Origin of the sequence: Variovorax sp. YR750 (assembly GCF_900109805.1) — a bacterium.
Taxonomy (GTDB): Bacteria; Pseudomonadota; Gammaproteobacteria; order Burkholderiales; family Burkholderiaceae_C; genus Variovorax; species Variovorax gossypii.
On record NZ_FOBJ01000009.1, the window covers coordinates 1 to 56060 of the forward strand.

General features: G+C 66.3%; 55 protein-coding genes, 3 tRNA genes and 1 pseudogene (1 of these 59 running past the window's edge). 22 read left to right on the forward strand and 37 right to left on the reverse strand.

Going from position 1 to position 56060, the window contains the following annotated elements; translation table 11 throughout:
- Positions 1-236 (reverse strand): annotated as a pseudogene (locus BMY35_RS18885) (superoxide dismutase [Fe]); the annotation flags it as partial.
- 49 nt (positions 237-285) lie between these two features.
- Complete coding sequence (xseA, locus tag BMY35_RS18890) at positions 286-1599, reverse strand: exodeoxyribonuclease VII large subunit (protein ID WP_093202253.1); 1314 nt, start codon at positions 1597-1599, stop codon at positions 286-288.
- A 313-nt stretch (positions 1600-1912) separates the two neighbouring features.
- Between xseA and BMY35_RS18895 the strand changes: the two genes are divergently transcribed.
- The 6 genes from BMY35_RS18895 (at position 1913) to adk (ending at position 5820) form a co-directional block, all read left to right on the forward strand.
- Positions 1913-2545: a MotA/TolQ/ExbB proton channel family protein gene (locus BMY35_RS18895; protein WP_093202257.1), complete on the forward strand. Its 633-nt coding sequence runs from the start codon at positions 1913-1915 to the stop codon at positions 2543-2545.
- 100 nt (positions 2546-2645) lie between these two features.
- Complete coding sequence (locus BMY35_RS18900; RefSeq protein WP_371287180.1) at positions 2646-3071, forward strand: ExbD/TolR family protein; 426 nt, start codon at positions 2646-2648, stop codon at positions 3069-3071.
- Positions 3072-4094 (forward strand): tetraacyldisaccharide 4'-kinase, encoded by a 1023-nt coding sequence (gene lpxK, locus BMY35_RS18905; protein ID WP_093202262.1) that lies wholly within the window; start codon positions 3072-3074, stop codon positions 4092-4094.
- On the forward strand, positions 4075-4257 hold the full coding sequence (locus BMY35_RS18910) for a Trm112 family protein (protein ID WP_093202265.1): 183 nt from the start codon (positions 4075-4077) through the stop codon (positions 4255-4257). The genes lpxK and BMY35_RS18910 overlap by 20 nt, the downstream gene beginning before the upstream one ends.
- On the forward strand, positions 4254-5027 hold the full coding sequence (kdsB, locus tag BMY35_RS18915) for a 3-deoxy-manno-octulosonate cytidylyltransferase (protein ID WP_093202269.1): 774 nt from the start codon (positions 4254-4256) through the stop codon (positions 5025-5027). The genes BMY35_RS18910 and kdsB overlap by 4 nt, the downstream gene beginning before the upstream one ends.
- Before the next feature lie 136 nt (positions 5028-5163).
- Entirely contained in the window at positions 5164-5820 is a 657-nt protein-coding gene (adk, locus tag BMY35_RS18920) for an adenylate kinase (RefSeq protein WP_093202271.1), read from the forward strand.
- Between the two features lie 45 nt (positions 5821-5865).
- Here the strand turns inward: adk and BMY35_RS18925 are convergent, their stop codons facing one another.
- Positions 5866-6831 (reverse strand): asparaginase, encoded by a 966-nt coding sequence (locus BMY35_RS18925; RefSeq protein WP_093202274.1) that lies wholly within the window; start codon positions 6829-6831, stop codon positions 5866-5868.
- Between the two features lie 73 nt (positions 6832-6904).
- Between BMY35_RS18925 and lexA the strand changes: the two genes are divergently transcribed.
- The 9 genes from lexA (at position 6905) to BMY35_RS18970 (ending at position 16118) form a co-directional block, all read left to right on the forward strand.
- Entirely contained in the window at positions 6905-7588 is a 684-nt protein-coding gene (lexA, locus tag BMY35_RS18930) for a transcriptional repressor LexA (RefSeq protein ID WP_019652457.1), read from the forward strand.
- 145 nt (positions 7589-7733) lie between these two features.
- Positions 7734-8111, forward strand: coding sequence for a hypothetical protein (locus tag BMY35_RS18935; RefSeq protein WP_093202276.1), 378 nt, complete (start codon positions 7734-7736; stop codon positions 8109-8111).
- Between the two features lie 101 nt (positions 8112-8212).
- Positions 8213-9220: a D-2-hydroxyacid dehydrogenase family protein gene (locus BMY35_RS18940; protein WP_093202278.1), complete on the forward strand. Its 1008-nt coding sequence runs from the start codon at positions 8213-8215 to the stop codon at positions 9218-9220.
- Positions 9217-10374 (forward strand): MFS transporter, encoded by a 1158-nt coding sequence (locus BMY35_RS18945; RefSeq protein ID WP_093202281.1) that lies wholly within the window; start codon positions 9217-9219, stop codon positions 10372-10374. Before BMY35_RS18940 ends, BMY35_RS18945 begins: the two co-directional genes overlap by 4 nt.
- Positions 10375-10524: 150 nt before the next feature.
- Positions 10525-12045, forward strand: coding sequence for a 3-hydroxyacyl-CoA dehydrogenase (locus BMY35_RS18950; protein WP_093202283.1), 1521 nt, complete (start codon positions 10525-10527; stop codon positions 12043-12045).
- Positions 12046-12075: 30 nt separating this feature from the next.
- Positions 12076-12858, forward strand: coding sequence for an oxepin-CoA hydrolase, alternative type (locus tag BMY35_RS18955; protein WP_093202286.1), 783 nt, complete (start codon positions 12076-12078; stop codon positions 12856-12858).
- 89 nt (positions 12859-12947) lie between these two features.
- Positions 12948-13667, forward strand: coding sequence for a Crp/Fnr family transcriptional regulator (locus tag BMY35_RS18960; RefSeq protein WP_093202289.1), 720 nt, complete (start codon positions 12948-12950; stop codon positions 13665-13667).
- A 45-nt stretch (positions 13668-13712) separates the two neighbouring features.
- Positions 13713-14819, forward strand: coding sequence for a phosphotransferase (locus BMY35_RS18965; RefSeq protein WP_093202291.1), 1107 nt, complete (start codon positions 13713-13715; stop codon positions 14817-14819).
- A gap of 27 nt (positions 14820-14846) precedes the next feature.
- Positions 14847-16118, forward strand: a complete 1272-nt coding sequence (locus tag BMY35_RS18970) for an acyl-CoA dehydrogenase family protein (protein ID WP_093202294.1) — start codon at positions 14847-14849, stop codon at positions 16116-16118.
- 102 nt (positions 16119-16220) lie between these two features.
- Here the strand turns inward: BMY35_RS18970 and BMY35_RS18975 are convergent, their stop codons facing one another.
- The 5 genes from BMY35_RS18975 to BMY35_RS18995 all read right to left on the reverse strand — a co-directional run bounded on the left by BMY35_RS18975 (position 16221) and on the right by BMY35_RS18995 (position 21744).
- Positions 16221-16718, reverse strand: a complete 498-nt coding sequence (locus tag BMY35_RS18975; RefSeq protein WP_093202296.1) for a GNAT family N-acetyltransferase — start codon at positions 16716-16718, stop codon at positions 16221-16223.
- Positions 16715-18052, reverse strand: coding sequence for a phosphoglucosamine mutase (gene glmM / locus BMY35_RS18980; RefSeq protein WP_093202299.1), 1338 nt, complete (start codon positions 18050-18052; stop codon positions 16715-16717). The genes BMY35_RS18975 and glmM overlap by 4 nt, the downstream gene beginning before the upstream one ends.
- Complete coding sequence (gene folP, locus BMY35_RS18985) at positions 18049-18867, reverse strand: dihydropteroate synthase (RefSeq protein ID WP_093202911.1); 819 nt, start codon at positions 18865-18867, stop codon at positions 18049-18051. Before folP ends, glmM begins: the two co-directional genes overlap by 4 nt.
- 125 nt (positions 18868-18992) lie before the next feature.
- Positions 18993-20909: an ATP-dependent zinc metalloprotease FtsH gene (ftsH, locus tag BMY35_RS18990; protein WP_093202302.1), complete on the reverse strand. Its 1917-nt coding sequence runs from the start codon at positions 20907-20909 to the stop codon at positions 18993-18995.
- A gap of 166 nt (positions 20910-21075) precedes the next feature.
- Positions 21076-21744: an RlmE family RNA methyltransferase gene (locus tag BMY35_RS18995; RefSeq protein WP_093202304.1), complete on the reverse strand. Its 669-nt coding sequence runs from the start codon at positions 21742-21744 to the stop codon at positions 21076-21078.
- A gap of 33 nt (positions 21745-21777) precedes the next feature.
- Here BMY35_RS18995 and BMY35_RS19000 point away from each other — a divergent pair, with 33 nt between their 5' ends.
- Both BMY35_RS19000 and BMY35_RS19005 read left to right on the forward strand, forming a co-directional pair.
- Positions 21778-22257 (forward strand): YhbY family RNA-binding protein, encoded by a 480-nt coding sequence (locus BMY35_RS19000; RefSeq protein ID WP_093202307.1) that lies wholly within the window; start codon positions 21778-21780, stop codon positions 22255-22257.
- Positions 22258-22262: 5 nt separating this feature from the next.
- Positions 22263-23021 carry a glycosyltransferase gene (locus BMY35_RS19005; RefSeq protein WP_176947597.1) on the forward strand — a complete coding sequence of 253 codons (759 nt, stop codon included), beginning with the start codon at positions 22263-22265 and terminating at the stop codon, positions 23019-23021.
- A 63-nt stretch (positions 23022-23084) separates the two neighbouring features.
- Here BMY35_RS19005 and BMY35_RS19010 read toward each other — a convergent pair whose 3' ends face one another.
- The 21 genes from BMY35_RS19010 to rpsB form a co-directional block, all read right to left on the reverse strand.
- Positions 23085-23510, reverse strand: coding sequence for a DUF4149 domain-containing protein (locus BMY35_RS19010; RefSeq protein ID WP_177213667.1), 426 nt, complete (start codon positions 23508-23510; stop codon positions 23085-23087).
- Positions 23511-23521: 11 nt separating this feature from the next.
- Positions 23522-23998 carry a transcription elongation factor GreA gene (gene greA / locus BMY35_RS19015; protein WP_093202309.1) on the reverse strand — a complete coding sequence of 159 codons (477 nt, stop codon included), beginning with the start codon at positions 23996-23998 and terminating at the stop codon, positions 23522-23524.
- Between the two features lie 64 nt (positions 23999-24062).
- On the reverse strand, positions 24063-24932 hold the full coding sequence (locus BMY35_RS19020; protein WP_093202312.1) for a Kdo hydroxylase KdoO: 870 nt from the start codon (positions 24930-24932) through the stop codon (positions 24063-24065).
- 11 nt (positions 24933-24943) lie between these two features.
- Positions 24944-28192: a carbamoyl-phosphate synthase large subunit gene (gene carB / locus BMY35_RS19025; RefSeq protein WP_093202314.1), complete on the reverse strand. Its 3249-nt coding sequence runs from the start codon at positions 28190-28192 to the stop codon at positions 24944-24946.
- Entirely contained in the window at positions 28185-29378 is a 1194-nt protein-coding gene (gene carA / locus BMY35_RS19030; protein ID WP_093202317.1) for a glutamine-hydrolyzing carbamoyl-phosphate synthase small subunit, read from the reverse strand. The genes carB and carA overlap by 8 nt, the downstream gene beginning before the upstream one ends.
- 142 nt (positions 29379-29520) lie before the next feature.
- Entirely contained in the window at positions 29521-30306 is a 786-nt protein-coding gene (locus tag BMY35_RS19035; RefSeq protein WP_093202319.1) for a TrmH family RNA methyltransferase, read from the reverse strand.
- 11 nt (positions 30307-30317) lie between these two features.
- Entirely contained in the window at positions 30318-31040 is a 723-nt protein-coding gene (gene rnhB / locus BMY35_RS19040) for a ribonuclease HII (protein ID WP_093202322.1), read from the reverse strand.
- A complete protein-coding gene (lpxB, locus tag BMY35_RS19045; protein WP_093202324.1) occupies positions 31012-32160 on the reverse strand; it encodes a lipid-A-disaccharide synthase in 1149 nt (382 codons plus the stop codon). The genes rnhB and lpxB overlap by 29 nt, the downstream gene beginning before the upstream one ends.
- A gap of 10 nt (positions 32161-32170) precedes the next feature.
- The gene (gene lpxA, locus BMY35_RS19050) at positions 32171-32959 is read right to left on the reverse strand and encodes an acyl-ACP--UDP-N-acetylglucosamine O-acyltransferase (RefSeq protein WP_093202327.1); all 789 of its coding nucleotides are present in this window, start codon (positions 32957-32959) and stop codon (positions 32171-32173) included.
- A gap of 31 nt (positions 32960-32990) precedes the next feature.
- Complete coding sequence (gene fabZ, locus BMY35_RS19055) at positions 32991-33440, reverse strand: 3-hydroxyacyl-ACP dehydratase FabZ (protein ID WP_093202918.1); 450 nt, start codon at positions 33438-33440, stop codon at positions 32991-32993.
- A 23-nt stretch (positions 33441-33463) separates the two neighbouring features.
- Positions 33464-34441, reverse strand: a complete 978-nt coding sequence (lpxD, locus tag BMY35_RS19060; RefSeq protein ID WP_093202329.1) for a UDP-3-O-(3-hydroxymyristoyl)glucosamine N-acyltransferase — start codon at positions 34439-34441, stop codon at positions 33464-33466.
- 14 nt (positions 34442-34455) lie between these two features.
- Positions 34456-35007: an OmpH/Skp family outer membrane protein gene (locus BMY35_RS19065; RefSeq protein ID WP_093202332.1), complete on the reverse strand. Its 552-nt coding sequence runs from the start codon at positions 35005-35007 to the stop codon at positions 34456-34458.
- Complete coding sequence (gene bamA / locus BMY35_RS19070) at positions 35008-37440, reverse strand: outer membrane protein assembly factor BamA (RefSeq protein WP_093202334.1); 2433 nt, start codon at positions 37438-37440, stop codon at positions 35008-35010. It abuts the gene before it with no gap.
- A gap of 38 nt (positions 37441-37478) precedes the next feature.
- Complete coding sequence (rseP, locus tag BMY35_RS19075) at positions 37479-38852, reverse strand: RIP metalloprotease RseP (protein WP_093202337.1); 1374 nt, start codon at positions 38850-38852, stop codon at positions 37479-37481.
- Between the two features lie 27 nt (positions 38853-38879).
- Positions 38880-40070 (reverse strand): 1-deoxy-D-xylulose-5-phosphate reductoisomerase, encoded by a 1191-nt coding sequence (ispC, locus tag BMY35_RS19080; protein WP_093202339.1) that lies wholly within the window; start codon positions 40068-40070, stop codon positions 38880-38882.
- Complete coding sequence (locus tag BMY35_RS19085; protein WP_093202342.1) at positions 40067-40912, reverse strand: phosphatidate cytidylyltransferase; 846 nt, start codon at positions 40910-40912, stop codon at positions 40067-40069. Before BMY35_RS19085 ends, ispC begins: the two co-directional genes overlap by 4 nt.
- A 21-nt stretch (positions 40913-40933) precedes the next feature.
- Positions 40934-41656, reverse strand: coding sequence for a polyprenyl diphosphate synthase (gene uppS / locus BMY35_RS19090; protein WP_093202345.1), 723 nt, complete (start codon positions 41654-41656; stop codon positions 40934-40936).
- Between the two features lie 8 nt (positions 41657-41664).
- Positions 41665-42225: a ribosome recycling factor gene (gene frr, locus BMY35_RS19095; protein WP_093202347.1), complete on the reverse strand. Its 561-nt coding sequence runs from the start codon at positions 42223-42225 to the stop codon at positions 41665-41667.
- A gap of 11 nt (positions 42226-42236) precedes the next feature.
- Complete coding sequence (gene pyrH / locus BMY35_RS19100; RefSeq protein ID WP_093202350.1) at positions 42237-42959, reverse strand: UMP kinase; 723 nt, start codon at positions 42957-42959, stop codon at positions 42237-42239.
- A gap of 96 nt (positions 42960-43055) precedes the next feature.
- A complete protein-coding gene (gene tsf, locus BMY35_RS19105) occupies positions 43056-43979 on the reverse strand; it encodes a translation elongation factor Ts (protein WP_093202352.1) in 924 nt (307 codons plus the stop codon).
- Between the two features lie 80 nt (positions 43980-44059).
- Complete coding sequence (rpsB, locus tag BMY35_RS19110) at positions 44060-44812, reverse strand: 30S ribosomal protein S2 (RefSeq protein ID WP_093202355.1); 753 nt, start codon at positions 44810-44812, stop codon at positions 44060-44062.
- 206 nt (positions 44813-45018) lie between these two features.
- Here rpsB and BMY35_RS19115 point away from each other — a divergent pair, with 206 nt between their 5' ends.
- Positions 45019-46341, forward strand: a complete 1323-nt coding sequence (locus tag BMY35_RS19115; protein ID WP_093202358.1) for an amidase — start codon at positions 45019-45021, stop codon at positions 46339-46341.
- 56 nt (positions 46342-46397) lie between these two features.
- Entirely contained in the window at positions 46398-47651 is a 1254-nt protein-coding gene (locus BMY35_RS19120) for a D-amino acid dehydrogenase (protein ID WP_093202360.1), read from the forward strand.
- On the opposite strand, the gene BMY35_RS19125 is transcribed toward BMY35_RS19120, so the two are convergent.
- Positions 47641-48069 carry a hypothetical protein gene (locus tag BMY35_RS19125; protein ID WP_093202363.1) on the reverse strand — a complete coding sequence of 143 codons (429 nt, stop codon included), beginning with the start codon at positions 48067-48069 and terminating at the stop codon, positions 47641-47643. The two genes, BMY35_RS19120 and BMY35_RS19125, sit on opposite strands and share 11 nt — an antisense overlap.
- A 41-nt stretch (positions 48070-48110) precedes the next feature.
- Here BMY35_RS19125 and BMY35_RS19130 point away from each other — a divergent pair, with 41 nt between their 5' ends.
- Positions 48111-49571, forward strand: coding sequence for an NAD(P)H-hydrate dehydratase (locus BMY35_RS19130; RefSeq protein WP_093202365.1), 1461 nt, complete (start codon positions 48111-48113; stop codon positions 49569-49571).
- Between the two features lie 6 nt (positions 49572-49577).
- Here the strand turns inward: BMY35_RS19130 and BMY35_RS19135 are convergent, their stop codons facing one another.
- Positions 49578-50342 (reverse strand): SDR family oxidoreductase, encoded by a 765-nt coding sequence (locus tag BMY35_RS19135; RefSeq protein ID WP_093202368.1) that lies wholly within the window; start codon positions 50340-50342, stop codon positions 49578-49580.
- A 57-nt stretch (positions 50343-50399) separates the two neighbouring features.
- Positions 50400-52670, reverse strand: coding sequence for a ribonuclease R (gene rnr, locus BMY35_RS19140; RefSeq protein WP_371287181.1), 2271 nt, complete (start codon positions 52668-52670; stop codon positions 50400-50402).
- A gap of 81 nt (positions 52671-52751) precedes the next feature.
- Here rnr and BMY35_RS19145 point away from each other — a divergent pair.
- Positions 52752-52836, forward strand: a tRNA-Leu gene (locus BMY35_RS19145).
- Positions 52837-53045: 209 nt separating this feature from the next.
- Positions 53046-53130, forward strand: a tRNA-Leu gene (locus BMY35_RS19150).
- An 81-nt stretch (positions 53131-53211) separates the two neighbouring features.
- Here BMY35_RS19150 and rimO read toward each other — a convergent pair.
- From rimO to BMY35_RS19175, 5 genes are all read right to left on the reverse strand, one after another.
- Complete coding sequence (gene rimO, locus BMY35_RS19155) at positions 53212-54618, reverse strand: 30S ribosomal protein S12 methylthiotransferase RimO (protein ID WP_093202370.1); 1407 nt, start codon at positions 54616-54618, stop codon at positions 53212-53214.
- Between the two features lie 78 nt (positions 54619-54696).
- The gene (gene phaR, locus BMY35_RS19160; RefSeq protein WP_093202373.1) at positions 54697-55257 is read right to left on the reverse strand and encodes a polyhydroxyalkanoate synthesis repressor PhaR; all 561 of its coding nucleotides are present in this window, start codon (positions 55255-55257) and stop codon (positions 54697-54699) included.
- 74 nt (positions 55258-55331) lie between these two features.
- Positions 55332-55643 (reverse strand): hypothetical protein, encoded by a 312-nt coding sequence (locus tag BMY35_RS19165; protein ID WP_256228840.1) that lies wholly within the window; start codon positions 55641-55643, stop codon positions 55332-55334.
- A 227-nt stretch (positions 55644-55870) separates the two neighbouring features.
- A tRNA-Val gene (locus BMY35_RS19170) sits at positions 55871-55947 on the reverse strand.
- Positions 55948-55995: 48 nt separating this feature from the next.
- Positions 55996-56060 carry the 3' portion of a RelA/SpoT family protein gene (locus BMY35_RS19175; protein WP_256228957.1) on the reverse strand. The gene runs 2125 nt beyond the window's last position, so only the last 65 of its 2190 coding nucleotides appear in the window; its start codon lies off the right edge, out of view; its stop codon occupies positions 55996-55998.

Consider the following 56060-nt stretch of genomic DNA (forward strand, 5'->3'; position numbering starts at 1 on the left):
TTCCAGAAGAAGGTGTGGTTCCAGATCTGCGCGGCGTTGTTGTAGATGCCGCCGCTGGACTTCTTGACGATCTCCTCGAGCGTCATCGATTCGAACTCGGTGCCCTTCTGCAGGTTGTTGAGGTTCACCACGTAGGCGTTGTGGTGCTTGCCGTAGTGGTACTCGAGGGTTTCCTTCGAATACTCGGGTGCCAGCGCGTCCAGTGCGTACGGCAGGGGTGGGAGCACATGTTCCATGGTTTTTTCTCGTGGGTTGGTTGTGGGAATCAGGGATTCTAGGAAGTAATCATCGAGACGGCGTCGGACGCGTTCCCGTTGCGCCGCCCGGCGTGACAGTCAGGTCGACTTCGCCGTCGGAGAGTCGCGCCTTGACCGCGTCGCCTGGTGCAAGTTGCGCGACGCTGACGATCGCATGACCGTCTGTATCGGTCAGCCATGCATAGCCACGTTGCAAGACCAATGCCGGATCGAGCAATCGCATGCGCAGGGCCACGCGATCCAGCCGATCACGACGCTGCACCACCGCGCGTCCCAGCTTCAGGGGAAAGTCGGCTGCGATCTGGCGCGGCAGCTGCGTCAGACGCTCCCTTCTGGACATCACCGTGTAGCGAAGCCGCTGCGCATGATGCGCAAGACGCAACTGCTGGCGAGTCACGAGATTGGAAGGCCGGCCCAAACGTCCCGCGGCCTGGTCAAGACGCTGTCCGAGCACGTCGACGCGACCGCCCAGCGCGTCGGCGAGCCGCTCCTCGAGCAGATCGAGCGCACCGAGCCAAACGTCGCGAGGCGCGCTTACGAGTTCCGCCGCGGCCGTTGGCGTAGGCGCGCGCAGGTCGGCACAGAAGTCGGCGATGGTGAAGTCGGTTTCGTGCCCCACGCCGCTGACCAACGGCACCGGGCTCCGAACGATGGTGCGCGCCAGCGTCTCGTCGTTGAAGGCCCAGAGGTCTTCGATGGAACCGCCGCCGCGCACCAGCAGGATCACGTCGACGGCAGGCGCGAGCTCATAGAGCGACTGCAACGCACGCACCAGTTCGCCTGGCGCGTTGGCCCCCTGCACTGCTGCCGGGGCAAGTACGACCGGAATGTGTGGAACACGCCTTCGCAGCGCGGTGACCACGTCGTGCAAGGCAGCAGCGCCGAGCGAGGTGACGACGCCGATCGAACGCGGCATGGTCGGCAGCGCCCGCTTGCGCGCCGGATCGAAGAGGCCCTCGGCTTCCAGGCGCGCCTTGCGCTGCATGAACTGCTCGAACAGAGCGCCCTGCCCGGCACGCCGCAGGCTCTCGACCACCAGCTGCAGATCGCCGCGCGGCTCGTAGACCGCAAGTCGCCCGCGCACCTCGACCTGGTCACCGTCGCGGGGCGAAAAATCGAGCAGGCCGGCGGCGCGGCGGAACATCGCGCAGCGCAGCTGGCCGGACTCATCCTTGAGCGCGAAGTAACAATGTCCGCTCGAAGCCCGGGAAAAACCGGAAATCTCGCCGCGCACCGTCACCGGGTTGAAGCGGGCGTCGAGCGCGTCGGCGACCGCGCGGCACAAGGCGCCGACAGCCCAGACTCGCGGCCCGGGCGCGGAATTCGGTTCACGCAAGTTCACAAAACGCCCGCTCGGCCGGATGCCACTCTTCCACAACGGGCAGCATGCACCCCAGCTTCGACCCCCAGGGCGGGACAGGCGCACGGTTTCTCGTGCAAGCCATTGATTTCATTGAAAAAAGTGCTGCTCAAAATTCAGTCGTTCCAGCGAAAAGGCCACCCCATGCGGGTCGCGGCGAGTTGCGCAGCAGGTTAATCACAAAGTTATCCACAGAATCTGTGCGTCCTTGCCGACACAAAAACAAGGCGCGTGACGATGGTGGGCTCAGTGGATAATCGCCGCGCATTTGCAGTCTACGGGCCGGAGGATTTTCTTGTTTTCCATCATAGTTGCCGCGGGTTGGCCGATCTGGCCCTTGCTCGCATGTTCGGTCATTGCGCTCGCGCTGGTTATAGAACGTTTCACGAGTCTCAAGACCGTGAGGGTACTGCCGCCGAAGCTGCTCGACGAAACCATCACCGCGTCGCACGGAGCCATTCCCGGTCCGGACGTCGTGACCAAACTGGAACGCAACTCGATGCTCGGCCAGGTCCTGGCCGCCGGTCTGCGCGCGCTGAACGCCAATCCGCGCTGCACCGAAGACGATCTGCGCGCGGCCATGGAGGCCTCCGGACGCACCGTGGCGCACAAGCTCGAGCGCTACCTGCCGGCGCTTGCCACCATCGCCTCTGCTGCCCCGTTGCTGGGCCTGCTGGGCACGGTGATCGGCATGATCGAGATCTTCGGCTCGCAGTCGCCGGGCAGCGGCGCGGTGGGCTCGGGCAACCCGGCGCAACTGGCGCACGGCATCTCGATCGCGCTCTACAACACCGCCTTCGGCCTGATCGTCGCCATTCCGACGCTGATCTTCTGGCGCTACTTCCGCAGCCGGGTCGATGAGTACCTGCTGAACCTCGAGCTTTCCGGCGAGCGCTTCGCCCGCCACCTCAACGCCCTGCGCAAATGATGACCCCCACGCTTGCCACTGCGTGTGCTGCGCTGCCCCCCAAGGGAGCCGCCGCCTCCTTGGGGCGGCCCGGCGGAGGCTTGTCATGACCCGCGCCCGCATGCAGTTCCGCCACGGCGCGCGCGACGAGCCGGAGATCAACCTGATCCCGTTCATCGACGTGCTGCTGGTGATCCTGATCTTCCTGATGCTGTCGACCACGTACAGCAAGTTCACCGAGATGCAGCTTCGGCTGCCCACGGCGGACGTCGACGCGCAGCGCGACTACCCGAAGGAAGTGATCGTGGCGGTCTCGGCCGATGGCCGCTACTCGGTCAACAAGAACGCCGTGGCCGACCGCAGCGTGGAAACCGTGACGGCCGCTCTCGCTGCCGCGGCCACGGGCGGCAAGGACAGCGTGGTGATCATCAGTGCCGACGCGACCAGCCCGCACCAGGCCGTGGTGACGGTGATGGAAGCCGCGCGCCGTGCCGGCCTGATGCAGATCACCTTCGCGGCCCAGTCGACGGCGCAAGCCGGGCACTGAGTGCCTAACGGCGGCAGCGACAACGGCAACAAGGGTTCCTCGCGGCTGCAGGACGCCTGGCTGCGTCACGGCCCTCTGGCCTGCCTGCTGTGGCCGCTGTCGCTTGTCTACGCCGTGCTCTTCGCAGTGCGCGGCTGGCTCTATCGCGTGGGATGGCTACGGACCGAACGTGTGCGCGTGCCGGTGATCGTGGTCGGCAACGTGATTGCGGGCGGGGCCGGCAAGACGCCGGTCGTGATGGCCATCGTGCGCCATCTGCAGTCTCAGGGAGTGCAAGTCGGTGTCGTGTCGCGCGGCTATGGCCGTCGTACCGACGACTGCCGCGAAGTGCTCGGTGACAGCGATCCGCAGGATGTAGGCGACGAGCCTGCGCTGATCCATCACGCGACCAAGGCGCCGGTGTTCGTCGCGCGCCGGCGCATCGACGCGGCACGCGCGCTGCTCGAACGCCACCCGGCTACGCAGGTCATCGTCAGCGACGACGGCCTGCAGCATCTGGCGCTCGCGCGCGACATCGAGATCTGCGTGTTCGACGACCGGGGCATCGGCAACGGCTGGCGGCTGCCCGCCGGCCCGTTGCGCGAAGCCTGGCCACGTCGCTGCGACCTGGTGCTGCACAGCGGCGCGCGGCCCGCCTTCGCCGGAGGGTACACCGCCACCCGAAAGCTGGCCCACGATGCGCTGACCAGCGACGGAAGACGCGTCCCGCTGACTTCCCTTGCAGGCCAGCCGGTGACCGCGCTGGCGGCCATCGCACGGCCGGAAGCCTTCTTCGAGATGCTACGAGCGCAGGGCCTGACGCTCGCCGAGACCATCGCGCTTCCCGATCACTTCGATTTCGAGGGCTGGCAGCGTCCGGTAGGCGCCGCGCAAACCCTTGTCTGCACCGAGAAGGACGCGGTCAAGCTGTGGCGCAAGGCACCCGACGCGCTGGCCGTGCCGCTGGAGTTCGTGCCTTCCGCGGAATTCTTCGCGACCCTCGACGCAAAGCTATCATCGCTCGATGGATACCAAGCTGCTTGAACTGCTCGTCTGCCCCGTCACCAAGGGGCCGCTGACCTGGACCCCCGAGAAGCAGGAGCTGTGGTCTCGCAGCGCCCGCCTGGCGTACCCGGTGCGCGACGGTATTCCGGTGCTGCTCGAGAACGAGGCACGCACGCTCTCCGACGAAGAGCTCGGGCTGTGAGCTTCACTGTCCTGGTTCCGGCGCGGCTGGCGTCGACGCGGCTTCCCAACAAACCTCTCGCCGACATCGCCGGCGTGCCCATGGTGGTGCGCGTGGCGCAACGTGCGAGCGAATCCGGTGCGGCGCGCGTGGTGGTCGCAGGCGACGATCCCTCCATCATCGATGCGTGCAAGATGCATGGCGTCGAGGCCATCCTCACCAGCCAGAACCACCCGAGCGGCACCGACCGGCTGGCCGAAGCCTGCGAAAAGCTGGGACTGGACGGCGACGACATCGTCGTCAATGTTCAGGGCGACGAGCCGCTGATCGATCCCGCGCTGATCGATGCCGTGGCGAGCACGCTGGCCACGCACGCCGAAGCGGCGATGAGCACCGCCGCCCACGAGATCGATTCGGTAGTCGACTTCATGAATCCCAACGTGGTGAAGGTGGTGCTCGACGTGCAGGGCAACGCGATGTTCTTCAGTCGCGCGCCGATCCCGTGGTGGCGCGACGGCTCCGCCAACGGTGCCGCGCCTGCCCTGCTGCCTGCCGCCCCTGCCCCGCTGCGCCATATCGGGATCTATGGCTATCGCGCAGGCTTCGTGCGGCGCTTTCCGTCCCTGCCTCCCGCGCCCGTCGAGGCGACGGAAGCACTCGAACAGTTGCGCGCGCTGTGGCACGGCCATCGCATCGCGGTGCATGTGAGCCATGTCGCGCCGGGCCCCGGCATCGACACGCCCGAAGACCTGGCACGCGTGCGCGCAGTCTTCGCTGCCGCCGGCGCCTGAGTCCAGGCGTCTCGAGGGCTACGGCAGCGGGATTTCCCCAAGGGCACGCATGCTATCCTCGAAGCAACTCCGCCTAGCCCGGCCATGGGGCCGATGCTCGGCGCGACACAAAATCTAAGAACCGTCCGAGGACACCATGAGACTAATTTTGCTGGGCGCGCCCGGGGCGGGCAAAGGCACGCAAGCGGCCTTCATTTGCCAGAAATACAGCATCCCCCAGATTTCGACCGGTGACATGCTGCGCGCAGCCGTCAAGGCCGGCACCCCGCTCGGACTACAGGCCAAGGCCGTCATGGATGCCGGCGCGCTGGTCAGCGACGACCTGATCATCAACCTGGTGAAGGAACGCATCGCGCAGCCCGATTGCGCCGGCGGCTTCCTCTTCGACGGGTTCCCCCGCACCATTCCGCAGGCCGACGCCATGAAGGCGGCCGGCGTGAAGCTCGACTACGTGCTCGAGATCGACGTGCCCTTCGGCGACATCATCGAGCGCATGAGCGGCCGCCGCTCTCACCCGGCTTCGGGCCGCACCTACCACGTCAAGTTTAATCCGCCCAAGGTGGAAGGCAAGGACGACGTGACCGGCGAAGACCTGATCCAGCGCGAGGACGACAAGGAAGAAACCGTCCGCAAGCGGCTCGACGTGTATAGCCAGCAGACGCGTCCGCTGGTCGACTACTACTCCGCCTGGGCCAAGACCGATCCGGCCGCTGCACCGAAGTACCGCGCCATCAAGGGCGTGGGCACGGTCGACGAGATCACGCAGCGGGCACTTGCCGCGCTGAGCAGCTGACCTGACTCCCCTGAAACCGCCCCTTCGACAGGGGCGGTTTCGTTTTCACCCCAGCAGTTCCAGCATCAGGGCGATGCGCGCCTTGACCGGCGTCAGTGCGCCTGCATCGCGCAGCGGATCTCCGGTCTTCGGCAGGATGCGACCGCTGGAGCAACGCGTTGCCCTGATCACCGAGACACCAGCGTCCCGCGCCTTGAGTGCAGCCGCTTCCAGCGCATGGTGCAGGGTGCCGTTGCCAGTAGTGGCGAGCACCAGCCCACGCAGGGGCCCCGCGCCGCCATGCAGCAGGAGCGCATCGATCACCGCTCCGCTAACACCAGCGTGGCTCATGACGATCTCGACCTGGGGCCATTGCACCGCAGCCGCCCCCAGGATCTTCGCCGCCGGCACTGCCTGTCCTTGCGGCCAGGGACGGACGAGGTGCACTTCCCCTTCCTCGACATAGCCGACGGGCCCCGCATCGCCCGACGCGAAGGCGTCGAGCCGATAGGTGTGCACCTTCTGGATGTCTACCCCGCCATGGACGACACCGGCGCACACCACCGTCACGCCCTGAGCCCCCTGAGTCGTCGCGACGCCGATCGCATCGCGCACGTTCTGCGGTCCGTCGGGCGACAGGGCTGTGGCCGGACGCATCGCACAGGTGAGCACCACAGGTTTGGATGGCGCCAGCACCGAGTGAAGGAAGAACGCGGTCTCCTCGATGGTGTCGGTGCCATGGGTGATCACCACGCCGGCCACATCGGCCTGCGCCAGCCAGTGCACACAGCGTCGGGCCAGTTGCTGCCAGACGTCGAAGGACATGTCCTTGCTGTCGACCTGGGCCACCTGCTCGGCTTCGAGCGTCACGCCGTCGGGTGCCTCGATACCGCCCAGCAGGTCGGCCACACCCACCTGCGCGGCGGTGTAGCCGATGTTGTCGTCGCTGCTGGCGGCCCGCCCCGCGATGGTGCCGCCGGTGCCCAGAACCACCACGCGTCGGCGCAGTTCAGGCGAAGAGGAATTAACCATGGCTTGTCAACTTAAAAAAACTGGTTAAAAATACAGCCACTGGATATCCAGCCAGTACCGCAAGGAACCACATATGCAGTTCGCCGTGAAGCTTACAGCCCGCCAGCAGCAGATCCTGGACCTGATCCAGAGCGCCATCGCACGCACCGGTGCGCCGCCCACCCGCGCCGAGATCGCCAACGAACTCGGCTTCAAGTCAGCCAACGCCGCGGAAGAGCATCTGCAGGCGCTGGCTCGCAAGGGCGTCATCGAGCTCGTCAGCGGCACCTCGCGCGGCATCCGCCTCAAGGGCGACGCGCTGCGCTCGCTCAACGAAACGCGCCATCGCGAAGGCAACCAGTTCTCGCTCTCTCTGCCCGGCATGGCCCAGCTCGCACTGCCGCTCATCGGCCGCGTCGCAGCCGGTTCGCCCATCCTGGCGCAGGAGCACGTCGACCAGACCTACTACGTCGAGAACACGCTGTTCCAGCGGCAGCCCGACTACCTGCTCAAGGTGCGCGGCATGTCGATGCGCGACGCCGGCATCATGGACGGCGACCTGCTCGCGGTTCAGGCCACCAAGGAGGCGCGCAACGGCCAGATCGTGGTGGCGCGCCTGGGCGACGAAGTGACCGTCAAGCGCCTGAAGCGCAACAAGCAGGTCATCGAGCTGCACGCCGAGAACCCGGACTACCCGACCATCATCGTCCAGCCCGGAGAGCCGTTCGAAATCGAAGGCCTCGCAGTCGGCCTCATCCGGAACACCATGCTGATGTAGGCCCGGGCGGCCTGCCTTCCGCAGCACCACATCCCCATCCGGCCTCGACAGGTGGCGGGCGTATGGCGAAGAGTCGCCATCACCCTGTCGCGGCCGATTCAAGAAATCCTGCCTGTGTTCAACCTCATACTTTCTTGGAGTTCACATGGGAATCGCCCTCCTCGCCATCGCCGATATCTGGATGCCGCTGCAATCGCTGGCCAATCGCCTGATGCCGGCACGACGTGCTCATCGCCGGAATCACCTCGACGCCACCGAATCCGCGGCAGGATTGCGCTACGTGGCGGTGCGCCCCGCCTGCACCGCCCGCTCCGGCGGTGTCTCCTCCCCGGAAACGGCTGCCTCGCCGGCGCGCCCTCTGCGCGTGGTCCGGGTCGTTGACGGCAAGGGACAGCAGCGCAGTGCCAACCGCGTGGTGATCTCCGGCCGCATGGCCGACGTCTGCGCTGAGCTCGACCGCCTGGCCGCACTGGAAGCCGCAGAAACCATGGCCACGGCCCCGCGCTCCACACGCCTGCATTGAGCGCCTATTGGGTCCGGAACCGCCCTGCGAGCGGCTTCGGGGTGGGTATCCAAACGTTCGCAGGCGCGACATTCCAATGCTGCGAGGCACAATGGCACGCCATGAACATTGTGATCCTCGACGATTACCAGGACGCCGTGCGCAAGCTGCGCTGTGCCTCCAAGCTGGACGCATACGCGGCCAAGGTCTATACCAACACGGTGAAAGGCATTGGGCAGTTGTCGGTTCGCCTCAAGGACGCCGACGTGATCGTGCTGATCCGCGAGCGCACCCAGATCTCGCGCCAGCTGATCGAAAAGCTCCCGAAGCTCAAGCTCATTTCCCAGACCGGACGCGTTGCCGGGCACATCGACGTGGCGGCCTGCACCGAGCGCGGCGTGGCCGTGGCGGAGGGCTCCGGCTCTCCCCAGGCACCAGCCGAGCTCACATGGGCGCTCATCATGGCAGCCATGCGCCGGCTGCCGCAGTACATCAGCAATCTCAAGCACGGTGCCTGGCAGCAGTCGGGGCTCAAGTCGGCCTCGATGCCGCCCAACTTCGGCATCGGCTCCGTGCTCAAGGGCAAGACGCTTTGCATCTGGGGCTACGGCCGCATCGGCCAACTGGTCGCGCGCTACGGGCAGGCCTTCGGCATGCAGGTCGTGATCTGGGGCCGTGAAGCCAGTTGCGCCAAGGCGCGTTCCGATGGCTTCCAGGTTGCGCAGAACCGCCACGAGTTCTTCGCTGCGGCCGACGTGCTGTCGGTGCACCTGCGGCTCAACGAGGAAACCAACGGCCTCATCACGCTGGAAGACCTCTCGCGCATGAAGCCGACCGCCCTGTTCGTGAATACCTCGCGTGCCGAGTTGGTCGAAGCCGACGCCCTGCTCGCCGCCCTCAACCGTGGCCGCCCCGGGCTCGCCGCCGTCGACGTGTTCGAGAGCGAACCGCCGCTGCAAGGCCACGCGCTGCTGCGCCTCGAAAACTGCATCTGCACGCCGCACATCGGCTACGTCGAGCAGGAAAGCTACGAGAGCTATTTCGGCCAGGCCTTCGACAACGTCGTGAGCTACATCAACGGCAACCCCACGAACATCGTGAATCCCGGCGCGCTGCAGGTCCGTCGGTGAGCCAGCCGGCGTCCCGGGGTGCGCTCTGGGCGCTGCTCGTCGGCAACTTCGTGATCGGCACGGGCGTGATGGTCGTGCCCGGCACGCTCAACGAGATCAGCGCCTCGCTCTCGGTCACGGCCGCCACCGCAGGACAGCTCATCACAGCCGCCGCGGCGGTGATGTGCATAGGCGCCCCGCTGCTGGCCGCCGCTGTCGCGGGCTGGGACCGCCGGCAGCTCCTCGCCCTCTCCCTGCTCTGGTACGCCGCCGGGCACGTCCTCTGCGCACTGATGCCGAGCTTCGGCACCCTGCTGCCGGTTCGCATGCTCACGGTGATTGCGCCTGCCATCTTCACGCCCCAGGCCGCGGCCTGCGCCGGCCTGCTGGTGCCGCCCGAGCATCGCGGGCGCGCCGTCACCTTCGTTTTCCTTGGCTGGTCGATGGCCTCGGTGCTTGGCCTGCCCATCGGCGCGCTGATCGGCGGGCATCTGGGCTGGCGCATGGCTTTCGCCGCCATCGCGGCTCTCAGTGTCGCGAGCGCGACAGCGATCTGGCTCACCTTGCCGAACGGTATCCGCCCCGCTGCACTGACGGCCGCCGCATGGTCGCGCGTGCTGCGCAGCCCGGTGCTGATGGGCATCGTGTCGGTCACGGCGCTGCAGGGCGCCGGCCAGTTCGTGCTGTTCAGCTATTTCGGTCCGATCCTCAAGCAGAGCTTCGGTGCGGACGCCACCACGCTGAGCGTGATGTGGGCGCTGTTCGGCGTTTTCGGCCTGATCGGCAACATGGTTGTCAGCCGGTACATCGACCGCGTGGGCGCCGGCCGCATGGTGCTTGTCACGACGGTGCTGATCGCCGCGAGCCTGCTGCTGTGGCCATGGGCCTCCACGCTCGCCTGGCTGGCCGTGGTGCTCGTTCCCTGGGGCCTGGGTTGCTTCTCCACCAATTCGGCGCAGCAGGCCCGGCTGGTGGGCCTGGCGCCTGCGCTCGCGCCGGGCTCGGTAGCGCTCAACAGTTCCGGCATCTATACCGGCCAGGCGGTGGGTGCGGCGCTCGGCGGCTGGCTGCTCGCCAACGACGCCGCGGCCTGGATGAGCTGGGTCGGCCTGGCACTGGTGCTGATCGCCATTTCGCTGAGCGTGGCCATCGACCGCAGCCGCCGCGCGCCCTGAAAGCGCGCCCCCGCGTAAAACCCGTCACGCCTCACCCGCGCGGGACTGCAAAATCGGAGCCTTCGACCGCAACACCTGCATGCATGGCACCTGCGGCGACGCCTGCGTGGCAGGCCCGGATACCACCCAACCAGTGAAAATCTCCAGCAAATGACAGTGAACTACTCCCGAATCGGCGTCGTCGGCGCCGGCGCCATGGGGCGCGGCATCGCGCAGATCGCCGTGCAGGCAGGCAGCGAGGTGCTGCTGCTCGACAGCTTCGCGGGTGCCGCCGAGCGCGGCCGCGAAGCCCTCGCCGCCCAATGGAACAAGCTGAGCGAGAAGAACAAGATCGACGCCACCACGCGCGATGCGTACATCGCCCGCGTGAAGGCGGTCGATTCGATCCAGGCGCTGGCCGGCTGCGACCTGGTGATCGAGGCCATCGTCGAAGACCTGGAAGTCAAGCGGAAGCTGTTCCGCGAGCTCGAAGGCGTCGTGGCCGAGACCGCCACGCTGGTCACCAACACCTCTTCCCTCTCGGTGACGGCCATCGCCGCAGGGCTGAAGCACCCCGGGCGCATCGCCGGCTTCCACTTCTTCAACCCGGTGCCGCTGATGAAGGTGGTCGAAGTTGTCGCGGGCTTCAAGACCGCCCCCGAGGTCTGCAAGCAACTGGCAGGCTATGCCACGCAGATGGGCCACAGCGCCGTGCAGGCGCAGGACACGCCCGGCTTCATCGTCAACCACGCGGGCCGCGGCTACGGCACCGAGGCGCTGCGCATCGTCGGCGAAGGCGTTGCCGACTTCGCGACCGTCGACCGCATCCTCAAGGACCAGGCCGGCTTCCGCCTCGGCCCCTTCGAGCTGCTGGACCTGACGGCGCTCGACGTGTCGCACCCGGTGATGGAGTCGATCTACCACCAGTACTTCGAGGAGCCGCGCTTCCGCCCCAGCGTGATCACCGCGCAGCGCCTGGCCGCCGGCGCGCTGGGCCGCAAGACCAACGAAGGCTTCTACCGCTACAACGACGGCGTGATGCAGCAGGTGCCCGAGGCGCCCGCGCCGGTGGTCGAGGGCACGCCCTCGGTCTGGGTGTCGCCGCGTGCCGCGCGCCGCGCAGAGCTGCTGCGCCTCGTGAACACGCTGGGCGCGCAGATCGACAGCGGCGCCACGGCCGCGCCGCAATCGTTGATCCTGGTCGCGCCGCTGGGCTTCGATGTGACCACGGTGGCCGCCGTCGAGCGCCTGGACGCCACCCGCACCGTCGGCATCGACATGATGATCGACGACGCCGCCACCAAGCGCCGCGTGCTCGCCACCAACCCGGCCACGCGCCGCGACATCCGCGACGCGGCGCACGCCCTCTTCGCGCGCGACGGCAAGGCCGTGAGCGTGATCCGCGACAGCGGCGGCTTCGTCACGCAGCGCGTGATCGGCACCATCGTCAACATCGCCGCCGACATGTGCCAGCAGCGCGTGTGCACGCCGGCCGACCTCGAGACCGCCGTGCAGCTGGGCCTGGGCTATCCGCGCGGCCCGCTCGCCATGGGCAACCTCTACGGCCCGACCAACATGCTCGAGGTACTGTTCAACCTGCAGACGGTGTACGGCGACCCGCGCTATCGCCCGAGCCCGTGGCTGCGCCGCCGCGGCGCGCTGGGCCTGAGCCTGCTGCACGAAGAAGAATGAAGACCGAGTAAGAAAGCACGGAACCGAGCCATGAGCACCGCAGAACTCAAGAGTACGAGCGAGGGCAGCACCATGGTGCTGACGATCTCCAACCCCAGCCAGCGCAACGCGCTGGGCCCCGACATCTACGCCGCGGGCATCGAGGCGCTGAACAAGGCCGAGAACAGCGCGGAGATCCGCAGCGTGGTCATCGTGGGCGAAGGCTCATGGTTCTGCGCCGGCGGCTCGCTGCAGCGCCTCCTGGCCAACCGGCAGCTCGACCGCTCGGTGCAGGCTGAGAGCATCGAGGGCCTGCACAACTGGATCGATTCGATCCGCACCTTTCCCAAGCCGGTTATCGCGGCCGTCGAAGGCGCGGCGGCGGGCGCGGGCTTTTCGCTCGCGCTGGCCTGCGATTTCGTGGTGTCGGCGCGCGACGCAGTCTTCGCGGCCTCGTACAGCAACGTGGCGTTGTCGCCCGACGGCGGCCTGAGCTGGCACCTGGGGCGGCAACTGCCGCGCCAGCTGGCCAGCGAATGGCTGATGAACGGCGAGCGCATCGCCGCGCCGCGCCTGCACGCGCTGGGCCTCGTCAACGAGCTCACCGAAAGCGGCCAGGCGCTCGCAGGCGCGCTGGCATTAGCCACTCGTCTCAACTCGCGCGCGCCGAACTCGCTGGCCAGCATCAAGGAATTGCTGAGCGAGGCCCAGGGCGCCACGCTGGCCTCGCAGCTCTCGCAGGAGCGCGACCACTTCGTGCGCAACCTGCACCACGCGAACGCGGGCATCGGCATCGCCGCGTTCCTCGAGAAGAAGCCGCCGCAGTACGAATAGACAGCCCAGCAACCGAGCAAGCGGGTAGCGCCCGACGGCGTCGCTCCCGTGACACCCACCAGCTTTCCAGTCGCCGAGAGGACAGACCAATGGACGACCCCATTCTTACCATCGAAGAACGTGAAGCGATCAACAGTGGTCGCTGGTTTTCTTCCCTTTCTCCATCGCTGCGGCACGACATCCTCCGATGCGCCTTCGTCAAACGCTACAAGGACGGCGACCTGATCGCCGCCCGCGGCGATCCGCCCGAACACTGGATTGCCTGCGCCAAGGGCGCGGTGCGCGTGAGTTCGACGGCCGTCTCTGGCAAGCAGGTAACGCTGACCTACGTGGAACCGGGCATCTGGTTCGGCGACGTGGCGATGTTCGACGGGGACCGGCGCACGCACGACACCTACTCGCATGGCGACACCACCATCCTGTGCGTGGCGCGCGCCGATTTCCAGAAGATCCTGGCCTCGCACGTGGAGCTGTACGAGGCGCTGATGCGGCTGCAGGCGCGGCGCATCCGCACGCTCTTCGGGCTGGTGGAAGACCTCAACACCCTGCCCCTGCGGGCGCGGCTGGCCAAGCAGCTCATCCATCTGGTGCGCAGCTACGGCGTGCCGAACCTGGAAGACGGCAGCCAGATGCGCATCGGCCTGCAATTGGCGCAGGAAGAACTGGCGCAGCTGCTGGGGGCCTCGCGCCAGCGGGTCAACCAGGAGCTGAAGACCATGGAGCGCGAGGGCACCATCCGCATCGAACCGGGCGGCCTCGTGGTGCTCGACCGTTCGGCGCTGATGCGCGTCTCGGAAGCTGAAAGCTAGAACGACAACTACAACGACAACCCCAGGCAGACAAGACATACCGACATGAGCCAGGACTTCTCCTCCTTCATCGGCACCCGTGCCGTCTCGCAACAGCACGCCTTCGACGTCGACGCGCTCGCGGCCTGGCTCGGGAAGAACCTCGACGGCTTCAAGGGCCCGCTGACGGTCGAGATGTTCAAGGGCGGCCAGTCGAACCCGACCTACAAGCTGGTCACGCCCACGCAGAGCTACGTGATGCGCGCCAAGCCGGGCCCGGTCGCGAAGCTGCTGCCTTCCGCCCACGCGGTGGAGCGCGAGTTCAAGGTGATGAGCGGCCTGGCCGGCACCGACGTGCCGGTGCCGCGCATGTACTGCCTGTGCGAGGACGAAAGCGTCATCGGCCGCGCCTTCTATGTCATGGAGTTCATGCAGGGCCGCGTGCTGTGGGACCAGTCGCTGCCCGGCATGAGCAACGCCGAGCGCGACGCCCACTACGACGAGATGAACCGCGTGATCGCCGCGCTGCACACGGTCGACTTCGCCGCCCGCGGTCTGGCCGACTACGGCAAGCCCGGCAACTACTTCGAGCGCCAGATCGGCCGCTGGAGCAAGCAGTACAAGGCATCGGCCGACGGCGCGGGCGAGCTCTCGCAACCCATCGAGGCCATGGAGCGGCTGATCGACTGGCTGCCCGCGCACATGCCCGCTAGCGCGCGCGACGAGAGCAAGGTGTCGATCGTCCACGGCGACTATCGCCTCGACAACGTGATGTTCCATGCCACCGAGCCGCGCATCATCGCGGTGCTCGACTGGGAGCTTTCCACGCTGGGCCACCCGCTGGCCGACTTCAGCTACCACTGCATGTCCTGGCATATGCCGCCGAGCACTGGGCGCGGCATCGGCGGCGTCGATGTCGCCTCGCTGGGCATTCCCACCGAGAGCGAATACATCCGCCGCTACTGCGAGCGCACCCGCATCAGCACGCCCGAGGCGCTCGCGCCCGACTGGAACTTCTACCAGGCCTACAACCTGTTCCGCATGGCCGCGATCCTGCAAGGCATTGCCAAGCGGGTCGAGGCCGGAACCGCGTCGAGCGAGCAAGCCGTGGCTTCGGCCCGCGGCGCCCGCCCCATGGCCGACATGGCCTGGCAGTTTGCCCAAAAGGCATAAGCCGCCCCACCCCACCAGGAGACGAAGATGGATTTCGAATACTCGGCCAAGACCAAAGACCTGCAGAAACGCGTCCAGGCTTTCATGGACGACCACATCTACCCGGCCGAGGCCGAGTACGCGGCCGAGCTGGCCGCAAACACGGTCGCCGGCAAGCGCTGGACCGCGCTCAATACGGTCGAGAAGCTCAAGGAAAAGGCCAAGGCCCAGGGCCTGTGGAACCTGTTCCTGCCGGTCGACAGCGCCGCGGCATCGGGCTACGACGGCGCCGGCCTGACCAACCAGGAATACGCCCCGCTGGCCGAAATCATGGGCCGGGTGCCATGGGCTTCGGAAGCCTTCAACTGCTCGGCGCCCGACACCGGCAACATGGAGACCATCGCGCGCTACGGCTCGGAAGAGATCAAGGCACGCTGGCTCAAACCGCTGCTCGAAGGCCAGATCCGCTCGGCCTTCGCCATGACCGAGCCCGAAGTGGCTTCGAGCGACGCCACCAACATCTCCACGCGCATCGAGCGCCAGGGCGACGAGTACGTCATCAACGGCCACAAGTGGTGGATCTCCGGTGCGGCCGATCCGCGCTGCGCGGTCTTCATCACCATGGGCAAGAGCGACCCCGAGGCGCCGCGCCATTCGCAGCAGAGCATGATCGTGGTGCCGGCCGACGCCAAGGGCATCCGCATCGTGCGCCCGCTGAACGTGATGGGCTACGACGACGCGCCGCACGGCCACGTCGAGATGTATTTCGAGAACGTGCGCGTGCCCGCCAGCAACATGCTGCTGGGCGAAGGCCGCGGCTTCGAGATCGCCCAGGGCCGCCTCGGCCCCGGACGCATCCACCACTGCATGCGCCTGATCGGCCTGGCCGAGCGCGCGCTGGAGCTGATGTGCAAGCGCGCCTCCTCGCGCGTGGCCTTCGGCAAGACCGTGGCTTCGCAGACCGTGACGCAGGAGCGCATCGCCGAAGCTCGCTGCAAGATCGACATGGCCCGCCTGCTCACGCTGAAGGCTGCGTGGCTGATGGACGTGGCCGGCAACAAGGTCGCGAAGAACGAGATCGCCATGATCAAGGTCGTCGCGCCCTCGATGGCCTGCCAGGTGATCGACTGGGCCATGCAGGTCCACGGCGGTGGCGGCATGTGCGACGACTTCCCGCTGGCTGCAGCCTATGCCGGCGCACGCACGCTGCGCTTCGCGGACGGTCCGGACGAAGTGCACCGCAATGCGATCGCCAAGTGGGAGCTGGGCAAGTACGCGCCGGGCAAGGCCGATGCTGAAATGCCGGTGACGCGTTTCTGATCCACCCGTTTCGACGACTCCTCTTCAGGTTGAAGAGGGTCGACGAACAAAGGGCCGGCGGCGAACGATTCGCCCCGGCCCTTTTTCTTTGGTCCCTTGTCCTTAGAGCTTCTTCTGCAGGAAGACGGCTGTGCCGAATGCCGGGTCGAGCTGGTAGCCCGCGAAGCCCTCGCGCTCGTAGGCGCGCAGCGCGGGCGCGTTGCCCGACAACACCTCGAGCGTGAGCTTGCACGCCCCGCGCCTGTGGGCCTCTTTCTCGACCCGCGCGAACATCTGCTGCGCCACGCGTTGCCCCCGATGGCTGGGCAGCACCACCACGTCATGCACGTTCACCAGCGGCCTGGCTGCGAAGGTCGAGAAGCCCTCGATGCAGTTGATCAGCCCGACGGGCTGCTCGCCGTCATACGCCAGCACACTGAAGGCCTGGGGACGCGCGGCCAGTGCCGCCGGCAGGCTCTCGCGCACGGCGGCATCGAGCGGCTTGCCGCCGCCGGCCGGGTCGCTGGCATAGGCATCGAGCAGGCCGACCAGCGCGGCCGCATGTGCGGCGTTGCGGTAGTCGGCGATGAAGACCTCGATCTGCGCCGAGGCGGCCGTCATCGCGCGGGCTCCAACGTAGCCGCGAGGCGCTTTGCGCAGGATTCGGCCTGCTTCGCATCGCGCGCCTCGACCATCACGCGTACCAGCGGCTCGGTACCGCTCGCACGGATCAGCACACGGCCTGCATCGCCGAGCTCGGCTTCGATGCGAGCGGTTTCGCTGGCAAGCGCCTTGTTGGCCTTCCAGTCCTGGTCGGGCGAGATGCGCACGTTGATCAGGGTCTGCGGGAACAGCGTGACGCCTTCGAGCAGCTGCGCCACCGTCTTGCCGCTGCGCACGCAGGCCTGCAGCACCTGCAGCGCGCTCACGATGCCGTCGCCGGTGGTATGGCGGTCGAGCGCCAGCAGGTGGCCGGAGCCCTCGCCGCCGAGCAGCCAGCCGCGCTTGTCGAGCTCCTCGAGCACGTAGCGGTCGCCGACCTTGGCGCGCACGAACTCGATGCCCTGCTTGCGCAAGGCCATCTCGACGGCCTTGTTGGTCATGAGCGTGCCGACCACGCCCACCGGCTTGTCGCCGCGCGCGATGCGTTCGGACACCATGAGGTAGAGCAGTTCGTCGCCGTTGAAGAGGCGCCCGCTGGCGTCGACCAATTGCAGGCGGTCGGCGTCGCCGTCGAGGGCGATGCCGTAGTCGGCCTTCTGCGCCGTGACCGCGGCGATCAGCGCCTCGGGATGCGTGGCGCCGAACCCCTTGTTGATGTTCAGCCCGTCGGGCGAAACGCCGATGCTCGTCACTTCCGCGCCCAGCTCGTGGAACACGTTGGGCGCCACCTGGTAGGCCGCACCGTGTGCGGCGTCGACCACCAGCTTCATGTCGCGCAGCGTCAGGTCGTTGGCGAAGGTGCTCTTGCAGAACTCGATGTAGCGGCCGGGCGCGTCGTTGAGGCGGCGGGCCTTGCCCAGGTTGGCGGAATCGACCCACACCGGGTCTTCTTCCAGCGCTGCCTCTACGGCCAACTCCCAGGCATCGTCGAGCTTGGTGCCCTGCGCGCTGAAGAACTTGATGCCGTTGTCGGGGTAGGCGTTGTGGCTCGCGCTGATCACCACGCCGAGGCTCGCACGCTGGGCGCGCGTGAGGTAGGCCACGCCGGGAGTCGGCAGCGGGCCGAGCAGCACGACATCGACGCCAGCCGAGTTGAAGCCCGATTCGAGCGCGGATTCGAGCATGTAGCCCGAGATGCGCGTGTCCTTGCCGATGAGCACCGTCGGACGCGACTGCGTCTTCTTGAGCACGCGGCCCACGGCATGCGCGAGGCGCAGGACGAAGTCGGGCGTGATGGGCGCCTGGCCCACCGTGCCGCGGATGCCGTCGGTGCCGAAATACTTGCGGGTCATGTTGATCCTGTCTGCTCTTGTGTTTGTTGTTGTGACTCTTGCGCCTTCATGGCGCGCCATACCGCGAGTGCCGCGACGGTGTCGCGCACGTCGTGCACGCGCACCACGGCTGCTCCCCTGTCCACCGCCAGCACCGCCGCGGCGACGCTGGGCACGATGCGTTCACCCGCCACCTCGATGCCGGTGACCGCGCCGATCGACGACTTGCGCGACCAGCCCAGCAGCAGCGGATAGCCGCCGGCGAGCAGTTCGCGCTGCCGCGCGAGCAAGGCGAAATTCTGCGCCACCGTCTTGCCGAAGCCCACGCCGGGGTCGAGCGTGATGCGCGAGGGATCGACTCCCATCTCGCGCAGGAGTTGCACCTGAGCCGAGAGGAACGACAGCACTTCGGGAATCACGTCGCCGGCCATGGGCACGGCCTGCATGGTCTGCGGGTCGCGATGCATGTGCATCAGGCAGATGCCGCACGAAGGGTGCGCCGCGACGGCCTCGCGCGCGCCTGGCTGGCGCAGCGCCCAGATGTCGTTGACGATGTCCGCGCCCAGGTCGAGCACGGCACGCATGACCTCGGGCTTGTAGGTGTCGATGGAGATCGGCACGTTCAGCTTCACCGCCTCGCGCACCACCGGTACCACCCGCGCAAGCTCGGCCTCGAGCGGCACAGCGGGGCTGCCGGGGCGGGTCGATTCGCCGCCGATGTCGAGGATGTCGGCGCCCTCCTTCAGCAGCTGCTCGCAGTGGCGCAGTGCGGTTTCGGTGGAGGCGTGGGCGCCGCCGTCCGAGAAGGAATCGGGCGTGACGTTGACGATGCCCATCACGCGCGGCTGCGCGAGGTCGATGCGGAAGCGGGAGGTCTGCCAGAAGGCGGCACCGGCAGCCGCATGCCCGCCATCGAAAACGGGGCCAGAGGCCCCGTTGTGGTTTGACGCCTGGCTCGCGCTCACGCTGCGTTGGGCGCCGGGTCGGTCGACACGGCAGGCGTGCCGCCGCTGCCACCGCTGCCCGAAGGCGGAACGCGCGGCGTCCAGTCCTTGGGCGGACGGGGCGCGCGGCCGGCCATGATGTCGTCGAGCTGCTCGGTGTCGATGGTTTCCCATTCGAGCAGTGCCTTGGCCATGGCGTGCATCTTGTCGCTGTTCTCCTCGATCAGGCGGCGCGCCAGGGCGTACTGCTCGTCGATGATGCGGCGGACTTCGGAGTCGACCTTTTCCATGGTCTGCTCGCTCATGTTCGTGGTCTTGGTGACCGAGCGGCCCAGGAACACTTCGCCTTCGTTCTCGGCGTAGACCATCGGGCCGAGCGCATCGCTCATGCCGTACTTCATGACCATGTCGCGCGCCAGGTTGGTGGCTCGCTCGAAGTCGTTGCTGGCGCCAGTGGTCATCTGGTGCATGAACACTTCCTCGGCGATGCGGCCGCCGAACAGCATGCTGATCTGGTTCAGCATGTACTCGCGGTCGTAGCTGTAGCGGTCCTGAGCGGGCAGGCTCATGGTCACGCCGAGGGCACGGCCGCGAGGAATGATCGTGACCTTGTGGACCGGGTCGCACTTGGGCAGCAGCTTGCCGATGAGGGCGTGGCCGGACTCGTGGTAGGCCGTGTTGCGGCGCTCTTCCTCGGGCATGACCATGCTCTTGCGCTCGGGGCCCATGAAGATCTTGTCCTTGGCCTTCTCGAAGTCCTGCATCTCGACCACGCGCGCATTGCGGCGGGCGGCCATCAGGGCGGCTTCGTTGCAGAGGTTGGCCAGGTCGGCGCCGGACATGCCGGGCGTGCCGCGGGCGATCACGCTCGGGTTCACGTCCTGGCCCAGCGGGACCTTGCGCATGTGCACGCCGAGGATCTGCTCGCGGCCGCGGATGTCGGGCAGCGTCACGTAGACCTGGCGGTCGAAGCGGCCGGGGCGCAGCAGGGCCGCGTCCAGGATGTCGGGGCGGTTGGTGGCAGCCACCACGATCACGCCGAGGTTGGTCTCGAAGCCGTCCATCTCGACCAGCATCTGGTTGAGCGTCTGCTCGCGTTCATCGTTGCCGCCGCCGAGGCCGGCGCCGCGCTGACGGCCCACCGCGTCGATTTCGTCGATGAAGATGATGCAGGGAGCGTTCTTCTTGGCGTTCTCGAACATGTCGCGGACACGGGCAGCGCCCACGCCGACGAACATTTCGACGAAGTCGGAACCGGAGATCGAGAAGAAAGGCACCTTGGCTTCGCCGGCGATCGACTTGGCCAGCAGCGTCTTGCCGGTGCCGGGAGGGCCGACCAGCAGCAGGCCACGCGGAATACGGCCGCCGAGCTTCTGGAAGCGCTGCGGGTCCTTCAGGAAGTCGACGACTTCGCGGACTTCTTCCTTGGCCTCGTCGCAGCCCGCGACGTCGGCGAAGGTGACCGTGTTGTTGTTCTCGTCCATCATGCGGGCCTTGCTCTTGCCGAAGCTGAACGCCCCGCCCTTGCCGCCGCCCTGCATCTGTCGCATGAAGTAGATCCAGACGCCGATCAGCAGCAGCATCGGGCCCCAGCTGACCAGCAGGGTCATGAGCAGGGAGCTTTCTTCGCGCGGCTTGACGTCGAACTTGACGTTGTGGTCGATCAGGTCGCCCACGAGGCCGCGGTCGAGGACCGTGGCGGTCGTGCGGATCTTGCGATCGTCGTTGGTGACGGCGACGATCTCGCCGCCGGCGGCGCCTTCAGGAATGACGGCGCTCTTGATCTGGTTGTTCCGGACCTGGTCCAGAAACTCGGAGTAGCTGACTGTCCCCGAGCCGACGCCACCGCGGGTGTCGAACTGCTTGAACACAGTGAACAACACCATGGCAATGACGAGCCATACGGCAACTTTGGAAAACCACTGATTGTTCAAACGAAACTCCAGGCTAATGCGCGTGACAGGTGGATGAAAAAACGCGCTGTGGGTACGCAATTGCGCCCCATTTTAGGCTTTTCAAGCTACGAAAAGCGGGCATTTCCCTAATGCGGCCATAGCCTGGCATGGCTTTGTGCCACCGGCCGTGTTGCTTGGCACGGTTTCAAGGCGTATCCACGGCCTTCAGTCCTACACCGACCAGGAAAGTCTCGGCCGACTTGTCCCGCGACGCCTTGGGCTTGAAGGGCTTCGCGACGCGGAAATTGGCCTTGAAGAGCTTCACCAGCTCGTCGTAGCCGCTACCGTGGAAAACCTTGGCCACCAGTGCGCCCTCGGGCTTCAGATGGTGCTGGGAGAAATCGATTGCAAGCTCGATCAGGTGCGACACCCGGGCGGCATCGGCCGAATGGATGCCAGAGAGGTTCGGAGCCATGTCCGACACCACCAGGTCGGCCTTGCGGCCCGCCAGGACGCCCAGCAGCTGCTGGAGCAGCGCGTCCTCGCGGAAATCCCCCTGCAGGAAGGTCACGCCCTCGATGGGCTCCATCGGCAGGATGTCGAGCGAGATGATGGCTCCGTTCAGTTCGCCGGCCGCGGCGCCGCCGGGCGACATGCGCCGGCGCAGGTACTGGCTCCAGGCGCCCGGGGTGGAACCGAGGTCCACCACCAGCTGGCCCGGCTTGACGAGGCCGAGCGCCTCGTCGATTTCCTTGAGCTTGTACGCGGCGCGCGCCCTGTAGCCTTCCTTCGTGGCGAGCTTCACGTAGGGGTCGTTGATATGGTCGTGCAGCCACGCCTTGTTGACTTTCTTGCTTTTGGCTTTGGTGCTCATGGGGGTCTTCGTGTACGGGCCGATAATACGGGGATGCCCGCCATTCAACTTACCCCTGCCGAGCGCAAGGTGCATCGCGCCGAAGCTCACCACCTGGATCCGATCGTCATGGTCGGTGGAGACGGGCTCACCCCTGCCGTGAAGAAGGAAGCCGACGCGGCGCTCAAGGCCCACGGCCTGATCAAGATCCGCGTCTTCTCCGATGACCGCCTGGCCCGCGACGCCATGCTGCGCGAACTGGCCGAGGAACTCGACGCCGCCCCGATCCAGCACATCGGCAAGCTGCTGGTGCTGTGGCGCCCGAAGGCCGAGAAGGAACGCGTGGTCGACGAAGACCGCATGCCCGGCCCGCGCGACGTGAAGATCGTCAAGTACAGCAAGCGCGGCGGCCAACGCCCAGAGATCAAGACGCTGCGCGTGCTCGGCAACCAGCGCCTGACGCCCGGCGGCACCATCAAGCGCGCCAAGGCGAAGCGGCCGCTGTCGGTCAAGAAGCGCAACCAGGCGGATTGAGCCTGGTGGCAGCCGCCGAAGGCGCCCAGCGCCACATTCTCTGCATGAAGTGGGGCACGAAATACGGCCCCGAATACGTCAACCGCCTCTACGCGATGGTCCGCCGCCACCTGAGCGGCGACTTCAAGTTCGTCTGCCTGACCGACGACGGCAACGGCGTGCGCCCCGAGGTGACCTGCCTGCCGATTCCGCCGCTCAACCTGCACCTGGCCCCCGGCCAGCGCGACGGCGCCTGGAAGAAGCTCACCACCTTCGAGCAGGACCTGCACGGCCTGCGCGGCCCCGCCCTCTTCCTCGACCTCGACGTGGTCGTCGTGGGCAGCCTGGACGCCTTCTTCGAGCAGCCGGGTCAGTTCCTGATCATCCACGACTACGACCGCCCCTGGCGGCGCGGCCGGATCACGGGCAACTCCTCGGTCTACCGCTTCGAGCTCGGCGCCCATGCCGACGTGCTGGCGTATTTCCGGGCCAACATGGACAAGGTCCAGGCCGAATACCGAAACGAGCAGACCTACCTGTCGGACGTGCTCCACAAGCAGGGAAAGCTGGCCTACTGGCCCGACGGCTGGTGCCCGAGCTTCAAGTACCACGGCATCCCGACCTGGCCGACCAACTACTGGGAAGAGCCCTTCGTGCCCGAAGGCGCGCGAATCATGGTGTTCCATGGCGAGTGCAACCCGCCTGACGCCCTTGCGGGCCGCCGCAACCGAGCCTTCCGGTTCATCAAGCCGGCTCGCTGGGTCGCGGAATACTGGAAAGAGTAGGAAGCGACAGACTGAAAAAGCAAAGGCGGCACAGGCCGCCTTTTTTCTTGCCCTGCCATCGCTTCAGCCTGCCGTACGGGCCCCGATGCGCCACAGCACCACGCCGGCGCACAGCCACTGCACGAAGTACATCCCGGTGCCCATGGCATGCCACAGCTTGAGGTTCTCGCGAGCCACGATGCGCGGCGCCACCGCGTATTGCTGCAGCAGCGCCAGCAGCAGCGCGCCGAGGATGAAGAAGATGGTCGTCATCGCCGGCCCGCTCATGCGCTCGTCGGCCTTCGACCTGAAATGGATCAGCAGGATCACCCCGCAGGCGATGGCGATCCAGCTCTGCGCCTCGAACAGCTGCGCCGCGAAATTGCCCGCCACCGACGGGCTGCCCAGCTTCGCGAAGAGCATGGGCACGACGAGAAAGCCGATCGTCGTCAGGCTGCCCCACCAGAAGGCAGCCAGCATCAGCGCAATACGGTCCTTCAGGTCTTTCATGCCTGCGGCGATCAGAGGTAGCTGACCGCCACGATCTCGTAGCGCTTGAGGCCGCCAGGCGTCTGCACCTCGGCGGTGTCGCCCTCTTCCTTGCCGATGAGCGCGCGTGCGATCGGGCTGGACACGTTGATGAGGCCCTGCTTCAGGTCGGCCTCGTCCTCGCCCACGATCTGGTACTTGACGGCATCGCCGCTGTCTTCTTCCTCGAGCTCGACAGTCGAACCGAACACCACCTTGCCGCCGGCATCGAGCTCGGTCGGATCGATCACCTGCGCGGCAGACAGCTTGCCCTCGACCTCGAGGATGCGGCCCTCGATGAAGCCCTGGCGATCCTTGGCGGCCTCGTACTCGGCGTTTTCGCTGATGTCACCCTGGGCGCGCGCCTCGGCGATCGCATTGATGATCGCGGGCCGCTCGACCGACTTGAGCCGGCGCAGTTCTTCGCGCAGCTTCTCCGCGCCGCGCTTGGTGATGGGGATGGTCGCCATATCTAGTTCTCCATAAAGCGAAACCGCCGAACGCTGCCGTTCGGCGGTCGATGGGGGACGGCGCTCAGACGAGCGTCCGTCCAGTCAGCCGGCTCAGGATGGCGAGCGGGCTCGAAGCGGGATTGTATTGCTTGGAAGCGTCCAGGTGGAGGGTCTGTTCGAGCATGTACTGACCCGCCATCACGGCGTGCGAAGTCTGGTCGGAGAAGCACACCCAGACAGAACCCGGCGGAAACTTCGCGGTTTCCTGCGGCGAACTCTCCTGATAAGCCATGTCCGACTTCATGCCGTCGTGCAGTTGCAGCATGAGATGGTCGTATTCGCTGCGGAACGACTTGGTCACGTGCAGCGCCTGCAGCAGCTTGGCCTGCCAGCGCGAGTACGGCTTGGCACGCGGCAGGAAGCGCTTGGCGATGTCCTCGAAAGGCTCGCCCACGCGCCACACGCGCGGCGCGCCGTCGGGGTTCACGTTGGTGAAGACGCGCAGGATGCGCTCGCCGTAGTTCGGCCGCGACGGGAATGCATCCACGTGCAAGCGTCGGTCGTCGGCGCGCCACGACTGCACGCGCGTCTCGACCTGCGCCGGGCGGTAGCTGGTGGGCGCCAGCCGCAGGGCCGGTGCGTAGTGCGGCAGCAGCCCGTGGATGAGCTGCGTGGCCTGCGCCCTGAAGCGCCCCACCATCGCGGCCGCCGTGCGCTGCACCGTCTCGTCGCCCACGGCGCCCTTGAGCTTGCCGTTGGCATCGAGGCTGATGTTGCGCACGTCCGGCGACAGCAGGCTGGGCGTGAGCAGGCTGCGTTCTTCGGGCAGCAGCTCGAAACCCAGGCGCGGGAAGTACAGCACCTTGCCCGCCTCCAGCTCCGCGATCCACGCCTCGTTGGGCGTGGCCGCATTCCAGTCGGCCAGGCCGAGTTCGACGAGCTGCGTTTCCATGGCTGTGACGCTCAGGCCGTGGCCAGTTGCGCGTGCATTTCCTGCACCGAGATCACGCCGAGCTCGTCCATGAAGCCCATGCCTTCGACCGCGGCTTCGGCGCCGAAGATCGTGGTGAAGGTGGTCACGCGGGCCTGCAGAGCCGAGGTACGGATCTGGCGCGAATCGGTGATGGCGTTGCGGCGCTCTTCCACCGTGTTGATGACCAGTGCAATCTCGTTGTTCTTGATCATGTCCACGATGTGCGGGCGGCCTTCGGTCACCTTGTTCACTGTCGCGCACTCGATGCCCGCGGCGTTGATGGCGGCGGCCGTGCCCTTGGTCGCAATCAGCTCGAAGCCCAGCTTGGCCAGGCCGCGAGCCACTTCGACGGCGCGCGCCTTGTCGTTGTTCTTCACCGAGATGAAGACCTTGCCCGACTTCGGCAGGTGCGTGCCCGCGCCCAGCTGCGACTTCACGAAGGCTTCGCCGAAAGTCTTGCCCACGCCCATCACCTCGCCGGTCGACTTCATCTCGGGGCCGAGGATGGTGTCCACGCCCGGGAACTTGACGAACGGGAACACGGCTTCCTTCACGCTGAAGTACGGCGGCGTCACTTCCTTCGTGATGCCCTGCGACTTCAGCGACTGGCCCGCCATGCAGCGTGCCGCCACCTTGGCGAGCTGGATGCCGGTGGCCTTGCTCACGTAGGGTACGGTGCGCGATGCACGCGGGTTCACTTCGAGCACGTAGATGACGTCCTTGCCGTCCTTCTGCTGGATGGCGAACTGCACGTTCATCAGGCCGACCACGTTCAGCGCGGCCGCCATTGCGGCGCTTTGGCGCTTCAGCTCGGTCACCGTCTCGGCGCTCAGGCTGTAGGGCGGCAGCGAGCAGGCGGAGTCGCCCGAGTGCACGCCGGCCTGCTCGATGTGCTCCATCACGCCGCCGATGAGGGTCTGGCCCTCGGCGTCGCGCAGGCAGTCGACGTCGCACTCGACGGCGTCGTTCAGGAAGCGGTCGAGCAGCACCGGCGAATCGTTGCTGACCTTGACGGCTTCGCGCATGTAGCGCTCGAGGTCGCGCTGCTCGTGCACGATTTCCATCGCGCGGCCGCCCAGCACGTAGCTCGGACGCACCACCAGCGGGTAACCCAGCTCGGTAGCCTTCTCGAGGGCTTCGGCTTCGGTGCGCGCGGTGGCGTTCGGCGGCTGCAGCAGCTTGAGTTCGTGCAGCAGCTTCTGGAAGCGCTCGCGGTCTTCGGCCGCGTCGATCATGTCGGGCGAGGTCCCGATGATCGGCACGCCGTTGGCCTCGAGGTCGAGCGCGAGCTTCAGCGGCGTCTGGCCGCCGTACTGCACGATCACGCCGAGCGGCTTTTCGCGGTCGACGATCTCGAGCACGTCCTCGAGCGTCAGCGGCTCGAAGTACAGGCGGTCGGACGTGTCGTAGTCGGTCGACACGGTCTCGGGGTTGCAGTTGACCATGATGGTCTCGTAGCCGTCCTCGCGCATGGCGAGCGCGGCATGCACGCAGCAGTAGTCGAACTCGATGCCCTGGCCGATGCGGTTGGGACCGCCGCCGAGCACCATGATCTTCTTCTTGTCGCTCGGGTCGGCCTCGCACTCGTCCTCATAGGTCGAGTACATGTAGGCCGTGTTGGTGGCGAACTCGGCCGCGCAGGTGTCCACGCGCTTGTAGACCGGGCGCACGCCCAGGGCGCGGCGCTTCTCGCGGATGGCCGTGTCGGTGGTGCGCAGCTGCTTGGCCAGGCGGCGGTCGGAGAAGCCCTTCTGCTTCAGCAGGCGCAGCGTGGCGGCGTCGATGTCGTCGAGCGACTTGGTTTCGAGTTCGAGCTCGATCTTCACGATCTCCTCGATCTGCACCAGGAACCACGGGTCGATCTTCGTGAGCGAGAACACTTCCTCGACGCTCATGCCCTGGGCGAAGGCATCGCCCACGTACCAGATGCGCTCGGGGCCGGGTTCGCCCAGCTCCTTCTCGAGCACTTCGCGGTCCTGCGTCTTCTCGTTCATGCCGTCGACGCCGACTTCGAGGCCACGCAGCGCCTTCTGGAACGACTCCTGGAAGGTGCGGCCCATGGCCATCACCTCGCCCACCGACTTCATCTGCGTGGTGAGGCGCGAATCGGCCTGCGGGAATTTCTCGAAGGCGAAACGCGGGATCTTGGTGACCACGTAGTCGATCGAGGGTTCGAACGACGCGGGCGTGGCGCCACCGGTGATTTCGTTGCGCAGCTCGTCGAGCGTGTAGCCCACGGCCAGCTTGGCCGCGACCTTGGCGATCGGGAAGCCCGTGGCCTTGGAGGCCAGCGCCGACGAACGCGACACGCGCGGGTTCATCTCGATGACGACCATGCGGCCGTCCTTCGGGTTGATCGAGAACTGCACGTTCGAACCGCCGGTGTCGACGCCGATCTCGCGCAGCACGGCCAGCGAGGCGTTGCGCAGGATCTGGTATTCCTTGTCGGACAGCGTCTGCGCAGGAGCCACGGTGATCGAGTCGCCGGTGTGCACGCCCATGGGGTCGAGGTTCTCGATCGAGCAGACGATGATGCAGTTGTCGGCCTTGTCGCGCACGACTTCCATCTCGTACTCTTTCCAGCCGAGCAGCGATTCTTCGATCAGCAGCTCGTTGGTCGGCGAGGCCTCGATGCCGCGCTTGCAGATGGTCTCGAACTCTTCCGGGTTGTAGGCGATGCCGCCGCCGGTGCCGCCGAGCGTGAAGCTGGGACGGATCACGGTCGGGAAGCCGACGTGCTTCTGCACCGCCCAGGCCTCGTCCATCGTGTGCGCGATGCCGGAGCGGGCCGAGCCCAGTCCGATCTTGGTCATCGCGTCCTTGAACTTCAGGCGGTCTTCGGCCTTGTCGATGGCCTCGGGCGTGGCGCCGATCAGCTCGACGGGCTTGTTGGTGGCCGCGCCCGTGTACTTGTCGAGCACGCCGTTGCGCCAGAGGTCGAGCGCGCAGTTCAGCGCGGTCTGGCCGCCCATGGTCGGCAGGATCGCGTCGGGGCGTTCCTTGGCGATGATCTTCTCGACCGTCTGCCAGGTGATGGGCTCGATGTAGGTGACGTCGGCCGTGGCCGGGTCGGTCATGATCGTCGCGGGGTTGCTGTTGATCAGGATGACCTTGTAGCCCTCTTCGCGCAGGGCCTTGCAGGCCTGCACGCCGGAGTAGTCGAACTCGCAGGCCTGGCCGATGATGATCGGGCCGGCGCCGATGATGAGGATCGATTTGAGGTCTGTGCGCTTAGGCATTCTCTTTCTCCGTCTTTTCCGTCTTGTTCTTTTCCATGAGTGCCGTGAAGCGATCGAACAGGTAGCCGATGTCGTGCGGGCCCGGCGAGGCTTCGGGGTGGCCCTGGAAGCAGAACGCGGGCTTGTCGGTGCGCGCCAGGCCCTGCAGCGTGTTGTCGAACAGGCTGATGTGGGTGGGACGCAGGTTGGCCGGCAACGACTTCTCGTCGACCGCGAAGCCGTGGTTCTGGCTGGTGATGCTCACGCGGCCGTTGTCCAGGTCCTTCACCGGGTGGTTCGCGCCGTGGTGGCCGAACTTCATCTTGAAGGTCTTGGCGCCCGAGGCCAGCGCCATGATCTGGTGGCCCAGGCAGATGCCGAAGGTGGGAATGCCGGTCTCGATCAGCTCCTTGACGGCGCTGATGGCGTAGTCGCAGGGCTCCGGGTCGCCGGGGCCGTTGGCCAGGAAGATGCCGTCGGGTTTCAGCTTGAGCACGTCGGCCGCCGGCGTCTGCGCCGGCACAACGGTGATGCGCGCGCCGCGCTGGGCAATCATGCGCAGGATGTTCTTCTTGACGCCGTAGTCGAAGGCGACGACGTGGAAGCGCGGCGTGATCTGCACGCCGTAGCCCGAACCCAGCTTCCACTCGGTCTCGGTCCATTCGTAGGTCTGCTTGACCGACACGACCTTGGCCAGATCGAGGCCGGCCATGCTCGGCGCGGCCTTGGCGGAGGCGATGGCCTTGTCGATCAGCGCCTGCGTCACGGTCTCGCCTGCGGCCAAGCCCAGGATGCAGCCGTTCTGCGCGCCGTTGGTGCGCAGGTGGCGAGTGAGCTTGCGGGTGTCGATGTTCGCGATGGCCACGGTGTTGCCGGACACGAGGTACTCGGTCAGCGTGGCGGTCTTGCGGAAGTTGGAGGCGACGAGGGGCAGGTCCTTGATGATCAGGCCCGCGGCATGGATCTTGTCGGCTTCGATGTCCTCGCCGTTGACGCCGTAGTTGCCGATGTGCGGATACGTGAGCGTCACGATCTGCTGGCAGTAGCTCGGGTCGGTGAGGATTTCCTGGTAACCGGTCATGGCGGTGTTGAACACCACTTCACCGGTCGTGGAGCCGGCGGCTCCGATCGAATTGCCGAGAAAGACCGTGCCGTCTGCGAGCGCCAGGATGGCGGGCGGGAAACTTCCCTTGAGAGACAAAAGCACTGGGTTCTCCGGATGGTTACGGTCGCCCGGAGCCTCAGGCGCGATGCCTGGGGACTGCTGCTTAAGGGGAGGATGGCGTTGTAGGCGGCCGGGCGACGCTGATTTGCGAGTAAGCCCCCGATTGTAGCCCGGACTGGATGTGTTATTCAGCCTGCAGGGCTGCTCCGCTCGCATGCAGGCAGATTGCGGCGGCGACGGCCACGTTGAGCGACTCCTCGCCGCCCGGCTGCGCGATGCGGATATGGCGCGTGGCCCGGGCCTCCAGCGCCGGCGAAACGCCCTGCCCCTCGTGCCCCATGAGCCAGGCGCAGGGATGCGGCAGATCGGCCTTGTGGAGCCATTCGCCATGGTGGGAGCTGGTCGCCACCAGCGGCACCTTCAGGCCGTCGAGCACGTCAAGATCCACGCCTTCGATCAGCCGCAGGCCGAAATGGGCACCCATGCCGGCGCGCAGCACCTTCGGAGCCCACAGCGCCGCCGTTCCCTTGAGCGCGACCACCTGGGTGAAGCCGAAGGCGGCGGCGCTGCGCAGGATGGAGCCGGCGTTGCCTGCGTCCTGAAGGCGGTCGAGCACCACGGTGGGAGCGTCAGGCAATAGCTCAGGCCGGACCGGCGCGCCGAGCACGAAGCCCATCGGGGCCGGCGATTCGAGCCCGCTGACGCCACGCAGCAGATCGTCGGCGACGACTACCGTTTTGATAGCACCAACCGACCACTCGGCGGGCGCCTTGGGCCAGAAAGACTCCGAGAACACTGCAATTGCGGGCTTGACGCCCCGCGCGAGCGCCGCTCGGCACAGGTGGTCGCCCTCGAGCCAGAGCCGGCCGAGCTTGCGGTAGGCGCCCGGGTCCTGCGCGAGCTTTCGCAGGTCCTTGAGCAACGGGTTGTCGCGCGAGCTGATGTGGCTGGCGCCGGTGTCGGAAGTCATCGTTGCGGGCTTCAGGGCGCGGCGCGAAGGTCGGGGCGCGCGACCTCCATGGAGCCGGCCATCATTACCGGTTGCTCGGATTCGGCGGGCACCACCACGTTCAGCACGCCGCCCGTACGGGCCAGCGCCGCGGCCACCGGGCTGAACGACCTACGGTGATGCACGCAGGCACCGTGCCGTTGCAGCGCCTCGAGGTGCTCGCGCGTGCCGTAGCCCTTGTGGCCGGCAAAGCCGTAATGCGGAAATTCGGTATGAAGCTGCTCGCAGAGCCGGTCGCGGTGCACCTTCGCCAGGATCGAGGCAGCTGAAATCGCCTTGACCCTCGCATCGCCCTTGACGATGGCCTCGGCCAGCACGTCCAGCGTGGGCAGGCGGTTGCCGTCGACCAGCACCTTCACCGGCTTGAGCCGCAGCCCCTCCACCGCCCGGCGCATCGCGAGCATGGTCGCCTGCAGGATGTTGTGGGTGTCGATTTCCTCGACGGTGGCCTGCGCGATGGAACAGCACAGCGCCTTGGCCAGGATCTGGTCATGCAGGCGCTCGCGCTGCAGGGCCGTCAGCGTCTTGGAGTCCGCGAGGCCGCGAATGGGCCGCATGTCGTCGAGGATCACGGCCGCGGCCACCACCGGCCCCGCCAGCGGCCCACGGCCCGCCTCGTCGACACCCGCGATCAGGCCCGGTGCATCCCACGCCAGCGGGGCCTGCTCAGCCTTCAAGAACTTTCTGGATCGCATCGGCGCAAAGTGTGGGCGTATCGCGCTGCAATTGCACATGCAGCTCTGAAAATCTTTGTTGCAACGCCCGCGTCTTCTCCGGCGCACCGAGCCAGGCCAGCGTCGCCTCGGCCAGCGCCTCGGGCGTGGCGGCTTCCTGCAGGAGCTCGGGCACGACGAACTCGCGGCACAGGATGTTGGGCAGACCCACCCAGGGCTGCAGCTGCTTGCGCCGCATGAGGCGCCACGAGAGCGCGTTCATGTTGTAGGCGATGACCATCGGCCGCTTGAACAGCGCTGCCTCGAGCGTGGCGGTGCCGCTGGCGATCAGCGTGACATCGCAGGCGGCCAGCACGGCGTGCGACTGACCGTCGAGCAGCTTCACGCGCCCGGCCATGCCGCTGGCCTGGAGCAAGGCTTCGACCTCGACGCGCAGGCCCGGGATGACGGGGGCCACGAACTGGAGTTCGGGCCGAGCCTTCTGCATCAGCGCGGCGGCGGCGAAGAAGCGGGCGGCAAGGTAGCGGATCTCGGAACGGCGGCTGCCCGGCAGCAAGGCGACGACCGGCGCATCGGGCGAAAGGCCCAGCTTGGCACGCGCACCGGCCTGGTCGGGCGTCATCGGGATCACGTTGGCAACGGGATGGCCGACGTAGCTCGCGGCCACGCCCTGCTCCGCCAGCAATTCGGGCTCGAACGGGAAGATGCACAGGACGTGGTCGGCCGCCGCCCGGATCTTCTCGATGCGCTCCGGCCGCCAGGCCCAGATCGACGGACAGACGAAATGCACCGTCCTGAGGCCCTGGCTGCGCAGGCCGGCCTCGAGGTCGAGGTTGAAATCGGGCGCATCCACGCCAATGAAGAGCTGGGGCCGCTCCTGCAGCAGCCGGGCCTTGAGCTGGCGGCGGATACCGGCGATTTCCGCGTAGTGCCGCAGCACCTCGATGTAGCCGCGCACTGCGAGCTTTTCCTGGGGCCACCAGCTCTGGAAGCCGTGGGCCAGCATGCGGGGGCCGCCGATGCCGGCGGTCTGGAGATCGGGCCAACGGGCCAGTAGACCGTCGAGCAGCAGGCCGGCGAGCAGGTCGCCGGACGCTTCGCCCGCGACCAGCGCGAAGCGTCGCTGTCCGTCCGTCTGCATCGCCGTCACTTCAGCGCGCGATGCCGCGCGTCGAGTTGGCGAGGAAGGCCTCCATCAGCGCGACATCGCCGGCCGCTTCGGGCATTTCGGTCGCCAGCGCGGCGATGCCCGCACGCGCCTCGTCGAGCGTCTTGCCCTGGCGATACAGCAGGCGGTGCATCTGCTTCACCGCCGCGAGCCGCTGGGCGGAAAAATCGCGCCGGCGCAGGCCGACGATGTTGAAACCGCGCACGGCCAGCGGATTGCCGTCGACCAGCATGAAGGGCGGCACGTCCTGCGTGACGGCGCTGGCAAAGCCGAGCATGGCGTGGGCGCCGACCGAGACGAACTGGTGGATGCCCGTGAGCCCGCCGACCGTGACCCAGTCGGCCAGGTGCACATGCCCGGCCAGCGTGGTGTTGTTGGCCAGCGTGGTGTGGTCGTCAACGCGGCAGTCGTGGGCGATGTGCGTGTACGCCATGATCCAGTTGTCGTTGCCGACACGCGTGACGCCGCCTGCCCCCGGCACGCCGAGGTTGAAGGTGCAGAACTCGCGGATCACGTTGCGGTCGCCGATGACGAGCTCGGTCGGCTCGCCGGCGTACTTCTTGTCCTGGGGAATGGCGCCGAGCGACGAGAACTGGAAGATCCTGTTGTCGCGCCCGATGGTCGTGCGCCCCTCGATCACGCAATGCGCGCCGATGGTGGTACCCGCGCCGATCCGCACGTGCGGGCCGATCACGGTGTAGGGCCCGACGGACACCGAGGCATCGAGCTGTGCCTGGGGGTCGACGACGGCCGTCGAATGAACCTGGGTCATGCCTTTGAAGAAACGGCTTGCTGCGGGCGTGTCAGCTGATCTGGCGCATGGCGCACATCAGCGAAGCCTCGCAGGCGAGTTCGCTGCCAACCAGGGCGCGGCCCTTGAACTTGGAAATGCCCGCCTTCATGCGCTCGATCTCGACTTCGAGCGTCAGCTGGTCGCCGGGCTCCACTGGGCGCTTGAAACGCGCGCCGTCGATGGCCGCGAAGTAGTAGACGGTGTTGTCGTCCGGCACGATGTCGAGCGAATGGAACGACAGCAGCGCCGCGGCCTGGGCCATGGCCTCGAGCATCAGCACGCCCGGCATCACCGGACGGTGCGGGAAGTGGCCGTTGAAGAACGGCTCGTTCATCGTCACGTTCTTGAGCGCCGTGATGCGCTTGCCCTTTTCCATGTCCAGCACGCGGTCCACCAGCAGGAACGGGTAGCGGTGAGGCAGCAGCTTGAGGATTTGATGGATATCGAGCGTCGTCGTCATGATTTTCTGTTCCTGCATCGTCGTCATTTTTTCGAGGGAGCCTTCTCCAGCGCCTTCAGTCGTTCGCGCAGGCTGTGCAACTGCTTGAGCGTTGCAGCGTTCTTTTCCCAGCTCGCATTGTCATCGATGGGAAACATACCGGTGTATTGGCCGGCCTTATGAATGGAACGGGTGACCACGGTCGCAGCCGACACATGCACGCCGTCGGCCACCGTCAGGTGCCCCAGCACGATGGCGCCGCCGCCGAACGTGCAGTTGGCGCCGATGGTCGCGCTGCCGGCCACGCCGACGCAGCCCGCCATGGCGGTGTTCTTGCCGACCCGCACGTTGTGGCCGATCTGGATCAGGTTGTCGAGCTTGACGCCGTCTTCGATTACGGTGTCGTCGAGCGCGCCCCGGTCGATGCAGGTGTTGGCGCCGATCTCGACGTCGTTGCCGATACGCACCGCTCCCAGCTGCTCGATCTTGACCCAGCGCCCCTCGTGCGGAGCCAGGCCGAAGCCGTCGGCGCCGATGACCACACCCGGATGGAGCAGGCAGCGCTCGCCGACGATGCAGTCCTCGCTGACCGTCACGCGCGACTTCAGTACGGTGCCCGCACCGATGCGCGCGCCCCGCTCCACCACGCACAGCGCGCCGATGCGTGCCGTGGCGTCGACCTGCGCCTCGGAGTGGATCACTGCGCTGGGATGGATGCGGTCAGGCTCCGGACGGGCATGGTGCGCCTTCCAGAGCTGCGTGAGGCGGGCAAAGTAGAGATACGGATCGGGCGTGACGATGAAAGCCCCGCGCGCCGCTGCCGCATCCCGCATGGCGGGCGACACGATCACGCAGGCAGCCTTCGAGGCCGCCAGCTCCTGCTGGTATTTGGGATGGCTCAGGAAGCTGAGCGCATCGGGCTGCGCATTCTGCAGCGGCGCGAGCCGCTCGATGGACAGCGCCGAATCGCCATGAAGCTCGCCCCCGAGGGCGTCGACAATGGCTCCGAGCTGCAGTGACACGCCGGTTCGCGGCGTTACTTGCCGGCCGCTGGGGCAGGAGAAGCCACGGACGCGTTCAGCGCCTTGATCACCTTGTCGGTGATGTCGTGCTTCGGATTGATGTAGATCGCTTCCTGCAGGATGGCGTCGTACTTCTCGGCCTCGGCGACCTGCTTCACCACACGGTTGGCACGCTCGTAGACCTGCTGGAGCTCTTCGTTCTTGCGAGCATTCAGGTCTTCCTGGAATTCACGGCGCTTGCGCTGGAAGTCGCGATCCTGGTCGACCAGCGAACGCTGGCGGGTAGTCCGCTGGCTTTCGGACAGCGTGGGCGCCTCGCGCTCGAACTTCTCCGAAGCGGCCTTCAGGGCATCACCCTGCGCAGTCAGGTCCTTTTCTCGCTTCAGGAACTCCGCCTCGAGCTTTGCCTGGGCGTTCTTGGCCGGCTGGGCTTCGCGCAGCACGCGGTCCGGGTTCACAAAACCGATGCGAAAGGTTTCCTGAGCCTGCGCTTGCGCGGGCGCCACAGCGAGCGCAAAAGCGGGGATCAACAACGCGCCTGCCGCGGCGCGAATCAAATGCTTCATTTAGAAAGACGTTCCGATCTGGAATTGGAGGCGCTGAATTCTATCCTTCGGGATATAGCCTGCCGTGAACGGTTGCCCCACTTCCTTCTGGGACTTGATCGGGAAGGCGTACGCCAAGCGCAGCGGGCCCAGCGGCGAGATCCAGCTGACGCCCAGGCCGACCGACGCGCGCAGCTTCTTCTCGGCCTTCCATTGCTCGTCGGTAACACCGGCGGCACGCGAACCGAAGACGTTACCGACGTCGAAGAAGCCGTACAGGCGCAGCGTGCGGTCATTGCCGGCACCCGGGAACGGGGTGCTCAGTTCCGCATTGAAGATCGCCTTCTTCGTGCCGCCGAGGGCCGCACCTTCGCTCTGGAGGAACAGCGGTGCGTCACGCGGGCCCAGCGAGTTCTGCTCGAAGCCGCGCACCGAACCCAGCCCGCCCGCATAGAAATTCTTGAAGATCGGGTAGACCTTGCCGCCGAGCGCCTTGGCATAGCCGACTTCGCCGTTGATCGAGAAGGTGTACTGCTTGTTGATCGGGAAGAACTGCTGGTACTGATAGCTCGTCTTGACGTACTTCATGTCGCCGGCAGCACCCAACTCGAGGTTGGCGCGCTGCACGCGGCCGGAGGTCGGCACCAGCGCGCTGTCGCGGCTGTCCCGGCCCCAGCCGATACTCAGCGGAACACCCCAAACGCTCTTCTGGTCGCAGCTGACCACCAGCAGGCCCGTGGGGTCCTTCTTGCACTGGAAGTAGTTGAGATACGACGGCGGCGTATACAGGCCGGAGAATGCGGTCGAACTGTTCGGGTCGAACGCGTAGCGCTCGATGCCGACGCCGAAGAAAACGGTATCGACTTCGCTGAACGGCACACCGAAACGAACCGAAGCGCCCTGGTTCACGAGCTTGTAGTCGCCGTCGGTGGACGTTTGGTAGGGGCGCGTCGTGGTGTGGTAGACGCTGAACGTGCGCGAGATGCCGTCCGGCGTGAAGTAAGGATCGGTGGTCGTCAGCGACAGCGTACGGTTGTACTTGCTGGTGTTGACCTGCACGCCCAGGAAGTTGCCCGAGCCGAACACGTTTTCCTGCGAGATGCCGAAGGTCAGCGCGACCTTCTCCGCGCTCGAGTAGCCGGCGCCGAGTTGCAGGCTGCCGGTGGGCTTTTCGGTCACGTTGACAGTCAAGTCCACTTGGTCGGGCGAACCCGGTACTTCCTGCGTATCGACGTTCACTTCGTTGAAGAAGCCCAGGCGGTCCACGCGGTCGCGGGAAAGCTTGATCTTGTCGCCGTCGTACCAGGAAGCTTCGTACTGGCGGAATTCGCGGCGGATCACTTCGTCGCGGGTCTTGTTGTTGCCACCCACGGAAACGCGGCGCACGTACACGCGGCGCGACGGCTCGGCCTGCAGCGTGAGGGCCACGCGGTTGTTGGCGCGGTCGATCTCGGGGCGCGCCTGCACGCGTGCGAAGGCGTAGCCGAAGGTGCCGAAGTAGTCGTTGAAGGCCTTGGTGGTCTCGGTGACCTGCTCGCCGTTGTAGGGCTCGCCCGGCTTGATGGTGATGAGCGACTTGAACTCGTCGTCGCGGCCGAGGTAGTTGCCGTCGAGCTTGACGCTGGACACCACGAACTTCTCGCCTTCGGTGATGTTCACGGTCACCGTCAGGTCCTTGCGGTCCGGAGAGATGGCGACCTGGGTCGAGTCGATGCGGAACTCGAGGTAGCCGCGCGTGATGTAGTACGAGCGCAGGGTCTCGAGGTCGGCGTTGAGCTTGGCGCGCGAATACTGGTTCGACTTCGTGTACCAGCTCATGAAGCCGCCGCTGTCCTGGTCGAACAGGCTCAGAAGCGTCGATTCGCTGAAGGCCTTGTTGCCGACCACATGCACTTCGCGGATGCGGGCCGACTCGCCTTCGGTCACGGTGAAGGTCAGGTTGACACGGTTGCGCTCCATGGGCGTGACGGTGGTCACGACCTGCGCGTTGTAGAGGCTGCGGCTCACGTACTGGCGCTTGAGCTCCTGCTCTGCGCGGTCGGCCAGCGCCTTGTCGTAGGGACGCCCTTCGGTCAGGCCGACCTCGCGCAGCGCCTTCTGCAGCGCGGCCTTGTCGAATTCCTTGGTGCCGACGAAGTCGACGTCGGCAATGGTCGGACGCTCCTCGACGATGACGACCAGCACGTTGCCGTTCACGTCGATGCGCACGTCCTTGAACAAACCCAGATCGAACAGCGCGCGGATCGCGGCGGAACCACGCTCGTCGCTGTAGGTATCGCCCACTCGCAGCGGCAGCGACGCGAAGATCGTGCCGGCTTCGACGCGTTGCAGGCCCTCGACGCGAATGTCGCGCACCGTGAAAGGCTCGACGGCCCAGGCGGCCGTAGCCGCAAGCGCACTGGCAACCACCGCAGCAACGCTACGCAGGCGAAAGCGACTGAGTTTTTTGTTCATCTGTGAATTGAGCCGGCACGGAAAGGGCCGGCAGAAAGTTAACCAAAGAGCCGCGTGACGTCGTTGAAGAGTGCGACCGACATCATGACCAGCAGAAGGGCTACGCCCCCGCGCTGAAGCCGTTCCATCCAGGCGTCAGAGACGCTCTTGCCGGTCAGGCCCTCCCAAAGATAATACATCAGGTGTCCCCCATCGAGGACCGGCAGCGGCATGAGATTGAGCACCCCGAGGCTCACGCTGATGAGCGCCAGGAAGACCAGATACTGGGTGAAACCGAGGCTTGCGGACTTGCCCGCGTAGTCGGCGATCGTGAGCGGGCCGCTCAGGTTCTTGAGCGAAGCCTCGCCGATCACCATCTTGCCCATCATGCGCACGGTCAGCGCAGACACCTCCCAGGTGCGCACCACGCCGCGCCATACGCCATCGACCAGGCCCTGGCGCACGGTCACCATTTCGGGCGGCGCGCCGACATACGCGCCGACGCGTCCCACCTTGGCGCCGCCCTCTTCCCGCACCTCGGGCTTCACGTCGATGACGAGCGAGCGACCACCGCGGTCGATCTGCCAGGCCTGCACGCGGGGCTGGTCGCCGTCCACGGACGCACGAATAGCCTCGCGCAACTGCTGCCCGTCGATGATCTCCGTGCCGCCGATGGCGCGCACGACGTCGCCGTTGTGCAGCCCGGCGGCCTCGGCCGCACTGCCCTTCATGACCTCGCCGATCTCGGGCCGGGTCAAGGGGGCCAGCACGCCGATCTTGCGGAACATCTGCGGATCGGCGTCCTTCGCCTGCATCCGGCTCAGCGGAAGCACCAGCTGGCGCGCCGGCCGGCCGGCCTCGCCCGCGACTTCGAGGGTCAGGTCATGGCCGTCGAGCGCGCCGCGCGTCATGCGCCAGCGCAGGTCCTCGAAGGACTGGACCGGCGACAGATCGCCGTCGAAACCCGCCCGCGTGATGTGTTCGCCGCCCCGCAAGCCCGCAGCCTCAGCCAGGGAGGCTGCCACCGGCCGCGCCAGCGTGGCGACCGGCTCCTGCACCCCGATCCAGTTGACGGCCGTGTAGAGCGCCACTGCCAGCAGCAGGTTGGCAATGGGGCCGGCGGCCACGATGGCCGCGCGCGAGCGCAGCGGCTGGGTATTGAAGGCGCGATGACGCTCCTCGGGCGCCACGGGGCCCTCGCGCTCGTCGAGCATCTTCACGTAGCCGCCGAAGGGGAATGCACCGATGACGAACTCGGTCTGCTGCCCCGGGTGCTGCCGCTTCGGCTGCCAGCGGACCAGCGCCTTGCCGAAGCCGACGGAGAAACGCTCCACCTTGACGCCGCAAGCCACTGCCACGCGATAGTGGCCGTATTCGTGCACCGCGATCAGGACGCCGAGCGCAACCACAAAGGCTATGACAGTAAGCAGCATCGGAGTCCTTGGTTTCCGGGGGAGGCGTCAGGCAGCGAAGCGAAGCGCCGCGGCATTGGCCGCCGCACGGGCGCTGGCGTCGATCGCCAGCAGGTCGGCCAACGATGCCGGCTTGGAGGGAGCGACTCTTTCCAAAGTTTCCATGTTCACCGCATGTATGCAATCAAAACGCAGCCGGCGGTTAAGGAATGCTTCAACTGCGACCTCGTTGGCGGCATTGAGCACCGCCGTCGTTCCCGGGGCAGCGCGAAGCGCGTGCCAGGCAAGGTCCAGTCCCGGGAAGAGCGCCGCGTCGGGTGATTCGAAGGTCAGCGAGCCCATCTGGCGGAAGTCGAGCCGTGCTGCACCGCTTTCGATGCGCTCGGGCCAGGCCAGGCCCACCGCGATCGGCACCTTCATGTCGGGAGTGCCGAGCTGGGCGATGACCGAGGCGTCGGTGAACTGCACCATCGAATGCACCACGCTCTGCGGATGGATGACGACCTCGATCTGCTCCGGCGACACGCCGAACAGGTGGCGCGCCTCGATGACTTCGAGCGCCTTGTTCATCATCGTGGCCGAGTCGACCGAGATCTTGCGCCCCATCACCCAGTTCGGATGGGCGCAAGCCTGCTCGGGCGTGACAGCGCTCAGGGTTTCCGGCGCGCGCGTGCGGAAAGGGCCGCCGGACGCCGTCAGGATGATCTTGTCGATGCGCCGGGCCCAGGTGGACGGGTCTTCGGGCAGCGACTGGAAGATGGCGGAATGCTCGCTGTCGATGGGCAGCAGCGTCGCACCGCCCTCGCGCACAGTGCGCATGAAGAGCTCGCCGCCGACCACGAGCGCTTCCTTGTTGGCCAGCAGAAGGCGCTTGCCGGCACGCGCCGCAGCCAGGCAGGGCCCGAGGCCCGCTGCGCCGACGATCGCGGCCATCACGGAATCGGTCTCCTCGTGGGACGCTATCGTTTCGAGAGCATCATCGCCCATCAGGACGACCGTCTTCAGCCCGTTTTGCTTCAGCTTCTCGGCCAGCACAGCCGCATGCGGCGCACTGGCCATCACGGCGAACTTCGGCGAGAACTGCGCGCACTGCGCCAGCAGTTCATCAACCTTGGTCGCCGCGGAAAGCGCGAACACCTCGAAACGCTCGGGATGGCGCGAAATGACGTCGAGCGCGCTCACACCGACCGAACCGGTCGAGCCGAGCACCGTCACGCGTTGTTTTCTGGAAGAGTTCACAAGAAAGCCAGCATCATGGCAATGGGAAGCGCCGGCAAGAGGGCATCCACGCGGTCGAGGACGCCGCCGTGGCCGGGCAGCAGCCGGCTGCTGTCCTTGGCGCCGGCGCTGCGCTTGATGAGAGATTCGACGAGGTCGCCCACGACGCTCATGGCCGAGAGGAACAACGCGGCGAGCAGCAGCAGCCACCAGCCCCGCTCGTTGAGACGGGTATACAGGCTGGCCACCGTGGCGCCCGCTGCCTTGTCGGCCCAGACCCAGGCGAATGCCAGCACCACCACTCCGATCATGCCGCCCCACACGCCTTCCCAACTCTTGCCGGGACTGATCGAGGGTGCGAGCTTGTTGCGGGTGAACTTGAGGCCGAAGGCACGGCCGGCGAAATAGGCGAACACGTCGGCAACCCACACCAGCACGAGGATCGACAGCAGGAAGTTGATGCCGATCATCCGCGCCTGCACAGCGGCAAGCCACGCCACCCACAGCGCCAGCAGGCCACCGACCAGTCGCAGTCCGCGCGGAATGCGGGGCCAGCCCGGCACGGCCACGCGCAGCAGCGCAGCGCCGCCCAGCACCCAGGCCGCGCTGGCCAGGGTCCACATCAGGAATAGCGGCTTCTCCAGCAGCCCGAGCCACCAGGAGAGCGCGCACAGCACCACGGTCTCGGCGCCGAGAAACAGCGACAGCCCCTGGCCGTAGCCGTTCAGGCGCCCCCATTCCCAGGCCGCGGCGCCGATCAGCACCAGCATGACGCAGCCGAAGGGTATGTAGCTTGGATAGAACAGCGCCGGCAGCAGGATCGCGAGGAGCACGATCGCCGTGATGATGCGTTGCTTGAGCATGCGGAAAAGGTTTCCGCGCCTTCAGGCCGCGGCAGTGGATGAGACTTGCGCCGAGGTCTGGCCGAAGCGCCGCTCGCGGCCCTGGAACGCGGCAATCGCCTCGTCCAGTGCAGCTTCGTCGAATTCGGGCCACAGCTTGTCGCTGAAGAAAAGCTCGGCGTAGGCACTCTGCCAGAGCAGGAAATTGGACAGACGCTGCTCGCCGCCGGTGCGGATGAACAGGTCGGGATCGGGCACGTGAGCCAGCGCCATGGCGCGATCGAGACTGAGCTCGGTGATCGCCTCACCCCGTGCGGCGAGCTTTGCGGCGGCCTGCGCGATGTCCCATCGGCCGCCGTAGTTGAAGCAGACGTTGAGCACCAGCCGGGTGTTGTGCGCGGTGGCGGCTTCGGCGTCGAGCAGGCCATTCACCATCTTGAGCGACAGGCCCGCGCGTTCGCCGACGAAATGAAGCCGAACGCCGTCGGCGCTGAGCTTGGGCACCTCACGGGCGAGCGCGCCGACCATCAGCTCCATGAGCCCGGAAACCTCCTCGACGGGACGATTCCAGTTCTCGGACGAGAACGCGAACACGGTAAGCACGGCCACGCCGCGTTCGACGCAGGCCTTGACGCAGCGGCGCAGCGACTCGACGCCCTGCTTGTGCCCCGCGATGCGGGGCAGGAAGCGCCGCGTCGCCCAGCGGCCGTTGCCGTCCATGACGATGGCAACGTGGTGGGGAATGTGCGGCGCTGAAGAGGCCATGGCAGGCCTCAAACGGCCATGATCTCCGCTTCCTTGGCCGCTACCAGGCGGTCGATTTCCGCGATGTGGCGGTCGGTGACCTTCTGGATCTCGGCTTCAGCGCGCTTCTGGTCGTCTTCAGACGCCAGCTTTTCCTTGACCAGCTTCTTGACCGACTCGTTCGCGTCGCGGCGCAGGTTGCGCGTGGCGATCTTGGCGCTTTCGCCTTCGTTGCGGACGAGCTTGGTCATTTCCTTGCGGCGCTCTTCGCTCATGGCGGGCAGCGGCACGCGGATCAGGTCGCCCATCGAGGCGGGGTTCAGGCCCAGGTCGCTTTCGCGGATGGCCTTCTCGATCTTGGCGCCCATGCCCTTTTCCCAGGGCTGGACGCTGATGGTGCGCGAATCGAGCACCGACACGTTGGCCACCTGGCTCAACGGCACTTGCGAGCCGTAGTACTCGACGTGGACGGAATCGAGCAGCGCGGAATTGGCGCGGCCCGTACGGATCTTGGTGAGGTTGTTCTGGAATGCGGCGAGCGACTGGTTCATCTTCGCGTCGGTCGCATTGCGGATGTCTGCAATGGTCATCTCAAATACTCCTAGGCATGCACCAGCGTGCCTTCGTCCTCGCCCATGACGACGCGCTTGAGCGCACCATTCTTGAAGATCGAGAACACCTTGATCGGCAGCTTCTGGTCGCGGCACAGCGCAAAGGCCGTGGCGTCCATGATGCCGAGATTCTTCGCGATCGCCTCGTCGAAGGTCAGCGTGGCGTAGCGCGTCGCGTCGGGATTGGTCTTGGGGTCGGCGGTATAGACGCCATCGACCTTGGTCGCCTTGAGCACCAGCTCGGCGCCGATCTCGGCACCGCGCAGCGCGGCGGCCGTATCGGTGGTGAAGAACGGATTACCCGTGCCGGCCGCGAACACCACGACCTTGCCCTCTTCGAGGTACTGCAGGGCCTTGGGACGCACATAGGGCTCGACCACCTGCTCGATGGCGATGGCGGACATCACGCGGGCCACGAGGCCCTGCTTGTCCATCGCATCGGCCAGGGCCAGCGAATTCATGACCGTGGCCAGCATGCCCATGTAGTCGGCAGTTGCACGGTCCATGCCGACGGAACCGCCCGCGACACCGCGGAAGATGTTGCCGCCGCCGATCACGACCGCCACCTCGACGCCCATGTTCACGACCTCGGCCACCTCCTGCACCATGCGCACGATGGTCGCGCGATTGATGCCGAACGCATCGTCGCCCATCAATGCCTCTCCCGACAGCTTCAACAAGATTCGCTTGTGGGCTGGGCGGGCATCAGACATGGGCAATTTCCTTTGGTTTGGGCGAGACGAGTGTAAAACGTAGCGATGAAAAAACGACGGTGCGCGCGAACGCACCGTCGTTGGAGCCGTAAAGGCTTAAGCAGCAGCCTTGGCTGCGGCGACTTGTGCAGCGACTTCTGCGGCGAAGTCGTCAACTTTCTTCTCAATGCCTTCACCCACCACGTACAGGGTGAAGCCCTTGATCGTGGTGTTGACAGCCTTGAGCATCTGCTCGACGGTCTGCTTGTCGTTCTTCACGAACGGCTGGTTGTGCAGCGAGACTTCCTTGAGGAACTTCTGCACGCCGCCTTCGATGCGCTTGGCGACGATGTCGGCCGGTTGCGGCTTCTTGCCTTCGGCTTCGGCCGTCTTGCGGTCTTCTTCCGCCTTGCCTGCAGCCACGGCGCGCTCTTTCTCGATCAGCTCGGCAGGCACGTCCGAAGCGGCGACCGACACGGGCTTCATGGCGGCGATGTGCATCGCGACGTCCTTGGCGGCGGTGTCGTCACCTTCGAACTCGACCATCACGCCGATGCGCGTGCCGTGCAGGTACGAGGCCAGCTTGCCGTTGCCGGCGAAGCGCTTGAAGCGGCGGAAGCTCATGTTCTCGCCGATCTTGCCGATCAGGCCCTTGCGCACGTCTTCGAGCGTGGGGCCGAAGCCGTCCTGCTCGTAGGCCAGGGCGCCCAGCGCGGCGATGTCGGCCGGGTTCTTCTCGGCGATCAGCTTGGCGGCGGCATTGACCAGGGCCAGGAAGCTGTCGTTCTTCGAGACGAAGTCGGTTTCGCAGTTGACTTCGATCATGGCACCGGTGTCACCGGCAACGTACGCGGCCACGACGCCTTCGGCGGTGATGCGGCTCGACGCCTTGCCAGCCTTGTTGCCGAGCTTGATGCGCAGCAGTTCTTCGGCCTTTTCCATGTTGCCGTCGGCCTCGGTCAGGGCCTTCTTGCACTCCATCATCGGTGCGTCGGTCTTCGCGCGCAGCTCGCCGACCATGCTTGCGGTGATTGCAGCCATTTTGTATCTCCGTGAATTCAAAAATCAGGTTAAAAAAAAGGGGCACCAAAGCCCCTTCTTCAGGCTCGCGGGCGTGCCAATCAGGCCGAAGCGCCCTCTTCGACTTCGACGAATTCGTCATTGCCTTCGGCGATGGCCTTGACCACGTCGCCGGTGGCGCTGTTACGGCCTTCGATGATCGCATCGGCGATGCCGCGGGCATACAGCGTGACGGCCTTCGACGAGTCGTCGTTGCCGGGGATCACGTAGTCGATGCCTTCGGGCGAGTGGTTGGAGTCCACCACGCCGATCAGCGGAATGCCGAGCTTCTTGGCTTCGGCCACGGCGATCTTGTGGAAGCCCACGTCGATCACGAAGATGGCGTCGGGCAGCGCGGCCATATCCTGAATGCCGCCGATGTCCTTCTCGAGCTTCTCGATTTCACGCGTGAACGTGAGCTGCTCTTTCTTGCTCAGGCTGTCGAGACCGGCCTCCTGCTGGGCCTTCATGTCCTTCAGGCGCTTGATCGAGGTCTTGACCGTCTTGAAGTTGGTCAGCATGCCGCCGAGCCAACGGGTGTCGACGAAGGGCACGCCGGCGCGACGGGCTTCAGCCGCCACGATTTCGCGGGCCTGGCGCTTCGTGCCGACCATCAGGATCGTGCCGCGGTTGGCGGTGAGCTGCTTGGCGTACTTCATCGCATCCTGGAACATCGGGAGCGACTTTTCCAGGTTGATGATGTGGATCTTGTTGCGATGACCGAAGATGTACGGAGCCATCTTGGGGTTCCAGAAGCGGGTTTGGTGACCGAAATGAACACCTGCTTCCAGCATTTCGCGCATGGTGGTAGACATTGAAATTACTCCAAAGGTTGGGTCTAAAATCCAGCCCGTTTTGCGCTCTTTGGATCGAGTCGCAACACCTTGATTGGGCCGGTTTGCGGATGTGTCTGGCTGGATGCAACGGGAGCCGTTGCTCGACCAGCGAAACCCAAAGAGTATAGCACGGCCGCCACCCTTCCCTGAACCCAGCCGCCCCCGACGGCACCTGCAGCCTCCCAATGAACGACCTCCAAGCCACCCGTCTCGACCTTCTGGCAGGTGGCACCGATGCACGCACCGAAATGGAGCGTGCCGTCGGAATCGCCGAGTCCCCAGCCTGCGCCCACGCATTCACCCGCACCATGTTCGACGAGGCCCGTCAGGCCGCCGCTGCGTCGGATCCAGGCAGCCGGCTGGCAGGCCTCGCCTTCACGGCAAAAGACCTGTTCGACGTCGAAGGCCAGTCGACGCCCGCCGGTTCCGCCGTCCTGGGCCACGCTCCCGCCGCCATCGCCGACTCACCAGCCGTGGCCCGGCTGCGCGCGGCAGGCGGCGTGCTGACCGGCCGAACCAACATGACGGAGTTCGCCTTCTCGGGCGTCGGCGTCAATCCGCACCACGGCACGCCGTCCAACGTGAGCGACGCGGCCGTGCCGCGCATTCCGGGCGGCTCTTCGTCCGGCGCCGCGATCTCGGTGGCCAGCGGGGCCGCATTCATCGGCCTGGGCTCCGATACCGGCGGCTCGATCCGCATTCCCGCAGCCCTGAACGGCATCGTCGGCTTCAAGAACACGGCCCGGCTGACGCCTGCGGCTGGCGCGCTGCCGCTCTCGACCACCCTGGACACCGTCTGCGCCATGACGCGCTCGGTACGCGACGCCATCACCGCGCACGAAATCCTCGCCGCGCGCCGCGTGACGGCCGGCAACGCGCCCCTGACCGCCTACAGGCTGGCTGTGGTGAAGAACGTGTTCTTCGACGGCATCGAAGCCCCGGTGGCCGCTGCCTTCGAGCGCTCGCTGCAAACACTTCGCGCGGCTGGCGCCCGAATCGTGGAAATCGAGTTGCCAGAGCTCGCGGAGCTGGCGGCCATCAACACCACCGGCGGTTTCTCGGCCGCCGAGTCGTACGCCTGGCACCGTCTGCTGCTGGAGCGCAGCGGCGCGGGCTACGACCCCCGCGTGGCCCAGCGCATCCTGCGCGGCGCAACGATGAAGGCGCATGAATACATCGACCTGATCAACGCCCGCCGTAACTGGATCGCCCGCGTCGAAGCCGCACTCGCGCCGTTCGACGCGGTGCTGTCGCCGACCGTGCCCATCACCGCGCCGCCCATCGCCAGCGTGGCGCCGGGCGCCGAGCGCGACGAGGAGTTCTTCCGCGTCAATGCCCTGCTGCTGCGCAATCCGTCGATCGTCAACATGCTCGACGGCTGCGCCATCTCCCTGCCCTGCCACGCCGCCGGCGAACTGCCGGTGGGCCTGATGCTGTGGCACGCCGCGCTGCACGACGACGCCATCCTCGCGATGGCGCTCCAGACCGAGCGCGCGCTGCAAGAATAAAGGCCGTCGCGTCCGCTCCTGCGGGCGCCAGCCATCTCTCTCATCCTGAACACTCAATGAAAATCGCGATCGTGGGCGCCGGCATCATCGGCGTCACCACCGCCTGGGAACTGGTTTCCGACGGCCATGAAGTGACCGTCTTCGAGCGCCGCGGCGCTGCCGCCGAGGAAGCCAGCTTCGCCAACGCTGGCGTGGTCGCTCCCGGATACGTCACGCCATGGGCCGGCCCCGGCATGCGCGGCAAGGTGCTGCGCTCTCTGTTGTCTTCTCACGGCGCCATCAAGCTGCGCTGGCCGCTGGGTTCGCGCGACCTCGGCTGGCTCTCTCGCTGGCAGAAGGCCTGCAAGCTCGAGACCTACCTGGCCAACCGCGCCCGCATGCAGCGCCTGGCCTTCTACAGCCGCAACCGGCTGCACGAGGTGACCGAAGCCCGCGAACTCAGCTACGAACGCAGCGACGGCTACATGGTGCTGCTGCGCTCCAAGCGCGACAAGAAGCTGGTGCAGCCCGGGCTGGACGTGCTGCGCGCGGCCGGCAGCGTCTTCAAGGAAATCGACGCCGACGAAGCCCGTTTGATCGAGCCGGCCCTCAACCCCGACACCCCGCTGGTGGGCGCCATCCACCTGCCCGAGGACGAGGTGGCCAACTGCCGCCAGTTCGCGCTGCTGCTCAAGTGGGAGGCCGAGTCGTTCGGCGCGCAGTTCCACTTCAACTGCGACATCGCACCGCTGAGCCGCGCCGCCCCCACCTCGCTGTCGCTGGCGAGCGGCTCCGACCCGGTTCGCTATGACGCGGTCGTGGTCTGCGCCGGCCTGGCCTCGGCGGCGCTGCTGCGCCCGCTGGGTCTGCGCATTCCGATGGCGCCGGTCTACGGCCATTCGGTGAGCGCGCCGATCCGCGAGCCGCTCAACGCACCGCGCAGCGCGGTGATGGACGAGCGCTACAAGGTCGCCATCTCCCGCCTCGGCCAGCGCGTGCGCGTGGCCGGCAGTGCCGAGATCGGCGGCTCGCTGGACACGATGAATCCCGCGGCCGTGCAGACGCTCTACAAGGTGCTGCACGACTGGTTCCCGGGAGCCGCCACGCTGCAATCCGGCATCCAGCAATGGAAAGGCGCGCGGCCGATGCTGCCCGACGGCCCACCCGTGCTGGGCGCCAGCGGCATACCCGGCGTGTGGCTCAACCTTGGCCACGGATCGAGCGGCTGGGCCTTGTCGTGCGGCAGCGCGCGGGTGCTGGGCGACCTGATCGGCGGACGGGAGCCGGGAATCGACCTCGAAGGGCTCGGCGTCGAGCGGCTCAGTCTCTAGGGCCCCAGCGGCGCAGCGCCTCGGGGCTGGCCGGCTGTTCAACGGGCAGTTCGGGTTCGGGTGGCGGCCGTAGTTTTCCGGCAGCCCATCCTAGCAAGCCGGGAACGAGCACCGCGAAGAAGATCAGGCAGAGCGCAGCCGCACCCAGCAGTGCCCAGCGCGCCAGGCCGGAAGCGGCTTCGCCCGGCACGTCGAACCACCGGATCACGCTGCAGCCGAAGCCGACATTGGCCGCCCACGCCATGTCGCGCAGCCGCTCCCATCGCTTGAATTCCGCCAGCAGGAAGGTACCCCACACGGCGCACATCAGGCCCAGAACCCAGCCCAGGCCCGCAATCCACGCCAATGTCGCAGCCACAAACGAGGCGAGCGCAGCGAAAAGCAGTGCAAGCAGCCAACCGACGCTCTTGAAGTTCATCCCCGGATGATAGGAACACGGCCCGGCGGCACAATGCGCCGATGCAACGCATCACCCCAGCCACCGCTGCCGATCTGTTCGACATCGCCGCCACGCGTCGCATCGAACAGGCTGCTGCGGCCGCTCTGCCCGCCCACACGCTGATGCAGCGCGCGGGTCTTGCGGTCGCCCGGCTGGCGATGGCGATCGCGCCGCATGCACGCACCATCTGGGTTGCCTGCGGGCCGGGAAACAACGGCGGCGACGGCTTCGAAGCCGCGGCGCAGCTGCGGCATCGGGGCTTCTTTCCGGTGGTCACCTTTCTGGGAGAGGAAGGCCGGTTGCCGCCAGACGCCAAGGCATCGCTGCAGCGTGCCCGCGATGCGGGCGTTACCTTTGCCGCGACGCCGCCGTCGGCCCATGAGCTGGCGATCGATGCGCTGCTCGGCATCGGATCGACGCGGCCTCCCGAAGGCACCATGGCGCAGTGGCTGGCGCGGATGCACTCCAGCGGCCAGCCGGTACTTTGCGTGGACGTTCCCTCGGGCCTGAACGCGGACACGGGCACTCTGCCCCAGGGCGCCGGCCACCCGCGGGAATCGGCTCTCACCTGCATCACCTTTCTCACCTTGAAGCCAGGCTTGTTCACCGCCCAAGGCCGTGACGCGGCAGGCACGGTCTGGTTCGATGACCTCGGCTGCGGCGCATTCAAGGATCGGCCGACAGCCCGGATCGCGGAAGCGCCCGACTCGCAACCGCGCAGCCACGCATCGCACAAGGGCAGCTACGGCGACGTCGCGGTGATCGGCGGAGCGTCCGACATGGCCGGAGCCGCATTGCTGGCCGGCTCGGCGGCGCTGCATGGCGGCGCGGGACGCGTCTTCGTCGGCTTGCTCGACCCGAACGCGGCCCCCGTCGACACCGCGCAGCCCGAACTGATGTTGCGCGACGCACGGACGCTCGATCTTTCCGGCATGACGGCGGTCTGCGGTTGCGGCGGCGGAGAAGCAGTTCGCGAGCTGCTGCCGAACATTCTCTCCACGGCGGCCGCCCTGGTGCTCGACGCCGATGCACTCAATGCGATCGCAGCCGATGGTGTGCTGCAAACGCAGCTGTCATCACGCGGCAGAGACGGAGCACCCACAGTGATCACGCCGCATCCGCTGGAAGCCGCGCGCCTGCTGAACTGCACGGTCGGAGACGTTCAAGGCGACAGGCTGACCGCGGCACGCGACCTCGCCGCGCGCTTCAATGTTGTGGCGGTGCTCAAGGGCTCGGGCACCGTCATTGCCGGCGGCGCCGATACCCTGCCGGTCATCAACCTGAGCGGCAATGCCCGCCTGGCGACCGCAGGCACCGGCGACGTGCTGGCCGGAATGATCGGTGCCGCCCTGGCCATGCGAAAACCGGCTTTCGACGCGGCGCGCGAAGCCGTCTGGCTGCATGGCCGCATCGCCGACACCTGGCCGGCCGATGCAGCCCCGCTCACGGCCGGCGCGCTGGCCCGCCGCGCACCCGACTGAGAGGCGTCAGCCGCGCCCGACGAAGGGCATCTTCGTCGCCATGATGGTGTGGAACAGCACGTTGGCTTCGAGCGGCAGGTTCGCCATGTAGAGCACCGACTGGCCGACGATCTTGACGTCGATCAACGGCTCGATGGCGAGCTCGCCGTTGGCCTGCGGCACGCCCTTGGCCATGCGTGCGGCCAGCTCGGTCATGGCGTTGCCCACGTCCACCTGCCCGACGGCGATGTCGTACTTGCGGCCGTCGAGCGAAGCGGTCTTGGTGAGCCCTTCGACCGCATGCTTGGTTGCCGTGTAGGCAGCCGAGTTCGGACGCGGCGCCGTGGCCGAGATCGAGCCGTTGTTGATGATGCGGCCGCCCATCGGCGTCTGGGCCTTCATCGTGCGGAACGCCTGCTGGATGCAGAAGAACATGCCGGTGAGGTTGATGTCGACCACGCCCTGCCACTGCTCGGGCGTCCAGTCCTCGAACGGGCCCGGCGGGTTGCCCACGCCGGCGTTGTTGAACAGCAGGTCGACACGGCCGAAGCGCTCGACGGTGGCGGCGAACAGGGCCTGCACCGAGTCCGCGTTCGACACGTCGGTCGGCACGGCGAAAGCGCGCGCGCCGGCACCCGACTCTTCCGCCACCTGCTCCAGCGGCTCGAGGCGGCGACCCGCCAGCGCCACGCTCCAGCCGTCGCCCAGCAGCGCCAGCGCGGCGGCGCGGCCAATGCCGGAACCGGCACCCGTGACGATGGCGATACGGCCCTTGTTGTCTTCAGCGCTCATGCTGTCTGTCTCTTTCTTTTCGGTTGTCGATGGTTCGTTCGATGGTGCGAGGCCTGGTCAGCGGCGCGGCTTGCGCCCCTTGCCCTTCATCTTGCTGGCGGCCTTCTTCACCGCCGACTTGAAGGCCTGCATCGCCGACTGCGCCCCGGCCGTGGCCGAGGTGGGTCGCTCGCCGCGCGGCTCGGCCTTGCCGGCTTCCGCCTTGTGGCGCGTGCTGCGCTTGGCCGACGCCTTGACCGGCACGCCCGATGATGCCGCACCCTTGTCCTTCATGGCGCGGGCCGCGAGCTCTTCGCCTTCGCGCACGAGACGGAAGTCGATCTTGCGGCCGTCCAGGTCGACGCGGCTCACCTGCACGCGCACCCGCGTGCCGATGGCGTAGCGGATGCCGGTGCGCTCGCCGCGCAGCTCCTGGCGCATCTCGTCGAACTTGAAGTACTCGCCGCCGAGCTCGGTGATGTGCACCAGGCCCTCGACGTACATCGCATCGAGCGTGACGAAGATGCCGAAGGTGGTGGCCGCGGTGACCACGCCGCCGTACTCCTCGCCGAGATGCTCGCGCATGTACTTGCACTTGAGCCAGGCCTCGACGTCGCGGCTGGCCTCGTCGGCACGGCGCTCGTTGGCGCTGCAATGCAGGCCGGCGGCCTCCCATGCCATCACTTCCTTGCTGGGCGCGACGGTGGCCTTCTGCGGCTTTGCAGTGGGCGCCTTCACGCGCGACGCCAAGCGCTTGGCCAGCTTCGCATGCGCCTCGCCGGGGGTGGGCAGCATCGGCAGCTGGTAGCGCGTCTTGCCGAGGATCGCCTTGATCACGCGGTGCACCAGCAGGTCGGGATAGCGCCGGATCGGGCTCGTGAAGTGCGTGTAGGCCTCGTAGGCCAGGCCGAAGTGGCCGCTGTTGATCGGCGTATAGATCGCCTGCTGCATCGAGCGCAGCAGCATGGTGTGGATCTGCTGCGCGTCGGGGCGCTCCTTGGTGGCCTCTGCGATCGCCTGGAACTCGCCCGGACGTGGGTCGTCGGTGATGCTCAGGCCCACGCCCATGGCCTTCAGGTAGCCGCGCAGGATTTCCTTCTTCTCGGGCGTCGGACCTTCGTGCACGCGGTACAGGCCCGGGTGCTTGCCTTCAGCGATGAAGTCGGCGCTGCAGACGTTGGCCGCGAGCATCGCCTCTTCGATCAGGCGATGCGCCTCGTTGCGAGTGCGAGGCACGATCTTCTCGATGCGGCCGGCTTCGTCGCAGATGATCTGGGTCTCGGTGGTTTCGAAATCGACAGCTCCGCGCTTGCCGCGCTGCTTGAGCAGCGCCTTGTAGACGTCGGCGAGGTTCAGCAGGTCCTTGACGCGCTCCTTGCGCTTCGCAGCCTCTGGGCCGCGCGTGTTGCCGAGGATGGCAGCCACCTCGGTGTACGTGAAGCGCGCGTGACTGAACATCACGGCCGGATAGAACTGGTAGGCGTAGATCTCGCCGTCGGCCGCGACCAGCATGTCGCACACCATGCACAGGCGTTCGACCTCGGGGTTGAGCGAGCACAGTCCGTTCGACAGCTTCTCGGGCAGCATCGGAATGACGCGGCGCGGAAAGTAGACGCTGGTGGCGCGGTCGTAGGCATCGATGTCGATGGGCGAGCCGGTCTGCACATAGGCGCTGACGTCGGCAATGGCCACCAGCAGGCGCCAGCCCTTGCCGCGGCCTACCTTCGCGGGCTCGCAATAGACGGCGTCGTCGAAGTCGCGGGCATCCTCGCCGTCGATGGTGACGAGAGGAATGTCGGTGAGGTCGACGCGGCCCTTCTTGTCGGCGGGGCGGACCTTCTCGGGCAACGCCTTGGCGGCTGCCAGGCATTCCGCGGAAAACTCGTGCGGCACGCCGTACTTGCGCACGGCGATCTCGATCTCCATGCCGGGGTCGTCGATCTCGCCCAACACCTCTTTCACACGGCCCACGGGCTGACCGAACAGCGCCGGCGGCTCGGTGAGCTGCACGACCACGACCTGCCCCACCTTCGCGGGGCCGGTTGCGCCCTTGGGAATCAGGACGTCCTGGCCGTAGCGCTTGTCTTCCGGCGCCACGAGCCAGATGCCACCTTCGTGCAACAGGCGACCGATGATGGGCTGCTCGGGACGCTCGACGATTTCCACCACGCGCCCCTCGGGACGGCCGCGGCGGTCCTGGCGCACGATGCGCGCCTTGACGCGGTCCTTGTGCAGCACCGCGCGCATCTCATTCGGAGGCAGGTAGATGTCTGCCTCGCCGTCGTCGCGCTGCACGAAGCCGTGCCCGTCGCGATGTCCTTGAACAGTTCCTTCGATTTCATCCAGCAGGCCGCTGGAAGTAACGTTATTTTTGATATGATCTCCTTCTTTCCTGAAATTCAAAACGCAGTTGCTTCTGCAACTACGTGGGCCCAGATGGCGGAATTGGTAGACGCACTAGTTTCAGGTACTAGCGAGTAACATCGTGGAGGTTCGAGTCCTCTTCTGGGCACCAAGTTTAAACAGACCTTTACCGGGTCAATCGATTCAAGCCACCGGTCTCCGGTGGCTTTTTTCATTGCCGATCGAATCCGCATCGAACGGCCGGCGCAACCGGACAGGCAAGAGCCGGACCAGTGCCAAATTTTTTCTGCGCAGCCCGTTTTTTTCAGGCCATCGCGACAAATTGTGTATACTCGCAGTCTTTGCTGAAAAGCAGAAACTGCCCAGATGGCGGAATTGGTAGACGCACTAGTTTCAGGTACTAGCGAGTAACATCGTGGAGGTTCGAGTCCTCTTCTGGGCACCAGATCCGAATTGACCCCCGCCAGGTCATCCGAAAGAAGCCACCGGTCTCCGGTGGCTTTTTTCTTGCTCATCCGGATCTGCATCAAACGGGCAGTGCGATCAGGTCGTGGCCCTCGGCACCCACGATGCGCGCGCGGGTGAACTCACCCACCTTCAGCGTCTTGCTGATCTTCTCGGGCGGCAGCAACCGGACCGTTCCGTCGATTTCCGGTGCATCGGCATACGTGCGCCCCACCCCGCCCTTGCGGCCCATGCCAGGCGCCGAGTCGACCAGCACCTGCATCGTCGAGCCGATGCGCCTTTGCAGCTTGGCGATCGACACGGCTTCGGCCACCTCCATGAAACGCGCACGGCGCGCCTCGCGCTCGGCCTCGGGCAGCATGCCCGGAATGTCGTTCGCCGTGGCACCCTCGACCGAGCTGTACGCAAAGCAACCGGCACGATCGATCTCCGCCTCGCGGATGAAGTCGAGCAGATGCTCGAACTCCTGCTCCGTCTCGCCGGGGAAGCCCGCGATGAAAGTGCTGCGGATCACGAGCTCCGGGCACACCTCGCGCCAACGCGCCAGCCGCTCCAGGTTCTTCTCACCGCTAGCCGGGCGCTTCATGCGCCTCAGAACATCGGGATGACTGTGCTGCAAGGGCACGTCGAGGTACGGCAGCACCTGTCCGCTCGCCATCAACGGAATGATTTCGTCGACGCTCGGGTACGGGTACACATAGTGCAGGCGAACCCAGGCACCGTACGGCTCGGCGATTTCGCCCAGCGTGCGCACCAGTTCGAGCATGCGGGTCTTGACCGGCTTGCCATCCCAGAACCCCGTGCGGTACTTCACGTCGACGCCATAGGCCGAGGTATCCTGGCTGATCACCAGCAGCTCCTTCACGCCGCCTTCGAACAAGGCCTTGGCCTCGCTCAGCACATCGCCCACGGGCCGCGACACGAGGTCGCCGCGCATCGAGGGAATGATGCAGAAGGTGCAGCGATGGTTGCAGCCCTCGCTGATCTTCAGGTACGCATAGTGCCGCGGTGTCAGCTTGAGCCCCGCGACACCGAAGGTGTTCGGCACCAGGTCGATGAATGGGTCGTGCGGCTTCGGCAGGTTGGCATGCACCGCATCCATCACCTCCTGCGTGGCGTGCGGACCGGTCACGGCAAGCACGCTCGGATGCATCTGGCGCACCAGATTGCCGCCCTGGTCGCCGGTCTTGGCACCCAGGCAGCCGGTGACGATCACGCGGCCGTTCTCGGCGAGCGCTTCGCCGATGGTGTCGAGGCTTTCCTTCACGGCATCGTCGATGAAGCCGCAGGTGTTGACGATCACCAGGTCGGCGCCCTCGAAAGTCTTGGCGGTCTGATAACCCTCCGCGCTCAACTGGGTCAGGATCAATTCGGAATCGGTAAGGGCCTTGGGGCAGCCCAGGCTCACGAATCCGACCTTGGGGGCGGTCGGCGTGGCCGTACGTTCGGGGGAGGCAACTTCGCTCATATGCCTCTATTGTCCCAGCTATCGGTGACGGCGGGGCATCGACCGGTCAGTCTCCTCTTCCGGTCGCCTGCACGTCGATCAGGAGCGCTTGATGCCAAAGGCCCCCAGCACCTGTTCGGTGTTCTTCTGCATCTGCTCCTGCATCTGCAGAAAGACATTCTTCGATTGCTCGACGTAGCTGCCCATCAGCCCCTGCAGCATCGGCGACTGCATGGTCATGAAGCGAGCCCACATCTCGGGCGTCAGGCCTTCGGCCTTTTCGGCAAGCTGTGCCTGCACCTCGGTCATGGCCTGGATGTTCTTCTCGAGATACGGGCCCATGTAGCCCTGCATCGCCTGCCCGTAGAAACGGATGATGTTGGCCAGCACCTGCTCGGTGAACATCGGCGCGCCGCCCGCCTCTTCTTCAAGAATGATCTGCAGCAGGATGCTGCGCGTGAGGTCGTCGCCGGTCTTGGCATCACGCACCACGAACTGGGCATTCTGGATGACCAGCTGCTTCACCTCGGTCAGCGTGATGTACGTGGATGTCTCGGTGTCGTAGAGCCTTCTGTTCGGGTACTTCTTGATCACACGCTGCACCGGTTTCGCCCCGGACTTCTTGCTCTGCACTGCGGACTCCTTCACATGGACGCCCATGTCATCGGATGATTCTAGGGAGCGGTTTTGCTGCGTCGCGACAAGGTTTACCCTGACCGGCTGCGGCACTTTTCTCAATCCACCGATGTTGCGTACTCCGCGCCGCATGCATGGCAACCAGCAACCTCGGGCCGCTCTTCGTCTGCCTCGCGAAACCGCAGCGGGGTTTTCTGCCCGTAGACGACCCAGCATCGCGGGCAATGCTCTTGCCCGACCGTCGGCAGATAGGCACGGGCGCGCTGTTCGGCACGCTCCTCGGTCAGGGGCATGCCCTGGCGTTGGGCGCGCGCCACTTCACGCGCTGCCATGGTGTCGGTGCGACCGCTTTCGTAGTCATTGATGCCGTACACAGCACGCGCAAACTCGATGGGAGCCTGCTTGAGCAATGCTGTCAGCCGCTTGTCGGCATGAGCCCGATCAACGAAGGTTGATCGCGTATTTATCGGATCGCTTATCAAGAAAAATGGAATGTAGTTGCAGAGTGACCAAGGTAGCACAAGAACATGCCAAGGGTCTTTGTCTGCATCACCACAAGGGACGATATGTGCACCGGGGAACCCGGTGCATGCTCTGTTCGACTGAACCGGTGGTTGGCCGGGGTTGAAACAGAAATTGGTAGGCGCGATTGGACTCGAACCAACGACCCCCACCATGTCAAGGTGGTGCTCTAACCAGCTGAGCTACGCGCCTAAGGATGTGTCCGAGAAGCAGTTATTGTAGCAGGAGAAATCGCGTTTTTCAGCGACGACGTGCAGATCGCACACCAATAACTGCAGTGACCAGTCCGAGGACCTGCGTGAGAC

Bases quoted from the DNA above. Each gene is read 5' to 3' on its own strand.
- BMY35_RS18900 (WP_371287180.1), top strand. From the start codon at position 2,646: ATGCAGTTCCGCCACGGCGCGCGCGACGAGCCGGAGATCAACCTGATC.
- BMY35_RS18910 (WP_093202265.1), top strand. From the start codon at position 4,075: ATGGATACCAAGCTGCTTGAACTGCTCGTCTGCCCCGTCACCAAGGGG.
- adk (WP_093202271.1), top strand. From the start codon at position 5,164: ATGAGACTAATTTTGCTGGGCGCGCCCGGGGCGGGCAAAGGCACGCAA.
- BMY35_RS18925 (WP_093202274.1), bottom strand. From the start codon at position 6,831: ATGGTTAATTCCTCTTCGCCTGAACTGCGCCGACGCGTGGTGGTTCTG.
- lexA (WP_019652457.1), top strand. From the start codon at position 6,905: ATGCAGTTCGCCGTGAAGCTTACAGCCCGCCAGCAGCAGATCCTGGAC.
- BMY35_RS18935 (WP_093202276.1), top strand. From the start codon at position 7,734: ATGGGAATCGCCCTCCTCGCCATCGCCGATATCTGGATGCCGCTGCAA.
- BMY35_RS18940 (WP_093202278.1), top strand. From the start codon at position 8,213: ATGAACATTGTGATCCTCGACGATTACCAGGACGCCGTGCGCAAGCTG.
- BMY35_RS18950 (WP_093202283.1), top strand. From the start codon at position 10,525: ATGACAGTGAACTACTCCCGAATCGGCGTCGTCGGCGCCGGCGCCATG.
- BMY35_RS18955 (WP_093202286.1), top strand. From the start codon at position 12,076: ATGAGCACCGCAGAACTCAAGAGTACGAGCGAGGGCAGCACCATGGTG.
- BMY35_RS18960 (WP_093202289.1), top strand. From the start codon at position 12,948: ATGGACGACCCCATTCTTACCATCGAAGAACGTGAAGCGATCAACAGT.
- BMY35_RS18965 (WP_093202291.1), top strand. From the start codon at position 13,713: ATGAGCCAGGACTTCTCCTCCTTCATCGGCACCCGTGCCGTCTCGCAA.
- BMY35_RS18970 (WP_093202294.1), top strand. From the start codon at position 14,847: ATGGATTTCGAATACTCGGCCAAGACCAAAGACCTGCAGAAACGCGTC.
- BMY35_RS18975 (WP_093202296.1), bottom strand. From the start codon at position 16,718: ATGACGGCCGCCTCGGCGCAGATCGAGGTCTTCATCGCCGACTACCGC.
- glmM (WP_093202299.1), bottom strand. From the start codon at position 18,052: ATGACCCGCAAGTATTTCGGCACCGACGGCATCCGCGGCACGGTGGGC.
- folP (WP_093202911.1), bottom strand. From the start codon at position 18,867: ATGGGCATCGTCAACGTCACGCCCGATTCCTTCTCGGACGGCGGCGCC.
- BMY35_RS18995 (WP_093202304.1), bottom strand. From the start codon at position 21,744: ATGAGCACCAAAGCCAAAAGCAAGAAAGTCAACAAGGCGTGGCTGCAC.
- BMY35_RS19000 (WP_093202307.1), top strand. From the start codon at position 21,778: ATGCCCGCCATTCAACTTACCCCTGCCGAGCGCAAGGTGCATCGCGCC.
- BMY35_RS19010 (WP_177213667.1), bottom strand. From the start codon at position 23,510: ATGAAAGACCTGAAGGACCGTATTGCGCTGATGCTGGCTGCCTTCTGG.
- greA (WP_093202309.1), bottom strand. From the start codon at position 23,998: ATGGCGACCATCCCCATCACCAAGCGCGGCGCGGAGAAGCTGCGCGAA.
- BMY35_RS19020 (WP_093202312.1), bottom strand. From the start codon at position 24,932: ATGGAAACGCAGCTCGTCGAACTCGGCCTGGCCGACTGGAATGCGGCC.
- carB (WP_093202314.1), bottom strand. From the start codon at position 28,192: ATGCCTAAGCGCACAGACCTCAAATCGATCCTCATCATCGGCGCCGGC.
- BMY35_RS19035 (WP_093202319.1), bottom strand. From the start codon at position 30,306: ATGACTTCCGACACCGGCGCCAGCCACATCAGCTCGCGCGACAACCCG.
- rnhB (WP_093202322.1), bottom strand. From the start codon at position 31,040: ATGCGATCCAGAAAGTTCTTGAAGGCTGAGCAGGCCCCGCTGGCGTGG.
- lpxB (WP_093202324.1), bottom strand. From the start codon at position 32,160: ATGCAGACGGACGGACAGCGACGCTTCGCGCTGGTCGCGGGCGAAGCG.
- lpxA (WP_093202327.1), bottom strand. From the start codon at position 32,959: ATGACCCAGGTTCATTCGACGGCCGTCGTCGACCCCCAGGCACAGCTC.
- fabZ (WP_093202918.1), bottom strand. From the start codon at position 33,440: ATGACGACGACGCTCGATATCCATCAAATCCTCAAGCTGCTGCCTCAC.
- BMY35_RS19065 (WP_093202332.1), bottom strand. From the start codon at position 35,007: ATGAAGCATTTGATTCGCGCCGCGGCAGGCGCGTTGTTGATCCCCGCT.
- bamA (WP_093202334.1), bottom strand. From the start codon at position 37,440: ATGAACAAAAAACTCAGTCGCTTTCGCCTGCGTAGCGTTGCTGCGGTG.
- rseP (WP_093202337.1), bottom strand. From the start codon at position 38,852: ATGCTGCTTACTGTCATAGCCTTTGTGGTTGCGCTCGGCGTCCTGATC.
- BMY35_RS19085 (WP_093202342.1), bottom strand. From the start codon at position 40,912: ATGCTCAAGCAACGCATCATCACGGCGATCGTGCTCCTCGCGATCCTG.
- uppS (WP_093202345.1), bottom strand. From the start codon at position 41,656: ATGGCCTCTTCAGCGCCGCACATTCCCCACCACGTTGCCATCGTCATG.
- frr (WP_093202347.1), bottom strand. From the start codon at position 42,225: ATGACCATTGCAGACATCCGCAATGCGACCGACGCGAAGATGAACCAG.
- pyrH (WP_093202350.1), bottom strand. From the start codon at position 42,959: ATGTCTGATGCCCGCCCAGCCCACAAGCGAATCTTGTTGAAGCTGTCG.
- tsf (WP_093202352.1), bottom strand. From the start codon at position 43,979: ATGGCTGCAATCACCGCAAGCATGGTCGGCGAGCTGCGCGCGAAGACC.
- rpsB (WP_093202355.1), bottom strand. From the start codon at position 44,812: ATGTCTACCACCATGCGCGAAATGCTGGAAGCAGGTGTTCATTTCGGT.
- BMY35_RS19115 (WP_093202358.1), top strand. From the start codon at position 45,019: ATGAACGACCTCCAAGCCACCCGTCTCGACCTTCTGGCAGGTGGCACC.
- BMY35_RS19120 (WP_093202360.1), top strand. From the start codon at position 46,398: ATGAAAATCGCGATCGTGGGCGCCGGCATCATCGGCGTCACCACCGCC.
- BMY35_RS19125 (WP_093202363.1), bottom strand. From the start codon at position 48,069: ATGAACTTCAAGAGCGTCGGTTGGCTGCTTGCACTGCTTTTCGCTGCG.
- BMY35_RS19130 (WP_093202365.1), top strand. From the start codon at position 48,111: ATGCAACGCATCACCCCAGCCACCGCTGCCGATCTGTTCGACATCGCC.
- BMY35_RS19135 (WP_093202368.1), bottom strand. From the start codon at position 50,342: ATGAGCGCTGAAGACAACAAGGGCCGTATCGCCATCGTCACGGGTGCC.
- rimO (WP_093202370.1), bottom strand. From the start codon at position 54,618: ATGAGCGAAGTTGCCTCCCCCGAACGTACGGCCACGCCGACCGCCCCC.
- phaR (WP_093202373.1), bottom strand. From the start codon at position 55,257: ATGGGCGTCCATGTGAAGGAGTCCGCAGTGCAGAGCAAGAAGTCCGGG.